We start from the raw sequence: 41989 nt of genomic DNA on the forward strand, positions 1-41989 counted from the left end.
CCCGCAGCCCGCCCCAGCAGAATCCGCGAACTGTGCACCGCCCACGGCCTCGCAGCGGCCTGACCTCAACCAGCCGACTTCGCCAACGGAATCAGACCTACGCATTACGAGTGCACAGTGCCCAGGCCTCCACCTTCCACCACAGACCACGTCCTGCCTCACGGCAGTTGCAGAGCCGAGGGCGTAGAGCAACAGCGCCACGTCCCATCGATCTGAACCAGCCCAGAGGCGTCGCTCACCCCTCTGCTCTGGGACTTTTCAGGGACTTTCAACGCTGTCTGAGGGACTCCCGAGGGACTTTTCACCGCCTGCCGCGGCAAGCCCCCGAAAGACCGGAAAGAGCCTCCGACGCAGTTCAGAGGCCCTTTCCGAGGCAAAGCCGCAGGTAGCGGCAGACGAGTCGGGCTATACGCCGGGATCAGTCCGACATCCGAGCGTCCTCATCCCTCCAGCCCGTCCGGAGCCCCCGGCCCTCCCTCCTTGCGGCGTCGCGGCGTATGCCGCCGGTAGGGGCTGACCGTCGGTTCCTCTGCCGTCCAGAAGCGCCAGGGGACATCGTGAGCGCGGGAGATCCCGGTTCGAGGGCCGCTCATGATGCGGTCCGCCTGGACCGGGGCACCGCAGGCGATACGGACCCACGAGTGCGGGTCGCAGATGTCCGCGCCGTCGAGGGCTCGGGTGATGGCCAGTGCGTCGGCGAGCCGTCCGGGGCCCCTCGCGAGCTCCTTCTGGGAACGGGCGGCCGGGCGGCGCTCCGCAGCCGCGTCCTGGCCGACGATCACCTCTCCGGCTCGAACCAGGACCGCGTGCGACTCACCGTCCGTGCCGCAGACGAGATTAGCGGCGTGGTGCATCCCGTAGATCCAGTAGACGTAGAGATGACCGGGCGGACCGAACATCGAGGCGTTGCGGGGGGTCCGGCCCCGCCAGCCGTGGGAGGCCGGATCTTCCCCGCCCTCGTAGGCCTCGACCTCGGTGATACGCAAGGCCACCGTGACGCCGCCCTCCTGGGAGACGAGGACGCGGCCGAGGAGCTCCGGCGCGACGACGTGCGCGGGCCGGGAGAAGAACGAGCGAGGCAGAAGAGCGTCAGGATCGGGCATCGTCACATCATTTACCGGAGCTGACCCGCAGGGGCCTTACCTGAGATGATCATTTGCCGAGGGAGCACAGCCTGTCGGCCTGGAGGAACAGCCTTGGAACCGTCACTGCCGCGAGAGCCTGCGCACGTCCGGTACGCCCGGCATGCCGCCAAGCTGCACCAAGAGCAGGGAAGCGAGCCTGAGGTTCCGGCCGGGGCCAAGCGGATCACGCTCACGCCGAAGGTACAGAAGTACCTGCTCGCGCTCCTCGACGGGCGCACCGAACCGGAGGCGGACGCCTTGCGGCTTCTGCTGAACGCGAACAACGAGTCACCAACGGATGGAGAAAGCATATTCATGTTTCCGCATGGTGCTAACCGTAGGTGAAGTAGACATACGCATGACCCGGGGGGCCGAACATCACGGCGTTGCGCTCCGTGCGGCCCCGGTAGGCGTGGGAGCCGGGGTCGGCCGGGCCCGCGTACGCCTCGACCTCGGTCAGGCGCAATTCGATCGGTCCGTCCGGGGTACGGCGCACCAGGATGCGGCCGAGGAGATCGGGCGCGACGTCGAGGACGGGGCGGTCGAAGAACGCGCGGTCCAGCTGCGTACGGTCAGGTCCTGCTGTCACGCGGCCCGAGCGTAGTGGAACGGATATGAACCGGTGGTTGGAGTGGTACCGGTCCGCTGCCAGGGTAAGAGGCGACGGAACCGCCCACGGCTGTTTCGCGTTTCTAGGTGTCAACAGCGATCAACAAGCGATCGAGTCAAGACGCAGTCGCGTCCTTGAGAGGGAGAACATGGGCTTCAAGAAGCTGCTCGCGAGTCTGGGTGCCGGTGGCGCTTCGGTGGAGACGGTGCTGACCGAGGAGAACGTCGTCCCGGGCGGCATTGTGCAGGGCGAGGTCCGGATCCAGGGCGGCTCGGTCGCGCAGCAGATCGAGGGGATCTCCGTCGGCCTGCAGGCGCGGGTCGAGGTGGAGGGCAACGACCATGAGTACAAGCAGGACGTCGAGTTCACCAAGCAGCGGCTGGGCGGCGCGTTCGAGGTGCAGCCGGGTGCGGTGCACGCGGTCCAGTTCGGCCTGGAGATCCCGTGGGAGACCCCGGTCACCATGTTCCTGGGCCGTCATCTGTCCGGGATGAATGTGGGCGTGACGACGGAGCTGCAGATCGCGCGCGCGGTGGACTCGGGCGACCTGGACCCGGTCAATGTGCATCCGCTCCCCGCCCAGCAGGCGATTCTGGACGCCTTCGGCGCCCTAGGCTTCCGGTTCAAGAGCGCCGATCTGGAGCGCGGGCACATCCGCGGGACCCGGCAGCGGCTGCCCTTTTACCAGGAGATCGAGTTCCACGCGCCGCAGCAGTACCGCGGTCTCAACCAGGTGGAGCTGTCCTTCGTCGCGGATGACCGCGAGATGGATGTCGTCCTGGAGATGGACAAGAAGCCGGGGCTGTTCACCGAGGGCAGCGACACCTACCGCTCCTTCACGGTGAACCTGGCGTCCTTCCAGGACACCGACTGGGCCGCCTACTTGAACCAGTGGCTCGCCGAGGTCGGCGGCAAGCGCAACTGGTTCTGACGGTTCTGCAGCAGTGCCGCATTCCGCGTGGGGCGGGTGCCGAATGGGATTCGGCACCCGCCCCACGCGTCGTTATGCGTCGTCCTCGTCGTAGTGGACCGTCAGGGGCGTTCCGCGCGCCGACCAGTACGCGACGGCGTCGGCCAGGACGTCCGCGGCGATCGCGGCGGCCTCGGGCGCCGCCGCACGGAACGCCTCCCAGCCCCGGATGTGCAGCAGATAGCCGCCGGACTCGCCCCACCAGGACAGATCGATCAGACAGTCGGCCAGCGCGTCCCAGTTGTGGCCGAACCAGTCGGGCAGCTCCAGATCCCGGGCGCAGCGGTCGAGGAAGCCGGCCCGGTCCGACACTCCGTCGAGGCGCAGCGAGACGACGTGCCAGTCGGGGCCGGACGGGGCGGCGGGGTTCGGGCCGGTCATGGGCGCCATGGTGTCAGCCCGTCGTGCGCCGGTCTCGTTAGGCTGGCCGGGCAGCTGATCCACCGCGACCATGCAGGAGGTTTTCGACGTGTCCGAGCAGAACCGGCGCCCGCTGCCCCATGACTTCCATCCGCCGGTGCCGTCGTTCACGGTGGTGAGCGACGATGTGGAGCCGGGTGGCACCCTCGCGTCAGCCCAGGTGCATGCGGAGGGCAACACCTCTCCGCATCTGCGCTGGGAGGGCTTCCCGGACGGGACGAAGAGCTTCGCCGTCACATGCTTCGACCCGGACGCGCCGACGGGCAGCGGGTTCTGGCACTGGGTGCTGTTCGACATCCCGGCGACGGTCACCGAGCTGCCGGCCGGTGCGGGCAGCGGCGACTTCGCGGGGCTTCCTGAAGGCGCCGTGCATGTGCGCAACGACTACGGCACCCGTGACTTCGGCGGGGCCGCGCCGCCGCCCGGGGACGGTCCGCACCGCTATGTGTTCACGGTGTACGCGGTGGACTCGGAGAAGCTGGGCCCGGACGCCGAGGTGTCGCCCGCGGTGGTCGGCTTCAATCTGCGGTTCCACACGCTGGGGCGCGCCCAGCTGATCGGCGAGTACGAGGTGCCCGCCGCGGGCTGACGCCGCGAAATTACGTTGTCCTCGGCCGTGCTCCCGGCCAGAGTTGATCCCGGCCCGCCCGCGCCTGAGGCGGGCCGGGATACCGGGATGCGGGGGTGGTCGGGATGCGCGAGACGCTGGTTCTGAACGCGAGCTTCGAGCCGCTGGCGACGGTGGCGCTGCGGCGTGCCGTGGTGCTGGTCCTCCAGGACAAGGCCGTCGTCGAACACGCCCATCCGGGACTGCGGGTGCGGGCCGCCGATGTCGATCTGCCGGTGCCCCGGGTGATCCGGCTGTGCCGTTACGTACGGGTGCCGTTCCGACAACGTGCTCCCTGGTCGCGGCGCGGGGTGCTGGTCCGGGACCAGCACCGGTGCGCGTACTGCGGCCGCCGGGCGACGACCGTGGACCATGTGGTGCCGCGGTCGCGCGGGGGCGGGGACACCTGGCTGAACACGGTCGCCTCCTGCGCCGAGGACAACCACCGCAAGGCGGACCGGACTCCGGAGCAGGCTGGGATGCGCGTGCTCAAGGCGCCGTTCGAGCCGACGCCTTCGGATGCGCTGCTGCTGGCGCTGGGGGCGGCGGAGTGGGACGGGCTGCCGGAGTGGCTGGCACTGCCCGCCTGAGCCGGCCGGTCCGAGCCGGCTTCCTGGAGTCCGCTCCGCAGCCGTCGTTCAGTCGATCCTGGGCTGTTCGCGGCGCGGGGCGGGCTCCTTGCCGGTGGCGGCCGGGGTGCCGCCGCCGTTTCCGCCCGTCATCGGGCCGAAGTTGCCGAGGGCCCCGCCGAGGCCCTTGAGGGCGTCGCCGATCTCGCTGGGCACGATCCAGAGCTTGTTGGCGTCGCCCTCGGCGATCTTCGGCAGCATCTGCAGGTACTGGTACGAGAGCAGCTTCTGGTCCGGGTCTCCGGCGTGGATGGACTCGAAGACCGTACGGATCGCCTGGGCCTCGCCCTCGGCGCGCAGCGCGGCGGCCTTGGCGTCACCCTCGGCCCGGAGGATCGAGGACTGCTTCTCACCTTCGGCGCGCAGGATCTCGGACTGCCGGACACCCTCGGCCTGGAGGATCGCGGCGCGCTTGTCACGGTCGGCGCGCATCTGCTTCTCCATCGAGTCCTGGATGGAGGTCGGCGGCTCGATGGCCTTGAGCTCGACGCGGTTGACGCGGATGCCCCACTTGCCGGTGGCCTCGTCGAGGACGCCGCGCAGCGCGGCGTTGATCTCCTCGCGGGAGGTCAGGGTGCGCTCGAGGTCCATGCCACCGATGATGTTCCGCAGCGTGGTGACGGTCAGCTGCTCGATCGCCTGGATGTAGCTGGCGACTTCGTAGGTGGCGGCGCGGGCGTCGGTCACCTGGTAGTAGATGACGGTGTCGATGTTCACGACCAGGTTGTCCTGGGTGATCACCGGCTGCGGCGGGAACGGCACGACCTGCTCCCGGAGGTCGACTCGGTTGCGGATCGAGTCGATGAACGGGACGACGATGTTCAGGCCCGCGTTGAGGGTGCGCGTATAGCGTCCGAAGCGCTCCACGATGGCGGCACTGGCCTGCGGGATGACCTGGATCGTCTTGATCAGTGCGATGAAGACGAGCACCACCAGGATGATCAGGACGATGATGATCGGTTCCACAGCGGCTCCCCGTGCCCTTCATGCGGCGATTCTGGATGGTCGGGATGATCAGATCTGGCGGTTCCCGGAGCTGGAGTCTGTCAGATCCGCGGTCGAGTCCGCAGCTCAACCGGGCTCGCTCAGCTCCTCGTACGGCGTCTACATGACGACGGCTGTCGCACCGTCGATCTCCACCACGTCGACCTGCCGGCCCGGCTCGTACGCCTGGTCGGGGTCGAGCGAGCGTGCCGACCAGACCTCGCCGGCGAGTTTGATCCGGCCTGCGCCGCTGTGGTCGACGCGCTCGAGCACTACCGCCTGGCGGCCCTTCAGGGCGTCCACGCCGCTGCGCAGTTCGGGCTGCTGACGGCGGCTGCGGACCGCCATCGGCCGGACGACGGCGACCAGTGCGACCGAGACCGCGCAGAAGACGACGACCTGGAGCACGACGCCGCCGCCGAGCGCATCGGTGATGGCACCGGCGACCGCGCCGACCGCGACCATGCCGAATTCGGGCATCGCGGTCAGCACCAGCGGAATGCCCAGTCCTACGGCGGCGATGAGCCACCACACCCATGGATCCACATGGTCATGGTAGTTGCCGGGGTCCGCCGGGGACAGGGCACAGATCAATTGCCGGTGGCACGACCGGCGCAGGGGGCGGACGTCAGCCGAGTGGCAGGCCCTGGGCGGTCCAGCGGCCGCCGTTGTGCTCGACGATCAGCGGGAGTCCGAAGCAACGGGAGAGGTTACGGGAGGTCAGCTCGGTCTCGACGGGGCCGGCGGTGAGCACCTTGCCCTGGCGGATCATCAGAACGTGGGTGAACCCCGGGGGGATTTCCTCGACATGATGTGTCACCATGATCATCGAGGGGGCGTACGGGTCGCGGGCGAGCCGTCCGAGGCGGCGTACGAGGTCCTCCCGGCCGCCGAGGTCGAGTCCGGCCGCGGGCTCGTCGAGGAGCAGCAGTTCGGGGTCGGTCATCATCGCGCGGGCGATCAGGGTGCGCTTGCGCTCGCCTTCGGAGAGGGTGCCGAACTTGCGGTCGACGTACTCGGTCATGCCGAGGCGGTCGAGGAAGGCGCGGGCGCGGTTCTCGTCGACCGCGTCGTAGTTCTCCTGCCAGTGCGCGGTCATGCCGTACGCGGCGGTGAGGACCGTCTGCAGGACGGTCTGGGCGCGCGGCAGCTTCTCGGCCATGGCGATGCCGGCCATGCCGATGCGCGGGCGCAGCTCGAAGACATCGACGGCGCCGAGCCGCTCGCCGAGGATGCTGGCGGTTCCGGTGCTCGGGTAGAGGTAGCTGGAGGCGAGGTTGAGGAGGGTGGTCTTGCCGGCACCGTTGGGGCCGAGGATCACCCAGCGCTCCCCCTCCTTGATCGACCAGGAGACCTCGTCCACCAGAGCCCGACCGTCGCGGACTACGGATACGTCCACCAGCTCCAGAACCTCGCTCATGAGCGCGTTGTCTCCCATTGCAGTCTCGAGTGTCGCGTGCGCCTGTGGGCGCAGCCCCCAGAGGAAAACCTACGCCACGCGTTGTCGGTGCCAGTCCTTAGGCTGGTGCCATGCTCGATGAACCACGTTCAGGGCGCCTCGCGTCCTGGGGAAATGCCCTTCTTGCCGGACTTGTCTCTCCGGATGAGGCCGCGCTCCGCATCGCGGGTGAGGACGCCTCGCACCGGGTGGCCGGGCTTCCGGGGGAGTCCGGGCCGGTCGGTCTCACGCTGGCGCTCGGGCGGCTGCGGGCGCTCGGGGCCAAGGGGCTGCGGGTGGCGCTGCCGATAGCGGGGCACCCGCTGGGGCTGAGCGGTCCCCCGGAGTTCAACGCGCGGGCGCTCGACGCGGGCGAGGCGGTGATCGGGACGGGGGTCGCGCTCGGTCTGGTGCCCGGGGTGTCCGCGGTGGGGCCGGACGGTGATCAGCACATCGAGGTGGTGTGGCACTGTCTGGCGGTGCGGGAGGCGCCGCCCGCCGATGTGCCGTCGCTGAGCGAGGCGGAGCGGGAGCTGGCCGAGGCGCTGCGGGAGGCCACCGAGGTGCTGTCACGGCTGAATGTGGCCGGGGCGGGCCCGGTCGCGCAGGCGGCGCTGGAGGCATACCGGGCGCGGGCCGAGAGAGGGCGGGAGGTGCTCGCGCCGGGCTATCCGCCGCGGGCCATCCGGGTGCTGGAGCTGGCGCAGCGGGTGGGTGCGCTGATCGGTATCGCGTATGCGGCGGGCGGGGACGGCCTGGAGCACGGCGCGGCGGTGAGCGCCTCGGAGATCGCGGCGCGGGCCGAGGCGCTGCGGCCGGTGGAGCGCACCTCGCGGCGGGCGCAGGTGGCGGCCTACAACGCGTATGTAGAGGAGCGGGAGCGGGGCGGGTCCTGACCCCCGGGGGCACGGCTGGCGGGGCCGGAACCGGGGCCGGCCCCGGAGGCGGTGCCTCCGGGGCCGGCTGGTGAGGGGTCGCGTAGGGAGGGGAATGCTCAGTTGCTGCCGCAGGGAGTGCCAAGGGCCGGGTTCATCAGTCCGATGACGGTCACGGTGTTGCCGCATACGTTCACCGGCACATGGACGGGCGCCTGAACGTTGTTGCCCGACACGATCCCCGGGGACATCATGGCGCCGCCGTCGGCCTGGGACTGGGCCGAGGCAACTCCGGCACCGGTGACGGCGAGGCCACCGGCCGCGATCGTGATGGCCGCGAGCTTCTTGATGTTCTTCACTTCTCAAAACCCTTCATAGCGCGTCGCTGCGACGGACCGCCGCAGTACGCCGTGAAGAACGGTCCGGGGCGGGGCGAGTTGCGCTGTTCGGGTGACCAACACACGTTGGTGTGATTTCCCGCAGAAACGCTGTTCAGGCCCCAATCCCATGCCGTACTGCCCAGAGCGCGGCCTGGGTGCGGTCGGCGAGATCCAGTTTCATCAGGATGTTGGAGACATGCGTCTTGACCGTCTTCTCGGACAGCACGAGCGCGCGGGCGATCTCCCGGTTGGACCGGCCGTCCGCGATCAGCGCGAGCACCTCGCGCTCCCGCTCGGTGAGGGAGCCGCCGCGCCCCTGGCCGCCGCCCGACTCCTCCTGGGAGAGCAGCGCGAGGGCCACCTCGGGCTGGAGCAGCACATGCCCGGCGTGGACGGACCGGATGGCGCCCGCGAGGGCCTCGGGGTCCACGTCCTTGTAGACATAGCCCGCGGCGCCCGCGCGCAGGGCCGGGACGACGGTGCGCTTCTCGGTGAAGCTGGTGACGACCAGCACCCGGGCGGGGTTGTCGAGGTCGCGCAGTTTCCGCAGCGCCTCGATGCCGTCGACGCCGGGCATCTTCACATCCATGAGAACGACGTCGGGGCGCAGCTCCTCGGCGCGAGCGATGCCCTCCTCGCCGTCCGACGCCTCGCCGACCACGTCGATGTCGTCCTGCACCTCCAGGAAGGTGCGCAGTCCGCGCCGTACCACCTGGTGGTCATCGACGAGCAGCACCCTGATCGCCCGCCCGTCTCCCACCACCGCCCTTCGGTCGAAGCGCTTCGCGCTGCTCGTGCCCTCTTGGTCAGCCACCGGGCACCTCCATCTCGATCACGGCGCCCTTTCCGGGCGCCGACTCCACGGTCAGGCTCCCGCCGACGCCGCTCGCCCGGTCGCGCATCGACACCAGTCCGAGGTGGCGTCCGGCGCGCCGTACGGCCGAGGGGTCGAATCCGCCGCCGTCATCGGCCACGCGCAGCCGCGCGCCGTGGCCGTACCGGCTGAGCGTGACGTCGACCTGTCCCGCGTCGGCGTGGCGCAGCGCGTTGTGCAGGGCCTCCTGGGCCACCCGCAGCAGCGCCTCCTCCTGGGCCGCGGGCAGCGCCCGGACGCCGTGGGAGGCGAAGGTGACGCGGGCGGAGTGGGCGCGGTCGAGGACCTGCACCTGGGTGCGCAGGGTCGCCACGAGGCCGTCCTCGTCGAGGGCGGCCGGGCGCAGCTCCACGACGGCGGAGCGCAGCTCGTCGGCCGCCTCGGCGGCGAGGACCGCTATCCGGTGCAGCTCGTCCTTGGCGCGGACCGGGTCGCGGTCCACGAGGGCCGCGGCGGCCTGGGTGGTCAGTCGCAGCGAGAAGAGCTTCTGGGAGACCGCGTCGTGCAGCTCATGGGCGAGTCTGGCCCGCTCCCCCGCGATGGTGAGCTCGCGGCTGCGCTCGTAGAGGCGTGCGTTGGTGAGGGCGATGGCGGCGTGCTGGGCCAGGATGGACAGCAGCTCCTCGTCCTCGGCGGTGAAGCCGCAGCCGCCGTCCGGCTTGGGGCATCGCTTATTGGCGAGGAAGAGGGCGCCGAGGACTTCATCGCCGTCGGCAATAGGAAGTCCAATAAAGTCGGACATATCCGGGTGAGCCGTCGGCCAGCCCTCGAAGCGCGGATCCTGGCGTACATCGGCCAGCCGCTGCGGGGTGGCGTCCTTGAGCATCGCGGCGAGGATCCCGTGCTGGCGGGGCAGCGGACCGATGGCCTTCCACTGCTCATCACTCACCCCGCCTACTACGAACTGGGCGAAGCCCCCGTGATCGTCCGGAACCCCCAGGGCCGCGTACTCCGCATTGAGCAACTCCCGGGCGGACACAACGATCGTCTTTAGGACATCTCGGACTTCCAGATGCCTACTCATGGCAAGGAGGGCACTGCTCACCCAGGCCAGCCCCGCCCCGGCCCCACCGCCCGGTCCTTTGGTCATGCGCTCACCGTACCGGCGGGGCCACCGGGGGCCATATCGGCCGGTCGGAGGCCATCCATGAGGACCTGGGACCTAGGACGAACGGTGCACACGAAGCGGCCGAAGGGGCTGCCACGGAGGGCGAAAAAGAGAACACCCTGTGTATTTGCGCAGGCACACATCGCAATACAAGAGGCTCCGCGATGTGAGCCCGAACACAGGACGCAAATCACTTACGAACGAAGTTAGTGGATGCTTTAAAGCGGCGTGAGCGGGGGTTACGTCCGCTCGCACAGGCAAGGCGGGTCTCCTTATCCACTAAGCAGCATCGTATGTCACGCCTTTGCCACAACATTTTGCGACAGCTAAGAATTTCCCCGTCGCACGGCGCCGTAGATCCAGAAGCGGCGCACCAGGCGCCGAGATTGGCCTGCGACTCAAAGCGATTGGAAGAGGTCTACTCCGCCATGCCCCTCCCCAGCATCCCCGGCTACAGCCGTCTGACCAAGGCGCACAAGTACTCCGCCGCAGGCATAGCCGCCGCCGGCGCCGCCGCCCTCGCCTTCGCCGTCGTCCCCGGCGGCAACACCGACGCCAAGACCACGGCCCAGGAGCTGCCGACCAAGTCGGTCTCGCAGCAGGTCGACAGCAAGGCCCAGCACGAGAGCCTGGTCAAGCAGTCCACCCTCGCCAGCAAGCAGGCGAAGGACGAGGCCACGAAGAAGAAGGCCGAAGAGGCCGCCAAGAAGAAGGCCGCCGAAGAGAGGGCCGCCAAGGAGCGCGACGTCAAGAAGGTCGCGAGCCGGTCCAGCGCCCGCGTCCAGGAGGTCGCCGCCGTAAAGCCTGCCGCCCCGGCCAAGCCTGCCGCCCCCGCGAAGCCCGCGGCCCCCGCCAAGCCTGCGGCCCCGGCCAAGCCCGCCGCCCCCGCCAAGCCTGCCGCCCCGGCCAAGAAGACCTACCCGGACAACCTTGACGGCTGGATCCGGGAGTCCCTGGACATCATGAAGCAGAAGGGCATTCCGGGCAGCTACGAGGGCATCCACCGGAACATCATCCGTGAGTCCGGCGGTAACCCGAGGGCCATCAACAACTGGGACATCAACGCCCAGAACGGTGTGCCCTCCAAGGGTCTGCTCCAGGTCATCGCCCCGACCTTCCAGGCGTACCACGTCGACGGCACCTCGTGGGACCCCTACGACCCGGTCGCGAACATCACCGCCGCGTGCAACTACGCGGCCGACCGCTACGGCTCGATGGACAACGTCAACGGCCCGTACTGAGCCGGACGCCTGAACGCCGAAGGGCGGCGGCACCCCCTGTGTGCGAGGGGTGCCGCCGCCCTTCGGGGCTTTCCGGGGGCGCCGCTACTTGCGCATGACCTCCGGCTCATGGCGGCGCAGCAGCCGCGCGACCGCGAAGCCGCAGGCGATGCCGAGGACGATCAGCACGACCATGTCGATGCCCCACTGGGACGTGGTGTGTTCCCACAGCGGGTCGGTGTCGAAGGGCTTCTTGCTGTCCCACGGCGCCATCATGTGGCCGGCCCCGGGACCGAGGTCGAGCGTGGTCCCGGCCGCGCCGACCGCCCAGCGGGACGGCATCAGCCAGGCGAACTGCTCGACGCCGGGCGAGTCGAAGATCTTGAACAGCACACCGGTGAAGACGACCTGGATGATCGCGAACATGACCAGCAGCGGCATGGTCTTCTCCGCGGTCTTCACCAGCGAGGAGATGACCAGGCCGAACATCATCGAGGTGAAGCCGATCGCCATGACGGCCAGGCAGATCTCGGCGGCCGGCGGCATCAGCAGGCCCTCTTCGGGCAGCTTGCGCGTCGAGAGGCCGATGGCACAGATGATGACGCCCTGCAGAGCGGTGATCATGCCGAGCACGATCACCTTGGACATCAGATACGCGGAGCGGGACAGGCCGACGGCCCGTTCCCGTTCGTAGATCACCCGTTCCTTGATCAGTTCTCGTACGGAGTTGGCCGCGCCCGTGAAGCACATGCCGACCATCAGGATCAGCAGAATCGTCCCCGCGGCCTGGTTGAACGAGCCCTTCGGCGCCAGCTGGAGCCCGAACTTCGCGGGGATGACGACGCTCACCGAACCGAGCACGGCCGGCAGGATCACCATCAGCCCCATGAAGCCCTTGTCGGAGGCGATCACCGACACATAGCGGCGCATCAGCGTCCACAGCTGGGAGCCCCAGCTCTGCTGCTTCTGCATCCGCGCCGGCGGCGGCTGGACATGGACGGACTGCGGGGCGACGGAGTCGAGGTCCGCGGCGTACATCTGGTAGTGCTGCGAACCGCGCCAGCGGCCCGCCCAGTCGTAGTCGCGGTAGTTCTCGAAGGCCGAGAAGACATCCGCCCAGGTGTCGTACCCGAAGAAGTTGAGCGCCTCGTCCGGCGGGCCGAAGTAGGCCACCGAGCCGCCCGGCGCCATGACCAGCAGCTTGTCGCACAGCGCCAGCTCGGCGACCGAGTGGGTGACCACCAGGACGGTACGGCCGTCGTCGGCGAGGCCGCGCAGCAGCTGCATGACATCGCGGTCCATGCCCGGGTCGAGACCGGAGGTCGGCTCGTCCAGGAAGATCAGCGACGGCTTGGTGAGCAGCTCCAGCGCGACGGAGACGCGCTTGCGCTGACCGCCGGACAGGGCGGTGACCTTCTTGTCCCGGTGGATGTCGAGCTTGAGCTCGCCCAGCACCTCGTCGATCCGCGCCTCGCGCTCGGCCTCCGCGGTGTCACCGGGGAAGCGGAGCTTGGCGGCGTACCGCAGTGCCTTCTGGACGGTCAGTTCCTTGTGCAAGATGTCGTCCTGGGGCACCAGACCGATGCGCTGGCGCAGCTCGGCGAACTGCTTGTAGAGGTTCCGGTTGTCGTAGAGGACATCGCCCTGGTTGGCGGGGCGGTAGCCGGTGAGCGCCTTCAGCAGCGTGGACTTACCGGAGCCGGACGGGCCGATGACCGCGACGAGGGACTTCTCGGGGACGCCGAAGGAGACGTCCTTGAGGATCTGCTTGCCGCCGTCGACCGTCACCGTCAGATGGCGGGCCGAGAAGGAGACCTCACCGGTGTCGACGAACTCCTCAAGGCGGTCCCCGACGAGCCGGAAGGTGGAGTGGCCGACGCCGACGGTGTCGGTCGGGCCGATGATCTGCTGCCGGACCGGCTGACCGTTGACGTAGGTGCCGTTGTGGCTGCCGAGGTCGCGTATCTCGAAGCGGCCGTCGGGCAGCGCCCGGAACTCCGCGTGGTGGCGGGAGACCTGGAGGTCGGAGACGACCAGCTCGTTCTCCAGCGCACGACCGATCCGCATCACCCGGCCGACGGCCACCTGGTGGAAGGTGGTCGGGCTGCGGTCGCCCTGGCCGGGCGCGGCACCGACGGGGCCGGTGGGGCCTGTGCCGGAGACCTTCTGCGCGGGGCTCTCCTGCGGGGCCTGGTGCGGGGACGCCTGCTGCTGCGGGATGAACGGCTGCTGCTGATGCGGGGCCTGCGGCTGCTGCTGCCGGCCCTGGGGCTGCGGCTGCCGGCCCTGCTGCGGCCAGCCCGCGCCGGGCTGCTGCTGGGCCGGGGGCTGCTGGGCCTGCTGGGGCACGCCCATCGCCGACTGCTGGCCGTAGGCGGTCCCCGCCCCCGCCCCGGCCCCGGCCCCGGCCCCGGCCCCGGAGAGGCTCAGCCGGGGGCCGTCCGTCGCGTTGCCCAGACGGACGGCCGCACCAGGGCCGATTTCCATCTGTTGGACGCGCTGGCCCTGCACATAGGTGCCGTTGGTGGAACCGTGATCCTCGATGATCCAACTGCGCCCGCCCCACCGCACCGTGGCATGCCGCCAGGAGACTCTGGCGTCATCCAGCACCATGTCACCCTGCGGGTCCCGGCCAAGGCTGTACGACCTGGAAGGATCAAGTGTCCAGGTCTGTCCGTTCAATTCCAGTACGAGTTCCGGCACTCCATGCCCCACTAGTTGTCCCCCGAGCTATCCCCTGCACAGGGAGTCTAGGGATGGCGAACATCGTGAGGAACTATTTCAGGCTCAGTCCCTTAACCGGAAGTCGGGTTTTGACAAGACCGCATCTCGGACACCGCCACTCATCCGAAAGGCCCTCGGAAAGTGGTAAGCGCTGACGGATAGTGCGGATCATGGTTTATCCGGGCAACTCGCTTCGATCGGGGGGTCGACGGCATGGGCACGAGCGGCGGCGGGCGAATGCCCTGGGGGCATGTGCTGCTCACCGCCGTCGCCACGGTGAGCTGGGCCTTTCTGGCCATGGCGGGCATCGCCGCGCTCGGGCTGCGTCTGATCGGCGCCGACGGGGCCGGTGCGCTCGGCCCGATGACCGCCGCCGCGACGGTGCTTGCGGTGGGCGGTTCCGTCACTCCGTCAGGAGATATCGAGACCTTCGGGCTGAAGGGCGCCGAGGCCCATACCGCCATCGATATCACGCCACTTGGGGTAAGCCTGGTCGGCGCACTGCTGCTCGGATGGCTGTTTCTGCGGTCCCTGCGGGCGGCGGGGACGGTGATCGGCTGGGCCGAACTCGCGGCGCGTGCGGGCGCGGTGATCGTCCTCTTTCTGCTGCTGCTCGCCGGGCTCACCTGGGCGGGCAACGATACGGTCACGATCAACGGTGCCACGCTCGGTCTCGGCAAGCCCCACGGCGAGGGCGGGCTGCTGGACCGGCTCCCCGATCAGCTCGGCGATATCGCGGACATCGGCGGCGGGCTGCTGCCGGACCGGCTGGCCGAGCTCGTCGACGCCAAGGCGTCCGTGGGCTTCACCGTCGCGGCGGGCCGCTCGCTGCCGGCCGGCGCGGTCTGGATCACCGCCGTACTGCTGCTCGCGCTGCTCGCCTCGCGCCGTACGCCGCTGCCGCCCGGCGGGGAGGCACTGCACCGCACCGTCCGGCCGGCCGTCTCGGCGCTGTGCGGGGCGCTGGTGCTCGCGGTCGGTGCCGGGCTGGCGGCGGCGGTGTACGCGGCGGTCGGCGACGACCATCCGAGGCTGGTGCTCGGCGCGGCGCTGCTCGGCGCGCCGAACGGGGTGTGGCTCGGGATACCGCTCGGCCTGTTCGTGCCGTGGCACGGGACCGCGAGCGGCGCGCTGGCCCATGTGCTGCCCGATCCCGTCGACGATCTGCTCTCCGGACCGGCCGGGACGACGCTCACGGTCGGGCGGCTTGCCGAACTCGACAGCCGGGTATGGCTGCTCGTGGTCGCGAGCGTGCTGATGATGCTCGCCGCCGGGGTGCTCACCGCGGCCCGTACGCCCGTGGGGGCCGACCGGCCGCTCGGCTACGCGGGGCGGTGCGCCCTGCGGCTCGGCGTCGTGACCGCGCTCGCGCTGCCGCTGCTGGTGTGGCTGACCCGGGTGTCGGCGGGCGCGAGCCTGTCGGTCCTCGGCTTCGACGCCTTCGGCGCCGGGCTCGAGCTGCACGGCAGCGTGCCGTGGGCGCTGGCGCTGGGCGCGGTGTGGGGAGCGGCGGCGGGCGCCGTGGGGGCGCTGACGGCATGGGCCACGGGGGCCGCGGGCCGGCGGGCCGCGCCCCTCGCCCGCCGGGACGACGGGCGTGACGGTGACGCGGCGGCGACCCGGAAATGAACGTTCCGCCTCGGGCGGCCGTCCACGGGGCGGGCTGCCGCGCGCGCCGCGGGGACGTCCGGATACGGTGGGAAGACCATGAGCACCTCGCAGATCCCTCCTGCCGCCGTCCCGGACGACGATGCACCCACTCTCCTTGTCAAGATCTTCGGCAAGGACCGCCCCGGTATCACCGCCGGGCTCTGCGACACCCTCGCCGCCTACGGCGTGGACATAGTCGACATAGAGCAGGTCGTCACCCGCGGCCGCATCGTGCTGTGCGTGCTGGTGACCGCCCCCACGGCCGGCGGCGGCGAGGGCGATCTACGGGCCACCGTGCACAGCTGGGCCGAGTCGATGCGGCTCCAGGCCGAGATCATCTCCGGCCGGGGCGACAACCGGCCGCGCGGTACGGGCCGGTCGCATGTCACCGTGCTGGGCAATCCGCTGACCGCCGAGGCGACGGCCGCCATCGCGTCCCGTATCACGGGCACCGGCGGCAATATCGACCGGATCTTCCGGCTCGCCAAGTACCCGGTGACGGCCGTGGACTTCGAGGTGTCCGGCGCCGCGACGGAGCGGCTGCGCACCGCGCTCGCCACCGAGGCCGCCGACATCGGCGTCGATGTGGCCGTGGTGGCGTCGGGGCTGCAGCGCCGGGCGCAGCGGCTGGTGGTCATGGATGTGGACTCCACCCTGATCCAGGACGAGGTGATCGAGCTCTTCGCCGCGCACGCGGGGTGTGAGGCCGAGGTCGCCGAGGTCACGGCGCGGGCGATGCGCGGTGAGCTGGACTTCGAGCAGTCGCTGCACGCGCGGGTCGCGCTGCTGGCGGGGATCGACGAGTCCGTGGTGGACAAGGTGCGCGCCGAAGTACGGCTCACGCCCGGCGCCCGTACGCTGATCCGCACCCTCAAGCGGCTGGGCTACCAGGTGGGCGTGGTCTCCGGCGGCTTCACCCAGGTCACCGACGATCTCAAGGAGCGGCTCGGGCTGGACTTCGCCTCCGCCAACACCCTGGAGGTCGTGGACGGCAAGCTGACCGGGCGCGTGGTCGGCGAGGTGGTGGACCGGGCGGGCAAGGCGCGGCTGCTGCGGCGCTTCGCGGCCGAGGCGGGGGTGCCGCTGATGCAGACGATCGCGATCGGCGACGGTGCGAACGACCTGGACATGCTGAACGCGGCCGGGCTCGGGGTCGCCTTCAACGCCAAGCCGGTGGTGCGGGAGGCGGCGCATACCGCGGTGAATGTGCCCTTCCTCGACACGGTGCTGTATCTGCTGGGCGTGACCCGCGAAGAGGTCGAAGCGGCGGACGCGCACGAGGACTGACCAGCCCGAGGACCAGCCGGCCCGAGGACCGACCGGGCGCGCACCGCCCCCCGGTCCGCGGCGGCGGGGCGGGGGCCGGTGCGCCGGGATCACTCGTGGGGCGCCCAGAAGGCGGTGAGGCGTCCGACCCCGTGCTCGACGGACTTCCAGGAGCCGCTGAAGGTCACGACGGCGAACCCGGAGGTGGGGAACCCGCTGCGGTTCATCCGCTCGCGGGTGCCCTCCTCGGCCTCGTTCGCGAGGGCGTCGGCGAGGGCGTGCATCCCGGGGTTGTGGCCGACGAGCAGCAGATCGGTGATGTCGTCCGAGGTCTCGTTCAGCACCGCGAGCAGCTCGCCGAGCGAGGCGTCGTACAGCCGCTCCTCGTAGACGGTCTTCGGGCGGTGCGGCAGCTCGTGCACCGCGAGCTTCCAGGTTTCGCGGGTACGCACGGCCGTGGAGCAGAGGGTCAGTTCGGGGGTGAGACCGGCTTCCGCGAGCCGGCGCCCGGCGATCAGGGCGTCCTTGCGGCCACGCTCCGCGAGCGGGCGCTCATGGTCTGGCACCTGGGGCCAGTCGGCCTTGGCGTGTCGAAGAAGGACAATCCTGCGGGGCACATCGACGCTCATGCGTCCCAGCTTCGCATGAATCAGTGGGCGAGGCGCAGGGTGTTGGAACGACCTCACCAAAGGTGAGCACACCTGACGTGCGGTGCACGAGACCGCCCCATGGTCGCAGGTCACCGCCGCGACGGGTCAGGGCGCCGCGTGGCCGAGCGCCTGGTGCACCAGCCCCAGGAAGTGCGGGAGCGCCCCGGAGCCGCTCGCCGCATGGGCCTCGGTGGGCCCGGCGAGCAGGAGCAGCAGCGCCGCGAAGGCGAGGGCCGGGAGCGCGATGGCCCACCACGGCAGCCTGATCTCCATGCTGCTGTCCGCCGGGTGGGCGGGCCTGGTGTGGGGAGCGGCGGGCATGGGGATCGCCTCCGGGGTCGCCGTCTGTCGGATGCTTCGACAGTACGGAGCGGGCGGGGCGGCTCCCATCCGGTGATCCACCCAGTTACCCCTGACCCTGGCCCCCTAAGGGATGGTGGTGCCAGCCCCACCCCCGCGGTCGTCAGGCATGGTCGTCAGGGCGAGGCGAGGGTGGCGATCACGGCGATGACCGCGGTGATGCCGATCATCACACCGAAGATGATGAGGAGCTTCTTCTGACCGTTCGGGGGGTTCTCATCGAGCACGGGCATGGCAACAGTGTCCCACCCTCCGACGGCTCCCCCGCCCCGGGGCGGCGGGTGTCCGCAGGGGTCAGATCTCGTCCTCGAGCGTGCGGTCGCGCCCGGCCAGGACGCCCGCCAGGATCTGCGGCACCATGAGCCCGGCCATCAGCGCGAGGGGCCGGCCCCAGCCGCCGCTGTGCTGGTAGAGGGTGCCGACCAGGAGCGGGCCCGGGATGGACAGCAGATAGCCGGTGCTCTGCGCGAAGGCGGACAGCCGCACCACGCCCGCGCCGGTCCTCGCCCGCAGGCCGATCATCGTGAGGGCGAGTGGGAAGGCGCAGTTGGAGACGCCGAGGAGTACGGCCCAGGCCCAGGAGCCGGCGGCCGGGGCCAGCCACAGCCCGGCGTAGCCGGTGAGCCCGAAGACGCCGAGGATCACCGCCAGCACGCCCTGGTTGCGCAGCCCGGCGGCGATCCGGGGCAGGACGAAGGCCAGCGGCACGCCCATCGCCATGGTGATCGCGAGCAGCACACCGGCGGTGGAGGCGGAGACCCCCGCGTCGCGGAAGATCTGCGGCATCCAGCCCATGGTGATGTACGCGGCGGTGGACTGGAGGCCGAAGAAGACGGCCATGGCCCAAGCGGTGGGGCTGCGGGTGATCCGGGCCGCGCGCCCGGCGGGCCCGTTCTCCGGGGCGTGGGCGGCCGTGGTCTCCGGTACGGGGGCGGCCGGCTCCGGGCGGTGCGTACGGTCGCGGGCGAGGAACAGCCACGGCAGCGCGGCGACGGCGGCGAGCAGCGCCCACATCCCGAGCCCGGCCCGCCAGCTGCCGCCCAGCGCGTCGGTCATCGGCACGGTGGCCGCGGCGGCGGACGCGGTGCCGAGCGACAGGCCCATCGAGTACAGGCCGGTCATCGAGCCCACCCGGTCGGGGAACGAGCGCTTGACGATCACCGGCATGAGGATGTTGCTCACGGCGATCCCGGCCAGCGCGAGCGCGCTGGCGCCCAGGAAGGCGGCGGTCCCGCCCGCGAAGGGGCGCAGCGCCAGGCCCGTCGCGATGGCGGCGAGACCGGCGCAGACGACGGCGCCGGGCCCCCAGCGGCGGGCGAGCCGGGGCGCGGTGACCCCGAAGAGCCCGAAGCACGCGGCGGGCATCGAGGTGAGCAGCCCGGCGACGGTGCCGCTCATGCGGAGGCCGCCGCGTACCTCCTCCAGCAGCGGGCCGAGGCTGGTGACGGCGGGGCGGAGGTTGAGGGCGGCGAGCAGAAGACCGACCACCATGACGCGGCCGCGCCATGGCGAGGCCGCGCGGCGCGGTTCGGGTTCCCGGGTCGAGGGGGCCTCGGTGTCGAGCGTCGCGAGGTCGTCGTGGGGTGGCATGGACATCATCATAGAATGATGGGATGAATGGGTGTCCAGGGGTTTGTCACCGCCCGGTGACAGGCGGACGGCATCATGGGAGCCCCCGTATCCCCGGCCCAGGCACAGGAGAGTCATGCCGCTGACCTCACCCCGGCGCTCCGCCCTCGCCGACCAGGTGATCGCCCAGCTGCGCGCCCAGATCACCTCGGGCGAGTGGCCGGTGGGCTCGCGCATTCCGACCGAGCCCGAGTTGGTCGAGCAGCTGGGGGTGGCGCGCAACACCGTGCGCGAGGCGGTGCGCGCGCTCGCGCACAACGGCCTGCTGGACATCCGGCAGGGCTCGGGCACCTATGTGCTGGCCACCAGCGAGCTGGCCGGGGTGATGCACCGCCGCTTCGCGGGCGCCGACCCCCGCCATGTGGCCGAGCTGCGCAGCGCCCTGGAGACGAAGGCGGCCCAGCTGGCCGCGGAGCGCCGTACCGAACAGGACCTCAAGCAGCTCGACGCCCAGCTCGACCGGCGCGAACGCGCCTGGGAGTCCGGCGACCGGGAGGCCTTCGTCGAGGCGGACGCGACGCTGCACATGGCGGTCGTGGCCGCCTCCCACAACGAGGTGCTGGCGGAGCTGTACGCGGATCTGGGGGCGGTCGTACGGGACTTCCTGCGTGCGGACGTCTCCGGTGACATGCGGCCCGAGACCCATATGGACCACGCCCGGCTGGTGGAGGCGATCCGGGAGCGGGACGGGGAGCGGGCGGCGGCCGAGGCGAGCACCCACCCCTTCGGCTGCCGCTTCGCCGACCGCTGAGACCCGCGCGCGGGCCGCACGCTCAGCGGTGGCTCAGGCTCAGCGGTGGCTCAGGCTCAGCGGTGGCTCACCCAGGCCTTCCGTATCTCCTTCCAGCAGCGCTCGGCGAGCTGAACGTGCTGGGCGGGGCCGACCTCGACCGGGCGGGCGTCCATGTCCGGGTCCCACCAGCGCGCGCATTCGACATGCAGCTGCACCCGGTCGGCGCGAGGGTAGGGGTTGAAGCAGCTGGCGGTGGCGTGCGAGCCGCGCACCCGGGTGCTGCAGGCCGCCTCGCGGTGCCGGGGCCGCTCCTGAGCGACGGAGCTGGAGGCGGCGATGACAAGGCCGGCCATGGCGACGATCAGTACTGCGGACGCGACGCGCCGGGTCGTACGCATGGCGGGACCTCCTCGGCCGTGCTGTCGCTCCGCGAGTCGGTTCGTCGTACGTACTCCACCCTGCGTGGCGCGCCACCCGTGCGCCCGTCCTGTTGGCCCGAATGGGCTCATCAGGACGGGCGCACGTCACGCGTCACGGGTGTGGGCTCAGGCGCCCATCATGTGCACGCCACCGTCGACATGCACGATCTCGCCGGTGGTGCGCGGGAACCAGTCGGACAGCAGGGCGACGACGCCACGGCCGGCCGGCTCCGGGTCGGTCAGGTCCCAGCCGATCGGGGCGCGGTGGTTCCACACGTCCGCCAGCTCCTCGAAGCCCGGGATGGACTTGGCGGCCATGGACTTGATGGGCCCGGCCGAGACCAGGTTGCAGCGCACGTTCCTCTCACCCAGGTCGCGGGCGAGGTAGCGGGAGGTCGACTCCAGCGCGGCCTTGGCGACACCCATCCAGTCGTACTTCGGCCAGGCGAACTGCGCGTCGAAGGTCAGCCCCACGATCGAGCCGCCCCGCGGCATGACCGGCAGACAGGCCATGGTGAGCGCCTTGAGGGAGTACGCCGAGACATGCACGGCCGTGCCGACGTCCTCCCAGCTGCCCTCCAGGAAGTTGAACGCGCCCTGCGGGCCGAAGGCGATCGAGTGCACGACACCGTCGAGGTCGACACCCTCCCCCAGGTGCTCGCGCACCTTGTCGGCCAGCCCGTCCAGCTGCTCCTGGTTCTGCACGTCCAGCTCGATGACCGGCGCGGGCTTGGGCAGCCGCTTGGCGATCCGCTGGACCAGGGAGACCCGGCCGAACCCGGTGAGGATGACCTCGGCGCCCTCTTCCTGGGCGAGCCTGGCGGCGTGGAAGGCGATGGACGACTCGGTGATGACGCCCGTGACCAGGATGCGCTTACCGGCGAGAATTCCACTCATGACGTTCAGTGACCCATGCCCAATCCGCCGTCGACAGGGATGACGGCTCCAGTGATGTACGCGGCCTCGTCGGAGGCCAGGAAGCGGACCGAGGCGGCGATCTCCTCGGGCTGCGCGTAACGCGCGAGCGGTACCTGCTTCACGATGTTCTCGCGCTGCTCGTCGCTGAGCGCGCGCGTCATGTCCGTGTCGACGAATCCGGGCGCGACCACATTGACGGTGATGTTGCGCGAGCCCAGCTCACGGGCGAGGGAGCGGGCGAAGCCCACCAGGCCCGCCTTGGACGCGGCGTAGTTCGCCTGGCCGGCGGAGCCCATGAGGCCGACGACGGACGAGATCAGGACCACCCGCCCCTTACGGGCTCGCAGCATGCCCCGGTTGGCCCGCTTGACCATGCGGAACGTACCGGTGAGGTTGGTGTCGAGGACGGTCGTGAAATCCTCCTCCGACATCCGCATCAGCAGCTGGTCACGGGTGACCCCGGCGTTGGCCACCAGGACCTCGACCGTGCCGTGCTTCTCCTCGATCTCCTTGTACGCCTGCTCGACCTGCTCGGGCTCGGTGATGTCGCACTTCACCGCGAGGAAGCCGGCGGGCGGCTCACCGGACCGGTAGGTGATGGCGACCTTGTCGCCTGCGTCGGCGAAGGCACGGGCGATAGCGAGGCCGATGCCGCGGTTGCCTCCGGTGACGAGAACCGAGCGGCTCAAGGGACCACCTTCTCTGTTGGAACTTATGGAACGCCTCTTGACATACGCAAACTATCGGGCCGGAGGTCCGTACGGGGACCCCGGGCCCCACAGGGGCGCCTCGGGCACGCTGTGGGATTCCTACAGAATCGCACGGGGCCCGGCGCCCCGGCCCGGGGTTCGGCCGTCACCCGTCGCGTCACTCGAATGACTGACCGCACCCGCGTTCGCGCTGGGTACGCTGACCGCACGGATCAGAATCCCGCCCATGGGAGACATCATGACCACCAGCGCGCCCGAGCAGCCGCGCATCCCGCAGCCACCGGCGACCGTCACCGCTCTTCGTCAGGCAGTCGCACAGGTCGCCCCCGCCGCCCTGCCCGCCTTCACCCGGGAGCTGGACCAGGCCGCCGACCAGGCCCGGCAGGGGGCCGACCTGGCTCCGCTGCAGCGGTTCACGGCCCAGTGGGCGCTCTATGTGCAGATCCAGCGTCAGCCGTCGGTCGCCGAGCGGTTCCGTGAGTTGGAGGATCTGGCCACGACCGGCGACGCCGATCAGGCCCGTAAGGCCGCCACCGAGCTCGGCCGCATCCTCGACGCCGCCAGGGCCGCGCTTGCCCAGGGGCAGCGTTGAGTCGCCCCTGGACGTGGGAGTACAACCCTGATCATGAACATGTCGCCGGAGGTGTACCGGCGCCCTGGACGCGGCGGACGAGGCGCTGGAGGCGTTCGGGGTTCTGTGAGCCGCCAAGGACGAGGTGGCGAACGTCCAGCTCCCGGCGTTCTTCCGGGGCGCGGCAATGCTGGAGGCGCAGGCGGTTGAGTTCCACGCGCATGAGAACCAAGTGATCAACGGGCTGCTCCAGACCGCGGATTACGCCCGTGCCGTCTTCACCGTGCAACGCCCCATGCTGGACGAGGCAACCATCCAGCAGCGGGTATCCGCCCCGACTGGCCCGGCAATCCTCTCCCGTCAACCGGCGCCGATCATGAGCTTCGTTACCGAAGAGGCGGTGTTACGCCGCCCGTGCGGCGGAAGAACCGTGATGCGTGGGCAGTTGGAACAGCTACTGCACATCGGCGAGATGCGGAATGTAGAACTCCAAGTGATGCCAACCGGTTTGGAGGATCACGCCGGCGCCGGCGGTCCTTTCGCCTTGTGGAGCCCAAGGGGCGCCAGATGATGGCCTACGTAGAGGTCCAGGACATCAGCAGATTGCTGACGGATCGCAAAGCGGTCCGCACGCTCGAACAGCGCTACGGGATCATCAGGGCGCAGGCTCTCTCTCCACGAGGGTCGCTGGAATTCATCGAGAAACTGCGGGGAGAAACGTGAGCAACAAGCGAGTCGAAGACGGCCCGTCCGAGCTGGCATGGTTCAAGAGCAGCTACAGCAGCGGCGAGGGCGGCATGTGCGTCGAGGTGGCCGCCAGTCCCGATACCGCCCACGTGCGGGACTCCAAACACCGGCACGGGCCCCAACTCAGCTTCCACATAGGCCAGTGGGACGAGTTCATCGGTGGCCTCCGGGCCGAGGAGTTCGGCGCGTAGCCGCCATCTCCACGGCCCGGCTCATCCCACCCCGGGACACCCAACAGGCCGCCCCGGATCACCGGGGCGGCCGTCTCCGCCTCGCGGGCCGCGAGACCCGCGCCGGACCACCCCCGCCTGCGCGGGGAGCACCAGCCCGCATGCGACCTGACTTTCACCATGTCCGGACCACCCCCGCCTGCGCGGGGAGCACCCTACGGGCCGGCGGCGGCCGCTGATGCCTGACGGACCACCCCCGCCTGCGCGGGGAGCACGTTGGCGATGCTCAGCAGCTGCGCCGCGTAGGCGGACCACCCCCGCCTGCGCGGGGAGCACGCGTAGTGGCGGTAGACCTTCTCCCAGTCGGCCGGACCACCCCCGCCTGCGCGGGGAGCACTTCGCGGAGGATTCCGGCGGCTTCGGCGGCGGCGGACCACCCCCGCCTGCGCGGGGAGCACCCCGCCCCCACCCACGATGCCGAGGCCCTGTTCGGACCACCCCCGCCTGCGCGGGGAGCACGTTCAGTCCGGCCTCACCCTCACGAATCCCGGCGGACCACCCCCGCCTGCGCGGGGAGCACCCACAGGGGACGGACACCGGGGGCGGTTTCGTCGGACCACCCCCGCCTGCGCGGGGAGCACATGCTGGTGAGGTGGTTCGCCAGTTGCGGGCGCGGACCACCCCCGCCTGCGCGGGGAGCACCACTGGTTCGCGGCCGTGGCCACCCCCGTGCGCGGACCACCCCCGCCTGCGCGGGGAGCACTGCCACTTGCCCTTGACCTTGACCCTGACCTTCGGACCACCCCCGCCTGCGCGGGGAGCACCGGGGCGCGTACGGCGTCCCAGTGCGGGCCGACGGACCACCCCCGCCTGCGCGGGGAGCACCTGTCGTGTACTGCCTCGGTTCCGCCATGTCCCGGACCACCCCCGCCTGCGCGGGGAGCACCGCTTGATCTGATACCAACGCCTCGGCACGGGCGGACCACCCCCGCCTGCGCGGGGAGCACTCCTCGTTCTGGAAGACCACGCCCGCCCTTGTCGGACCACCCCCGCCTGCGCGGGGAGCACCGCACCGACCGTGGAGGCCGGATACGCGAGTCCGGACCACCCCCGCCTGCGCGGGGAGCACCCCCAGTTCCACTTCCCCCGGCCCCAGTTCCACGGACCACCCCCGCCTGCGCGGGGAGCACGGCGCGGGCGGTGGTGACCACACCGAGATCGTCGGACCACCCCCGCCTGCGCGGGGAGCACCCCGCCGCGATGCCCGCCGACTGGGCGGTGGTCGGACCACCCCCGCCTGCGCGGGGAGCACCGCAGGTCCGCCGCATCGACAAGCAGGTGTGGCGGACCACCCCCGCCTGCGCGGGGAGCACCCACCTACGGGCCGGCGGCGGCTGATGCCTGACGGACCACCCCCGCCTGCGCGGGGAGCACGCGTCTCCGGTGCCGGTGGCGCCGGGGATGGCCGGACCACCCCCGCCTGCGCGGGGAGCACCCGACGACCAGAAGCTTCCCGACCCCCCGCGGCGGACCACCCCCGCCTGCGCGGGGAGCACGTGCCCGTGGCCACCGGGCTGGCCGCGATCGGCGGACCACCCCCGCCTGCGCGGGGAGCACCCCGAGGAGGAGCTGCCGCCCCCCATGAACGCCGGACCACCCCCGCCTGCGCGGGGAGCACCCGTTCGGCAGCTCGTTCTCCAGCGAGTACGTCGGACCACCCCCGCCTGCGCGGGGAGCACCCGGCCCGGTAGTCCCACACCTCATCCAGGAACGGACCACCCCCGCCTGCGCGGGGAGCACATGGACGACAGCGTCACCCCGGCACCCGAGGCGGGACCACCCCCGCCTGCGCGGGGAGCACCTGCCGACCCGCACCCGGCGCAGGTGGTCGTGCGGACCACCCCCGCCTGCGCGGGGAGCACGGCCCCGAGGGACCCGAGGACGACCAGGAAGGCGGACCACCCCCGCCTGCGCGGGGAGCACATTCTCGCGTGGGGGAAAGAGGCCGAAGAGGCAGGACCACCCCCGCCTGCGCGGGGAGCACTCGATCGGCATTCTCCACACTTCCGGTTGGTGCGGACCACCCCCGCCTGCGCGGGGAGCACTCGAGTCGCGTACGCACCGGCTACTCCCCGAGCGGACCACCCCCGCCTGCGCGGGGAGCACTCCGCCGAGGAGCTGCAGGCCGCCATGCAGCGCGGACCACCCCCGCCTGCGCGGGGAGCACGGCCCCGCCCGAATTGACGGGGCCCCATGATGAGGACCACCCCCGCCTGCGCGGGGAGCACCTGAGCAGCAGGACACGCCGTACCACTGGGTACGGACCACCCCCGCCTGCGCGGGGAGCACGAGTGCGAACGGCTCAGCCATGGTCGGCGTCCCGGACCACCCCCGCCTGCGCGGGGAGCACTGCTGCTGAGTCAGGAAGAGTTCGCCCGTGCGCGGACCACCCCCGCCTGCGCGGGGAGCACAGCATGGGCGTCCTGAAGAAGCTGAACCCCAACGGACCACCCCCGCCTGCGCGGGGAGCACCAGACCCATCACGGCTACACAACTCCCTCACACGGACCACCCCCGCCTGCGCGGGGAGCACCGGCAGGGAGTGTCCGCGAGCCTCGCGTAAACCGGACCACCCCCGCCTGCGCGGGGAGCACCCCCACGTCAGGGGAATGTGAGTGGTGGTCTTCGGACCACCCCCGCCTGCGCGGGGAGCACCCGTTGCGGCACAGAGTCTCGCTCTCCCCGGACGGACCACCCCCGCCTGCGCGGGGAGCACCGGTGTTTGTCATCGCCGTCCTGACCTGGGCTCGGACCACCCCCGCCTGCGCGGGGAGCACACCCTCGGCGACTCCGACAGTTGGGGTGAGGACGGACCACCCCCGCCTGCGCGGGGAGCACAAAGCCGGGCACGCCCCCGCCATCCCCACCGCCGGACCACCCCCGCCTGCGCGGGGAGCACATGAGGCAGGTAAGCCAGCACAGGGCCACGGTCGGACCACCCCCGCCTGCGCGGGGAGCACGATCCTGCTGCAGCACATGTGGCGTACGCAGTAGGACCACCCCCGCCTGCGCGGGGAGCACGCGCTCGACCGGGGGCACCTCTACAGCCCGACCGGACCACCCCCGCCTGCGCGGGGAGCACGCCACCATCGCCCTGCCGTCCCCATGGGACCCGGGACCACCCCCGCCTGCGCGGGGAGCACAGCCGGGCGAGCGGGGGCCGGGACGGTGTCGGCGGACCACCCCCGCCTGCGCGGGGAGCACCTCCCGCCGGGCAACCTTGGGCGCGTAGGAACCGGACCACCCCCGCCTGCGCGGGGAGCACTAGTCCCGGATCATCCGATGCCGCCAGTACGCCGGACCACCCCCGCCTGCGCGGGGAGCACCCCCAGCCCGCTGATACCGGCCGAGCCGCCCACGGACCACCCCCGCCTGCGCGGGGAGCACGCAATCGACCCCGCGTTCAAGGTGTAGGTCTGCGGACCACCCCCGCCTGCGCGGGGAGCACACCGCCGCGGCGTCCAGCTGCCGTTCGGGATACGGACCACCCCCGCCTGCGCGGGGAGCACGCGTCTCCGGTGCCGGTGGCGCCGGGGATGGCCGGACCACCCCCGCCTGCGCGGGGAGCACTTCTTGATCCCGACCGAGAAGCCCTTGAGTACCGGACCACCCCCGCCTGCGCGGGGAGCACTCCGGATCGTCCGTCACGGGATCAAAGGTGTGCGGACCACCCCCGCCTGCGCGGGGAGCACGTGCCCAGCATGCCGAACGCCCCGGTCAGCATCGGACCACCCCCGCCTGCGCGGGGAGCACAGCGGCGGTCTCCTTGGGCCGGTTGGCCCAGGCGGACCACCCCCGCCTGCGCGGGGAGCACGGCGAGTTCACAGAGGCACTGGAAGCGCGCGGCGGACCACCCCCGCCTGCGCGGGGAGCACAAGATGACCAAGGTTCTAAAACCGTCCTGGTTCGGACCACCCCCGCCTGCGCGGGGCGAGCACTGGAAAGACGGCACCACGTCCTACGTCGTCCACACCACCCCCGCCTGCGCGGGGCGAGCACACTTCCTGACCTGCGACTCTACAACGACTTTGCCGTTTCTTGACATTCATCGGGCCGAAACGCCACCAGCGTGAGCCCATCGAAGTCGACCGGTATACGGCGTCGTTCACCCGCCGTCTGGAGGGCGAAGCCCTGTTCGTTGGCCTCGGGATGGACGAGGACCGCGGCTCCGGCGCCGATGGAGGCGCGCACGACGGACCAGAGCTCCTCTCGGACGCGGGCGGAGAGGGTGCCGACGTAAAGGCCCGGAGTCGGCTCGATCATCCAACGGGTCAGAGCGCCTCGGACGTGGTCGGGGACAGCGGTCGTGGCCAGGACGGTCATGGACGGCATGGGTTCTCAAGGGCCTTCCGAGGCGGCGGGCAGCGGCGGTGCTTCATTCCGGCTCCGCTTCGGCGGCATAGTTGACACCGGCCGGAACGGCGCCCGCCACGGGGTCCCAGAGGCTGACCATGTCGACGGAGTGTCCGTCCGGCAGTGGTTCGGCCTCGTCTGGTGCGAGCAGCGTCTGGACGTCGGCCACGATCCTCGGTAGCAGCTTGAACAGCCGCAGCCCTTCGCGGAACCGACGTCGCGCCTCCCCTTCCGGTTGCGGCGAATCGTGGAGGGAGAACGCCAGCGGCACGGTCAGGTCGGCTTTGTACAGGTCCGCGATGTCGTACACGAAGGCGTGCTGCGCCCCTTGGTGGACGAAGCCGAGCGCAGGCGAGCAGCCCAAGGCGACGAGCGCCGCGTGGACGATTCCGTAGAGGCAGGTGTTGGCCGAGGACAGAGCGGTGTTGACCGGGTCCTGGTCGTCCCAGGCGGCGGGGTCGTAGACGCGACGGAAGCGGCCGATGCGGTGCTGCTGCGCGAGCAGCTTGTACAGGGCCTTCATGCGTTGCCCCTCCATGCCGCGCAACTGCTGCAAGGTGCTGGTGGCCGGTACCTGCACCTTGAATCGCATGAGGTACATCTGCCTGGCCACGGCCAGGCGACGCTCCGAATCACTCCACTGGTGGACCTGGTGTTCCAGCCAGCGGGTCGTGAGCGAGTCCGGCGTGGTCGCGGAGTAGCAGCGAACGCCACCGGACCCCGTGCACACAACACTGGTGCCGTGCCGGGCGAAGGTGGCGAGGGCGGGCTGGGTGATGGAGGTGCCGGGGCCGAGCAGGAGGCACGAGAGCGCCGAGGTCGGCAGGTAGACGCGGGTCACCTCACCTTCGGCGGAGGTGGTCTCGGCGCAGACGCCGGTGTCGTCCTGGACGATGCGTACAACGTCCGCGTAGAGGAAGGACAGGGAGTCGCCGATGCGGGGCAGCATCGCGAGGGTCGGGGCGGCGATCCGGCGCCGCGCGGAGGTCTTCGTATGCTGAGTGGCCGTCATGGGGCGCGCTACGCCTCCGGGCCGCCGGGCGCAAGGCTGAGCAGCCCGCATCCGTACGCCTTACCGCGGCCGATGCCGTGGAGCAGGGCGCCGCGCAGTGCGTTGGGATCACGTACCGTGGCGGCTCCTTCGAAGAGGGTCGCCGCGTGGGCGACCCGTAGGGTCTCGGTCGCCTGACCGCTGCCCTTGATCTGCGTCTTGGGGCCACGGCCGTCACGGTGGTCGCAGTGGTCCTTGAGGCGATGCCAGGCGGTGAGGGCGTCGGCGGTCCCGGACAGGACGGTGTGCAGATCCAGTCCGGCGGCAGCCGCGCGGTCGGCCCACCATCGCTCGGCGTCCTCCCCGTACAGCGGAATGGCCTGCTTCCACTTACCGACGGTGCTGTTGCGTCCGCAGCGCCGTATGGCGTTGCCGAGGAAGCGGTACCGGACCGGCAGACCCGGGCGCAGCGCCGCGAGCAGGGCGCGCATCGTGCGGGTCTGTGCCTGTGCGTATCCGGCAGGCAGCTGCGCGGTGTCCGGTGCCACGCGGGTCTGGACGAGGAGGACGGGAGCGCCGATGCCGTCGGTGTCGAGCCGGAAGAGGGCACCGGCCTGGGCCCGCGGGCTGCCGCCGAGCCTGTTGGGGACGAGCGTCATGACGCGGCGGTGGAGGGCGGCGGCGTTGCGGAGGTCGTGCTGGACCTGTCGGTTGCCCGAGTTGAGCAGGAGCCGGGTCAGCCAGGCCTCCTCCGCGACTGTGTCAGGGGAGGCGGACGCTGCGGTGGTCATGAGGCATTTCCTCCAGGACGCAGAGGGTCCAAGTAGGTGCCGAGGGCATCGAGGTAGTCGATGCCGTAGCCGCCGCACAAGGCGGCCGGCAGCCGTCGGCTGGTGGTGTACGCGGGGCGCGCGTGGTGTACGCGGTCGCGTGCGGTGAGGCGGATGGGCTCGTCGTTCAGCATGGTCACGGAGGCCCTGCCGGAGGGTGCGGTGCCGGTGTCCGGTGCGAAGGGCGAATCCGCGCTGAAACGCACCGTGACGGTGGCGGCGGGCTCTCCGCCGTCGGCCTCGGCCTCGGCCACGGTCCGCGGCTTGGGCCGGGCAAGGGGGACGCGGTCGAGTTCCGAGACCGGGTCGGGTACGTCGGCGCGGAGCAGGAGCAGCGCGCCGGGCGGGCAGGAGCGGCGGCCCAGATGCAGCGGCCAGTGGGGGGCGGCCAGTGCCTCGGCGCAGGCGGCGAGGAGGGCGTCGTCCTGTCCGGGGGCGGTGACCGCGACGGTGAAGACGGCATCGCTCAGGTAGTGGCGGCGGGAAACGATGGTCGCTGTGTCACCGCTGCGTCGGCCGCCCTTGGCGGTGGGAACGGTCCGGTGCTGGGGGTATCCGCCGCCCACGGTATGGAAGTCGCGCAGACGGGTGCCGGGGCGGTCGGTCCGTACAGTGAAGCGGAGCCGGGTGAGCCGGGCGAAGCTCGGTGCGGATGTGTCGTCGCCGGCGTCCGTGATGGCGGTCGCGTCCACGGTCGCCTCGGCGCGCGGGATGCCCAGGGCGGACGCGAGCATCCCGATCAGACCGGACCGGGTGGGGTGTGCCACCGTGTCGCGATCGGTGAAGGCGCTGTGCTCGCCCCAGGACTGGAGTGGAGCGCCGAGTTGGATCAGGAACCCGGTCACGTCCGGTCGGCCCCTTCCGCGGGCCAGACGGCCGCGACGGCTCCGGCGATCAGCTCCGGGTAGGAGGCGACCTGCTCGCCGAGTCCGTCCCACGCCTTCTCGTCGACGGAGGCGTGCGCGCTGTGGACAACCCCCGCGTCGCCCAGCAGGCGCTGGATGCGGGTGGCGTAGTCGTTGAGGGCCTCCCGCGAGGACCGTCCCCAGCCCTCCGACCGGGCCTGTACCGGCTTTTCGAAGGCGGCGGCGAGGGAGAGCGGCCGGTCCGCACGGACGCAGATGTGCACAAGGTCGGGGGCGGTGTGCGGGGCGGTGGAGGTCTTCTTGGCCGACGGCAGCGTGCTGATGAACGCTGTGGCGAAGGCAGTGGCGAGAGTGCGCGCGGTGCCGGGCTCGGGGACGCTCCCGGTGAGGTCGCGGAGGTCGAGGGTGGCGTAGCGGTAGAAGACGCCACTGCTGAACTCGCCGGTGTTCATGTGGGCGCTGCCCGCGTCCGTGGCCCACTGGTCGGCGTCGTCGACCGCCGTGAAGAAGTCCGCCTGAACGGACGTGCTGTGGGTGGTGAACGCGTGGGCGACCTGGACCGCGCCGTCCACTCCGGCACCGGGGATCTCGGCGAGCATCCGGCCGAAGAGCGCGATAGAGCCGTTGCGTGAGCGCAGAACCTCATGGATGGCGTCCTTGGGAAGCAGAGCCTTGGCTGCGGCGGTCTTGCTGCCGAGGGCCTTCTCCAACGCCTCGCGGTGCTCCTCCGCGATGTCGGCGAGCGCGGCTGCCGCGGTGCCGGGGAGGAAGAGCAGGGAGGCGGTGGTCCGGTCGCCCTTCTCCAGCGCGAGCTTGGAGTCGGTGGAGCGGATGATCTGCGCGCCGGCGAGTTCGGCGAGTTCGGCGGGCCAGCCACGCTTCTCCGTCAGCTCCCCCGCGACCTGCTGCGGCAGGCGGCGGGTCCGTACGGCCTGTTCGCCGATCTGCTCCTCGACGGCGAGCCGAGTCGGCCGCTTCCACGCCTGACTGGACACGCGGGTGCGGGTGCTGCCGCCGAAGGTGACGGTCTTGGGGGACCCGAGGTCGTCCCGGTTGACGTTGCTGTACGGGAGCGTCTGGGTGATGTGGAGGTCCAGAAAGCGGGGCTTGTCCGACGTGGTGGCGGCGGGTGCGGTCATCGCACGGGTCCTTTCGTGAAGCTGACGTAGATAGGTGGGTGTGAAGCGTGGCCCTGTGTTACGTGGCCGGGTCGGCGGAAGGGGCGGCGGTGCCGTCGTCAGCGTCTCGTCTTCCGGAACCGGCCCGGTCCTCGGTCGCGGCGGCTTTCTCGCGGCGCAGGGTGCGGTAGAAGTCCTCCAGCCAGCGGGTCGCCACCGAGTCGCGGTAGTGGTGCCACGCGATCAGGTCGCGCAGCAGACAGGCGTAGTCCGCCGCGACACCGGCCGAACCCAGCTGGCGCAGCACGGCGGGGAGCATGCGGTGGATGCCGTCGGCCTCCTGCCGGACCATCAGATGGAGCCGGGCCTCCGCCCCGTTTTCCTTGATCCCCTCCGGCCCTTGGCGCGTGACGGCCACGGCCAGGCTCTCCCCGAGGCTGGTGCCGGAGGGCCGGAATCCCGCGGTGGCGGACGGAGCGCCGGCGTCGCCGCCGGGGACCGCCGCGACGTGGCCCGCCTCTGCTGTGTCGGCCGCCCCGGCTGTCTGGGCTGCCCCGCCCGCCTTGCCTCTGGCTGCCGCCGCCGAAGCCTGGGCGTCCGCGCTGTCGGCGTCCGCCAGGCGCTGGGTGCGGGGCCGTGCCGCGATCAGGGCGGCCACGGCGTAGTAGGCCCGCCGCCGGGGGCCTCTGGCGTCGTCCGGAACCAGTCCGCCTCGCAGCAGGGCCGCGTGCGTACGAGCGGGGACTTCGTCCACCGGTTTGGCCAGCCCGCGACGGAGTGCCTGCTGGGTGCCCGAGTCGGCGCATTGCGCGCGGACGTCCGCCACGAAGCTGTCGTAGGGCTCCAGGGAGGGGATACGGGGCTCAGGAGGGGCGTCACTCCTGGTGTCCCGCGTGGCGGTTGTGGTCATGCTGATGTCCTCTCCTTGTCCGTCGCCCGCGTCGTCCCGGCGGGGCGGCGCGGCTGCCGGACGCCTTGGTCGAGGAGGCCGCGCACCAGCCCCCGAGCACCTTCGCGGGCCTTCGCGCCGCGTGGGGTGCCCGCGACCGGCCTGGTCACCTCGTCGTAGATCCGCAGGGCGAGACGGCCGAACGACCGCATCGCGTGCGTGAAGTCGCGGGAGTCCAGGGAGTCCCAGAAGAGCTCCTCGGCCGCCGGCCAGTACGCCGCCAGCGCCGCGTCAGGCCAGGGTCCGCCGCCTTTATCCCTCTTGCCCGGCTTGTCGTCAGTGAAGGGGGTCGTATACGAACGCCAGGCGACACGGAGCGCGAACACCAGGCGCTGGGCGGCCTTTTCCGCCGCCTCCCTGCCCTCCTTCACCCCGAGTGCCAGCTTGTTGTCTGCCGACTCGTCCGAGGCTTCGAGCAGAGCGAAGAGCGGCGGTGTGAAAGCGCTGAAGTAGGTGCGGTCCCGGGTCTGGCCGTCCTGGTCGAAGCCGTAGGCGCAGACGCGCAGCGTGTGGAAGGCGGGTTCCGGGATCTGCCCGACCAGGCCGTCCAGGACGAGCGGCCGCTTCCCCCCATCGCCCCGGTTCAGTAGGACAAGCGCGTCCAGGTCTCGCCACAGCGACCGCTCGGCCTCGGCGTCGCGGGGACGCAGCGTGCCGTCCTTGCCCTCGTCCCAGATCAGGTACGGGTCGGTGTGCGGCGGACGGTTCTCGCGGAACGCCCAGGTGATCGTGGCGTCCACGACGCTCTCGCCGTCGGGCCCCGGGTGAAGCAGGATCGCGTGCCGGTACTGCTCGGTGAGCGCCGACAGCGGACCGACGGCTCCGGAGGGTGAAGCCAGCGGATTCGGGAGTTCTTCACGCTCCCACGGGCAGGCGTCCATCACTGCGGATCTCCCGGCCGTCCCGGCCGTCCCGGCCGTGCTGGGCTGGGGCCAGGTACTGGGGGCCGGGATACCGAGCAGCAACGTCTCGAACAGCGACCGACCCTGCGGGTGATAGGACATGGCCCGTCGTAGCGGCCCGGCGAAGGTGTTCCCGAACCGCTTGCCGGAGACGGTGCGCGGTGTGCACTGGCCGGACGGGCCGTAGTAGAGCTGCGCGATGAGGTGCAGGGCCGCCTCCGCGGACGGGATGGCCACCTGGTCGGCGTCGGTGAAGTGTCCGAAGAAGACCTGATTGCTGCCGGCGGGGCGGGCCATCACCAGCTTGTTGACGCCCGAGTGGTTGGGGGACTCGTCGGCCAGCCGGGGGTCTTGAAGGAACGGGCGGACGGGATCGTGCAGGCGCATCCGACTGCCGTGCTCGCTCAGGTAGTCGTCCACCGATGCGGGGTGGAAGCCCTGCTCCGCCTCCAGCATGTCGTAGCGCAGATCCTGCCAGTCGGCGGTGTTCGACGCCGTGTGGAGGCCGGTGATGCGTGCGGCCATCGCGCACAGCACGCGCATCAGGCCCGAGGCGGCCGGCGGGAGCCCCACGGTGAGCCCGTCGATCCGGTGGGCGTTGAGCAGGAGCTCGCGCAGACTGACGCTGGATGCGGCGCCTCCTTCCCTGGTCCGGACGGGAAGCCAGGGGCGTGTGCGGAGGTCGAAGTGGTCGTCTTGGGGATCAGCGGGCATGGCGAGAAGGCACCTCGATCGGTGAAGGGAAAGCGTGCGACGGGGGCGCGCTGGGGCGGTGTGGTGCCGTAGGTTTGAGGTCTCCGCGCAGGCGGAGGTGGGCCGACGCTCAGGTGCGTGAGCCCGGGAGGCAGCGCTCCCTCTCCCCGCGAAGGCGGGGGTTGATGACGCAGGCCCTGACTGGTTGCCAGAAAACCCCGATCCGGATGCATGTGACGATAGGACTAACTCTGCGTGCTTAGCGAGCAGTTGGTCCAAGACGCTGAGGTGCGTGGGCAGATCTACGCAATTTTGCCTATGACCAGCCCCAGCGAATGATCGAGCGTCAGGACTCGCTCGCCCAGGACCGCCCCCGCCGGAGCACCCCCGTCCGCGACCCGCTGCGGCAGCAGGACGAGGCGGGCCAGTCGCGGCTCGTTGCGCCAGGCATCCGGCGGCTCATGCGCCTCGGTGCATGCCCGCCGCCACGGGCCGTGCGCGAGGGGCACCACGTGGCCCAGCAGCGTACGTACCTCGGCGCGGGTGAAGCGGTCGTCGCGCGAGCCCCCTGACTCCGGAAACGGGATCGTGCACGCTTCGTCCAACCAGCGGTTTCCGGCCTCGTCGTCGAAGACGGGCAGCAGCTGGACGGTCTCCGCTCCGAGCCGGGTGGCGACGAGATCCTCGTCCGCGTCGCTGGTGGTCAGCTGGTGCAGGGAGTCGACCCTCGCGGGGGACGGCAGCATGACCATCCCGGCGAGCCCGGTGCGCGCCATGTCGTCGGTGAGGCGCTGGACATCCCGCTGCATGAGCGCGTCGGGGTCGGCGGAGGCGAACTCCGGGTCGTAGACCTCGTCGACCAGGCGCTGTACGTCCTCCGGAACCCGGACCGGAGCGTCTCCCTGCCGCTGGAGAAGTTCCAGCGTGCGCTGAAGCAGAGACGGCGCGTAAACGTCGCCCCAGGCGGCCGGTACCAACAGCCGCCCGTCGCCCCCGACGGGGGCGAGGACCGCAAGCCGGGGACCATCGCACCACCCCGGGCGCGACGGTCCGGGCGCCGAGTGCCGCCAGACCCGGCCGGCCCGCTGCAACAGCAACGCCATCGGCGCGAGGTCGGAGACGATCACGTCGAAGTCCAGGTCGAGGGACTGCTCGATGACCTGGGTGGAGACGAGCACGGCGCCGCGCGGAGGCTTGGGGCGGCATACGCCCTTCTTGCCGGTCCGGCCGAACCAACGCTCGGCTTCCTCCGTGAGCGCGGCCCTGCGGCGAGCCGGGAAGCGGGCGTGCAGCAGCCGCAGCCGGGGACCGGCTGCGGCGTCCCCGTCTCCCGCCGCGTCGTCGGGCGAACGGTCGTCCCAGCCCCCGTAGTCGGGTCCGTACAGGGCTCGGTAATGCTCACGAAGCGCCTCGTACGTCTTCTGGGCCTCGGCGACGGTTGTGCAGATCACGGCCGCGCAGCCGCCCTCGGCCGTCACCCCCTGAAGCTCGTCGATCAGCGCGGCGAGGCGTCCGTCCGCCACCGTGACGTCGTAGGTGTGAGTAACCGGCAGAACGCTCATCGACAGTGCCCGCCCCCGCTCGCTGCCCACCGGCTTCTCCGGCACGGTCACGGAGCCAGTCTTCGCGTCGACGTACATCCAGCCCGGATACGTGGGCGAGGGAAGCCCGTGCGGCCCTGAGGCACGGCCGGTCCCCGCCAGATAGGACTCAACCAAGCCTGCGGCCGTCTCGCCGGTGACCGTGGCCGAGAGCAGCACCACCGGTACGCCCATGGCGCCAAGCCACACCAGCAGCCGCAGGAGCAGCGCGTGCGTGTACGCGTCGTAGGCGTGGGCCTCGTCGATCACGACCGTCTTACCGGACATCCCCAGATGGCGGAGGGCGTTCCGCTTCAAGGGCAGAACGCCCATCAGGATCTGGTCGACGGTCCCGACGGCGATCGGGGCGAGAATTCCGCGTCCGCGCGATCGCAGCCATCGGCTGGCCACGACGGATATCCCGGCCACTCCTCGTGGGCCATCGTCGTGATCGGACAGCACGCGGGGCTCGGCCTCCCCATCGTCCGGTAAGGGGTGCTCGGCATAACGCTCATAGAGGTCCGCGGCACCGTGCAGCAGAGTCACTTGTGCCGGGTCCAGCAGATTTCGCTCGGCAAAGCCGACGACGCGGTGGTACATCTGGTTGGCCGTGGCCTGGGTCGGCAAGGCGAAGAACAACCCGCCTCTGCCGGACGCCGCACCCATCACCGTCGCGGCGTACAGCGCCGCCTCCGTCTTCCCTTCCCCGGGAGGCGCGGTCACCAGCAGTACGCCCGGACCGCGTACCGCCCCGGGGAGCGCCTCTTCGATGCTCGTCTGCAACGGGTAGGGCCGATCGATCTCCGGGAACAGCCCCGTGAACCCCTGGAGCCGGAAGTCGGCGCGTCCCAGCCCCGCGTCCGCGACAAGCGCCGGAGCCGCGTCCGAGGCGCGGCGCGCGTGAGCGAGCAATGACGGCGGAGACGTGAGAGCCCTTTCCGCATCCGGGTCCGCGCCCGCCTCCGCCTCCGCTGCGGCCTGCTGGGCGGAGACGGCGTGTTCCTGGCTTGCCAGCCAGTCCGAGACAATGACCACCCCCGCGATGGTCACCGCCAGCTCCACGGGCATCGCCCGTCCGACGGGCGCCTCAGGCCGCCCCAGTACATCGTGCAGAGCGGCCACATGCTCGCGCCGCTGCTCGGCCCAGCCACCGGTCCCCAGTTCGGGAAGGCCGCACAGCGGATCGCGCACATCCCGCGCCTCCGCCCCCTCGGGATACCGGCCGTGGTGCCCGCCGAGTAACTGAGCCACCTGCGTCAGCAGAAGCCGGGCAGGTCGGCCCGACGCCGGGTATCCGAGCGCGGCCAACAACTGCGGGAGCGACCGATTCGTGGCGACCTCATGGCGGATCTTCCTCGCCTGGCTGTCGTGCTCGCGCTCATGCGCATAGACACTCTCGCTGAGGAACGCGCAAGCTCCGGGCTTGTCCTGGGCGGCCATGCCCTGGAACTGCGGGAGGATTTTCCCGATGTCGTGCAGACCGGCCCAGAACATCACCAGCCGCCTGGCCTCAGCCACCGGAACCCTCAGCGCATCGGCTATCGCTTCACGCTGCGCCACGGCCAGAACCGAGTCCCACACGGCCCCGGCGACCATCGCCGTGTCGAGAAGATGCCCTATGAGCGGGTAGGGCTTCTCCAGCCCGTTGGACTTCCCCCACAGCCGCGTATCGATCACGGGCTCGCCCCCTCCTGCTGCTTGCGCGTACTCCGGCCTCCGCGTGCTTTGTCGCGTGCCGGTGCGCTCATGATTGGGGAATAGAAGGACAGTACGAACAGAAAGAGGCAAAGAGCCTATGCGGCCGTAAGGCGCACACTATGATCCGCGTGAAGCCGGGACCCGACCCATGTGCCGCCGTCAGGCGGCGCTTCCGGGCGCTCCCATCGGGTTGCGGTCTACCGCCGCCAACGCGCCTCTTCGACAGCGCATATCCTGTAGCAACACCCACGCCACGGCGGCGCCGACGCACCCCTCGCTACTCTCCCCATGCCGACGGGTCCCAAGTCCGTGCACTCCGCCATGTGCGTCTAACATCGTGGCTGGGAGACGAGGGCGCTTGGTCAAGAAACGGCAAAGGGCCTCTGAAGTCGCAGGTGGCAAAGTGTGCTCCCCGCGCAGGCGGGGGTGGTCCGCGGTGCGCCGGTCGGCGCAGGGCCCTGGTCCTGTGCTCCCCGCGCAGGCGGGGGTGGTCCGCCGGTCACCGAGTCGGAGGAGGCCGAGGGGGAGTGCTCCCCGCGCAGGCGGGGGTGGTCCGGTCCGGCCCTCTTCGTCGGCTTTGATCAGGCCGTGCTCCCCGCGCAGGCGGGGGTGGTCCGCCCGCCGACCGGCCGCTGATGACCATGCGAGTGTGCTCCCCGCGCAGGCGGGGGTGGTCCGGTAAACCACTCTCGGTCGCGGTGGACCCGGCAGTGCTCCCCGCGCAGGCGGGGGTGGTCCGAGATCGGATGCCGAGGTGGCGACGGACGCTGAGTGCTCCCCGCGCAGGCGGGGGTGGTCCGGCGTACGAGGTGTTCGGCTTCAGCCCGCCCACGTGCTCCCCGCGCAGGCGGGGGTGGTCCGCAGGGTCAGGACGCGGAGCTCAGGGCGTACATGTGCTCCCCGCGCAGGCGGGGGTGGTCCGCGCCGGCCGCACCGCCCGCGGTGGTGGTGGCGGTGCTCCCCGCGCAGGCGGGGGTGGTCCGAACGCAGCGCCGGGAAACGGCTCGTACTGGGCGTGCTCCCCGCGCAGGCGGGGGTGGTCCGTCACCTCGGAGCGGGTTGCCGAGGAGCAGGCGGTGCTCCCCGCGCAGGCGGGGGTGGTCCGTACGCCGCCCTCGACGCCATCGGCGACGACTGGTGCTCCCCGCGCAGGCGGGGGTGGTCCGCCCTCGGCATCGTCGTCGCCCTCGGCGGCGCCGTGCTCCCCGCGCAGGCGGGGGTGGTCCGCAGCATGCGGTGCGCTGGGACATGCGGAATAGGTGCTCCCCGCGCAGGCGGGGGTGGTCCGGCGCGGGCGCCAACATAAAGCGCCTCGATCTGGTGCTCCCCGCGCAGGCGGGGGTGGTCCGTCAGCGGATCCTCGACCTCTTTGACCGAATCGGTGCTCCCCGCGCAGGCGGGGGTGGTCCGGACGGCACCACCCACAGCAGCGGCCCGCAGCGGTGCTCCCCGCGCAGGCGGGGGTGGTCCGGTTCGGCTGTGTGCGGTAGTCCACGACGATCCGTGCTCCCCGCGCAGGCGGGGGTGGTCCGATCGTGTTCACGATCAGCGGGCTGAGGCTCGCGTGCTCCCCGCGCAGGCGGGGGTGGTCCGGTGCGGGCGGGCGGCGGGCCGGGCTTCGGCGGGTGCTCCCCGCGCAGGCGGGGGTGGTCCGGCCGCATCTTCGCCGCGCCGGCCGGATCGTACGTGCTCCCCGCGCAGGCGGGGGTGGTCCGCGACCTGACGCCGCCTGGCCTCGACGGCGCGCGTGCTCCCCGCGCAGGCGGGGGTGGTCCGACCATCACCGGCGGCACCATCACCGGCTCCCTGTGCTCCCCGCGCAGGCGGGGGTGGTCCGGACGTCGCTGACCCCCTCGGCCTTGAGGTCAAGTGCTCCCCGCGCAGGCGGGGGTGGTCCGATGCGGGCCTTGTCGTCGGCCATGCGCTTGGCGTGCTCCCCGCGCAGGCGGGGGTGGTCCGTCCCACGGCTGGGGGGTCAGCTCGGCGACGACGTGCTCCCCGCGCAGGCGGGGGTGGTCCGACGAATACGGAGCTCGGGCGATGCGCGGCGGGGTGCTCCCCGCGCAGGCGGGGGTGGTCCGTAGCGGATCAACTGTTCAGGGCTGTAGCAGCAGTGCTCCCCGCGCAGGCGGGGATGGTCCTCCCACATGTTGATGACGACCAGGAAGGACACCGTGCTCCCCGCGCAGGCGGGGGTGGTCCGTCGGGGATGTCGCCGAGACGGCCCTTGGTGACGTGCTCCCCGCGCAGGCGGGGGTGGTCCGAACACGCCTGCTCAGCTTCCTCGGCACATACGGTGCTCCCCGCGCAGGCGGGGGTGGTCCGTTCATGGGCGACATACTCCTGTCCGCCCGGGAGTGCTCCCCGCGCAGGCGGGGGTGGTCCGTCGAACCACTCGCCCCGAATGCGACGCCGCTTGTGCTCCCCGCGCAGGCGGGGGTGGTCCGCGCCGCGAAGAGCGGCGCTGGCGGAAGGAAGCGTGCTCCCCGCGCAGGCGGGGGTGGTCCGTAGCGGATCAACTGTTCAGGGCTGTAGCAGCAGTGCTCCCCGCGCAGGCGGGGGTGGTCCGCTGGCGGCGTCCCTCGGCGGTGGGGACGTGCAGTGCTCCCCGCGCAGGCGGGGGTGGTCCGCCGGGGTCGGTGACTCGGAGGGTGGGCCGGTTGTGCTCCCCGCGCAGGCGGGGGTGGTCCGTCGCGGCGCGCGGCGTTGGAGGAGGTGTAGCCGTGCTCCCCGCGCAGGCGGGGGTGGTCCGACCTGGAGCACCTTCGCCAGCGAGCTCTGGCCGTGCTCCCCGCGCAGGCGGGGGTGGTCCGCACATGGCGTACCTGAACCCTGGAGCGGGCGCGTGCTCCCCGCGCAGGCGGGGGTGGTCCGCTGCACGGGCGGGCGGTCCTGCGGGCCGGAGGGTGCTCCCCGCGCAGGCGGGGGTGGTCCGAAACGCCGTGCGGATGCGCACCAGATCCATCCGTGCTCCCCGCGCAGGCGGGGGTGGTCCGCCCCGTGGCAAGACCTCACGCCGCCGCGTCATGTGCTCCCCGCGCAGGCGGGGGTGGTCCGGCGGTGGGGATGGCGGGGGCGTTCCCAACTTTGTGCTCCCCGCGCAGGCGGGGGTGGTCCGACCTCATCCGCCGCCCGCAGAACCTCGTCCACGTGCTCCCCGCGCAGGCGGGGGTGGTCCGGCTCTTTCCTGCGCGGAGTCCGTCGAGGATCCGTGCTCCCCGCGCAGGCGGGGGTGGTCCGCCGGATTGCGGGACACGGGCGGCGTACCGGCGGTGCTCCCCGCGCAGGCGGGGGTGGTCCGCACTTCTGCCCTTGGTGGCAGGAACAGGGGCAGTGCTCCCCGCGCAGGCGGGGGTGGTCCGCAGAAGATCCGCACCGTGCGGCGGCTGCAGGCGTGCTCCCCGCGCAGGCGGGGGTGGTCCGACGAGCCACATCACGGCCGCTCACCCCCGTCCGTGCTCCCCGCGCAGGCGGGGGTGGTCCGGTGCTCCTGGTCTCCCAGTTCCGTCCGCGCGGGTGCTCCCCGCGCAGGCGGGGGTGGTCCGGAAGGGGCGGCCCCGGTCTGTGGGTGGATCAGGTGCTCCCCGCGCAGGCGGGGGTGGTCCGAAGTACCGCCGGACCGACCCGTACGTCTACGGGTGCTCCCCGCGCAGGCGGGGGTGGTCCGCAGCCTCCAGCGGCGCGTCAGATCCGCTTCCAGTGCTCCCCGCGCAGGCGGGGGTGGTCCGGACCGCCGTGCCGACTAGCAAGGCCACGTCCAGTGCTCCCCGCGCAGGCGGGGGTGGTCCGTTCCGGTAGTCCCCTGTGATGACGTTGGGCCCGTGCTCCCCGCGCAGGCGGGGGTGGTCCACAGCACCGCCATAGACGACGATGATCCTGTGGGTGCTCCCCGCGCAGGCGGGGGTGGTCCGTACTTCAGCTACACCTACACCGCGCAGTACACGTGCTCCCCGCGCAGGCGGGGGTGGTCCGGACACTCTGTGGGTCGCCACCGGGGAGTCCTGGTGCTCCCCGCGCAGGCGGGGGTGGTCCGAGTTTGATCGGCCTGCTGAACAAGGAGGGCTAGTGCCAACGCCGTGTAGTTAGTGCTGGGTGTTGAGCGTCAAGGGGTGCGGGCGGTCAGGATGTCGATGCTGATGGTGGCTTTGTAGCTGGTTCTGTCG

35 protein-coding genes, 2 pseudogenes and 2 CRISPR repeat arrays are annotated in these 41989 nt (G+C 71.3%); of the genes and pseudogenes, 12 read left to right on the top strand and 25 right to left on the bottom strand.

The annotated features are described in order from the left end of the window. Positions 1-440 precede the first annotated feature (440 nt). Complete coding sequence (locus ABZS71_RS30515) at positions 441-1103, bottom strand: DNA-3-methyladenine glycosylase (RefSeq protein ID WP_355856556.1); 663 nt, start codon at positions 1101-1103, stop codon at positions 441-443. Positions 1104-1196: 93 nt separating this feature from the next. On the opposite strand from ABZS71_RS30515, the gene ABZS71_RS30520 reads away from it, so the two are divergent. Beyond that, positions 1197-1469: a hypothetical protein gene (locus ABZS71_RS30520; protein ID WP_355856553.1), complete on the top strand. Its 273-nt coding sequence runs from the start codon at positions 1197-1199 to the stop codon at positions 1467-1469. On the opposite strand, the pseudogene ABZS71_RS30525 reads toward ABZS71_RS30520, so the two are convergent. Beyond that, a pseudogene (locus ABZS71_RS30525) lies at positions 1459-1713 on the bottom strand (DNA-3-methyladenine glycosylase); the annotation flags it as partial. The gene ABZS71_RS30520 and the pseudogene ABZS71_RS30525 sit on opposite strands and share 11 nt — an antisense overlap. A 169-nt stretch (positions 1714-1882) precedes the next feature. Between ABZS71_RS30525 and ABZS71_RS30530 the strand changes: the two are divergent. After that, a complete protein-coding gene (locus ABZS71_RS30530) occupies positions 1883-2665 on the top strand; it encodes a sporulation protein (RefSeq protein WP_356215219.1) in 783 nt (260 codons plus the stop codon). 72 nt (positions 2666-2737) lie between these two features. Here the strand turns inward: ABZS71_RS30530 and ABZS71_RS30535 are convergent, their stop codons facing one another. After that, on the bottom strand, positions 2738-3085 hold the full coding sequence (locus tag ABZS71_RS30535) for a barstar family protein (RefSeq protein WP_355856547.1): 348 nt from the start codon (positions 3083-3085) through the stop codon (positions 2738-2740). 88 nt (positions 3086-3173) lie between these two features. On the opposite strand from ABZS71_RS30535, the gene ABZS71_RS30540 reads away from it, so the two are divergent. Continuing rightward, positions 3174-3713: a YbhB/YbcL family Raf kinase inhibitor-like protein gene (locus ABZS71_RS30540; protein WP_355856544.1), complete on the top strand. Its 540-nt coding sequence runs from the start codon at positions 3174-3176 to the stop codon at positions 3711-3713. A gap of 104 nt (positions 3714-3817) precedes the next feature. Then, positions 3818-4321, top strand: a complete 504-nt coding sequence (locus ABZS71_RS30545; RefSeq protein WP_356215221.1) for an HNH endonuclease — start codon at positions 3818-3820, stop codon at positions 4319-4321. 48 nt (positions 4322-4369) lie between these two features. On the opposite strand, the gene ABZS71_RS30550 is transcribed toward ABZS71_RS30545, so the two are convergent. The 3 genes from ABZS71_RS30550 to ABZS71_RS30560 all read right to left on the bottom strand — a co-directional run bounded on the left by ABZS71_RS30550 (position 4370) and on the right by ABZS71_RS30560 (position 6764). Beyond that, positions 4370-5326 carry an SPFH domain-containing protein gene (locus ABZS71_RS30550; protein ID WP_356215223.1) on the bottom strand — a complete coding sequence of 319 codons (957 nt, stop codon included), beginning with the start codon at positions 5324-5326 and terminating at the stop codon, positions 4370-4372. A gap of 138 nt (positions 5327-5464) precedes the next feature. Further along, positions 5465-5890 carry an NfeD family protein gene (locus ABZS71_RS30555; protein WP_355856535.1) on the bottom strand — a complete coding sequence of 142 codons (426 nt, stop codon included), beginning with the start codon at positions 5888-5890 and terminating at the stop codon, positions 5465-5467. A gap of 82 nt (positions 5891-5972) precedes the next feature. Next, on the bottom strand, positions 5973-6764 hold the full coding sequence (locus tag ABZS71_RS30560) for an ABC transporter ATP-binding protein (RefSeq protein ID WP_355856532.1): 792 nt from the start codon (positions 6762-6764) through the stop codon (positions 5973-5975). A 110-nt stretch (positions 6765-6874) separates the two neighbouring features. On the opposite strand from ABZS71_RS30560, the gene ABZS71_RS30565 reads away from it, so the two are divergent. Further along, complete coding sequence (locus tag ABZS71_RS30565) at positions 6875-7678, top strand: hypothetical protein (protein ID WP_355856529.1); 804 nt, start codon at positions 6875-6877, stop codon at positions 7676-7678. Between the two features lie 98 nt (positions 7679-7776). On the opposite strand, the gene ABZS71_RS30570 is transcribed toward ABZS71_RS30565, so the two are convergent. The 3 genes from ABZS71_RS30570 to ABZS71_RS30580 all read right to left on the bottom strand — a co-directional run bounded on the left by ABZS71_RS30570 (position 7777) and on the right by ABZS71_RS30580 (position 10001). Continuing rightward, complete coding sequence (locus ABZS71_RS30570) at positions 7777-8016, bottom strand: chaplin (protein WP_355856526.1); 240 nt, start codon at positions 8014-8016, stop codon at positions 7777-7779. A gap of 133 nt (positions 8017-8149) precedes the next feature. Next, on the bottom strand, positions 8150-8800 hold the full coding sequence (locus ABZS71_RS30575) for a response regulator transcription factor (protein WP_355856587.1): 651 nt from the start codon (positions 8798-8800) through the stop codon (positions 8150-8152). A gap of 43 nt (positions 8801-8843) precedes the next feature. Next, complete coding sequence (locus ABZS71_RS30580; protein WP_356215225.1) at positions 8844-10001, bottom strand: GAF domain-containing sensor histidine kinase; 1158 nt, start codon at positions 9999-10001, stop codon at positions 8844-8846. 446 nt (positions 10002-10447) lie between these two features. Between ABZS71_RS30580 and ABZS71_RS30585 the strand changes: the two genes are divergently transcribed. After that, positions 10448-11260 (top strand): transglycosylase SLT domain-containing protein, encoded by an 813-nt coding sequence (locus ABZS71_RS30585; protein ID WP_356215227.1) that lies wholly within the window; start codon positions 10448-10450, stop codon positions 11258-11260. Positions 11261-11344: 84 nt separating this feature from the next. On the opposite strand, the gene ABZS71_RS30590 is transcribed toward ABZS71_RS30585, so the two are convergent. Further along, a complete protein-coding gene (locus ABZS71_RS30590; protein WP_356215229.1) occupies positions 11345-13954 on the bottom strand; it encodes an FHA domain-containing protein in 2610 nt (869 codons plus the stop codon). Between the two features lie 222 nt (positions 13955-14176). Here ABZS71_RS30590 and ABZS71_RS30595 point away from each other — a divergent pair, with 222 nt between their 5' ends. Both ABZS71_RS30595 and serB read left to right on the top strand, forming a co-directional pair. Continuing rightward, entirely contained in the window at positions 14177-15592 is a 1416-nt protein-coding gene (locus ABZS71_RS30595) for a streptophobe family protein (RefSeq protein WP_356215231.1), read from the top strand. Between the two features lie 78 nt (positions 15593-15670). Further along, positions 15671-16900 (top strand): phosphoserine phosphatase SerB, encoded by a 1230-nt coding sequence (gene serB / locus ABZS71_RS30600; protein ID WP_355856511.1) that lies wholly within the window; start codon positions 15671-15673, stop codon positions 16898-16900. A gap of 89 nt (positions 16901-16989) precedes the next feature. Here serB and ABZS71_RS30605 read toward each other — a convergent pair whose 3' ends face one another. The 4 genes from ABZS71_RS30605 to ABZS71_RS30620 all read right to left on the bottom strand — a co-directional run bounded on the left by ABZS71_RS30605 (position 16990) and on the right by ABZS71_RS30620 (position 19485). Next, positions 16990-17508: a histidine phosphatase family protein gene (locus ABZS71_RS30605; RefSeq protein WP_355856508.1), complete on the bottom strand. Its 519-nt coding sequence runs from the start codon at positions 17506-17508 to the stop codon at positions 16990-16992. A 126-nt stretch (positions 17509-17634) separates the two neighbouring features. Next, positions 17635-17850 carry a hypothetical protein gene (locus ABZS71_RS30610; RefSeq protein ID WP_356215233.1) on the bottom strand — a complete coding sequence of 72 codons (216 nt, stop codon included), beginning with the start codon at positions 17848-17850 and terminating at the stop codon, positions 17635-17637. A 155-nt stretch (positions 17851-18005) separates the two neighbouring features. Continuing rightward, complete coding sequence (locus tag ABZS71_RS30615) at positions 18006-18122, bottom strand: SGM_5486 family transporter-associated protein (RefSeq protein WP_355856502.1); 117 nt, start codon at positions 18120-18122, stop codon at positions 18006-18008. Between the two features lie 61 nt (positions 18123-18183). Further along, the gene (locus tag ABZS71_RS30620; protein WP_356215235.1) at positions 18184-19485 is read right to left on the bottom strand and encodes an MFS transporter; all 1302 of its coding nucleotides are present in this window, start codon (positions 19483-19485) and stop codon (positions 18184-18186) included. A 109-nt stretch (positions 19486-19594) separates the two neighbouring features. On the opposite strand from ABZS71_RS30620, the gene ABZS71_RS30625 reads away from it, so the two are divergent. Continuing rightward, a complete protein-coding gene (locus tag ABZS71_RS30625) occupies positions 19595-20269 on the top strand; it encodes a FadR/GntR family transcriptional regulator (protein WP_355856496.1) in 675 nt (224 codons plus the stop codon). 56 nt (positions 20270-20325) lie between these two features. Here the strand turns inward: ABZS71_RS30625 and ABZS71_RS30630 are convergent, their stop codons facing one another. From ABZS71_RS30630 to fabG, 3 genes are all read right to left on the bottom strand, one after another. Next, positions 20326-20649 carry a hypothetical protein gene (locus ABZS71_RS30630; protein WP_356215237.1) on the bottom strand — a complete coding sequence of 108 codons (324 nt, stop codon included), beginning with the start codon at positions 20647-20649 and terminating at the stop codon, positions 20326-20328. A gap of 147 nt (positions 20650-20796) precedes the next feature. Next, on the bottom strand, positions 20797-21567 hold the full coding sequence (fabI, locus tag ABZS71_RS30635; protein WP_356215239.1) for an enoyl-ACP reductase FabI: 771 nt from the start codon (positions 21565-21567) through the stop codon (positions 20797-20799). Positions 21568-21572: 5 nt separating this feature from the next. Next, positions 21573-22277: a 3-oxoacyl-[acyl-carrier-protein] reductase gene (gene fabG / locus ABZS71_RS30640; RefSeq protein WP_355856487.1), complete on the bottom strand. Its 705-nt coding sequence runs from the start codon at positions 22275-22277 to the stop codon at positions 21573-21575. A gap of 259 nt (positions 22278-22536) precedes the next feature. Between fabG and ABZS71_RS30645 the strand changes: the two genes are divergently transcribed. The 3 genes and pseudogenes from ABZS71_RS30645 to ABZS71_RS30655 all read left to right on the top strand — a co-directional run bounded on the left by ABZS71_RS30645 (position 22537) and on the right by ABZS71_RS30655 (position 23807). Continuing rightward, positions 22537-22890: a DUF6247 family protein gene (locus ABZS71_RS30645; RefSeq protein WP_356215256.1), complete on the top strand. Its 354-nt coding sequence runs from the start codon at positions 22537-22539 to the stop codon at positions 22888-22890. Positions 22891-23056: 166 nt separating this feature from the next. After that, a pseudogene (locus ABZS71_RS30650) lies at positions 23057-23592 on the top strand (DUF5753 domain-containing protein). Further along, on the top strand, positions 23589-23807 hold the full coding sequence (locus ABZS71_RS30655) for a DUF397 domain-containing protein (protein WP_355856472.1): 219 nt from the start codon (positions 23589-23591) through the stop codon (positions 23805-23807). The pseudogene ABZS71_RS30650 and the gene ABZS71_RS30655 overlap by 4 nt, the downstream one beginning before the upstream one ends. 103 nt (positions 23808-23910) lie before the next feature. Next, positions 23911-27843: a CRISPR direct-repeat array (repeat unit 29 nt; unit sequence CGGACCACCCCCGCCTGCGCGGGGAGCAC). A gap of 20 nt (positions 27844-27863) precedes the next feature. Here the strand turns inward: ABZS71_RS30655 and cas2e are convergent. The 8 genes from cas2e to cas3 all read right to left on the bottom strand — a co-directional run bounded on the left by cas2e (position 27864) and on the right by cas3 (position 37805). After that, positions 27864-28178, bottom strand: a complete 315-nt coding sequence (gene cas2e / locus ABZS71_RS30660; RefSeq protein WP_356215242.1) for a type I-E CRISPR-associated endoribonuclease Cas2e — start codon at positions 28176-28178, stop codon at positions 27864-27866. Between the two features lie 43 nt (positions 28179-28221). Next, complete coding sequence (gene cas1e, locus ABZS71_RS30665; protein ID WP_356215244.1) at positions 28222-29211, bottom strand: type I-E CRISPR-associated endonuclease Cas1e; 990 nt, start codon at positions 29209-29211, stop codon at positions 28222-28224. Positions 29212-29219: 8 nt separating this feature from the next. Next, on the bottom strand, positions 29220-29981 hold the full coding sequence (locus ABZS71_RS30670) for a type I-E CRISPR-associated protein Cas6/Cse3/CasE (RefSeq protein ID WP_356215246.1): 762 nt from the start codon (positions 29979-29981) through the stop codon (positions 29220-29222). Beyond that, on the bottom strand, positions 29978-30865 hold the full coding sequence (gene cas5e / locus ABZS71_RS30675; RefSeq protein WP_355859394.1) for a type I-E CRISPR-associated protein Cas5/CasD: 888 nt from the start codon (positions 30863-30865) through the stop codon (positions 29978-29980). Before cas5e ends, ABZS71_RS30670 begins: the two co-directional genes overlap by 4 nt. After that, positions 30862-32025: a type I-E CRISPR-associated protein Cas7/Cse4/CasC gene (gene cas7e, locus ABZS71_RS30680; protein ID WP_356215248.1), complete on the bottom strand. Its 1164-nt coding sequence runs from the start codon at positions 32023-32025 to the stop codon at positions 30862-30864. Before cas7e ends, cas5e begins: the two co-directional genes overlap by 4 nt. A 58-nt stretch (positions 32026-32083) precedes the next feature. Beyond that, positions 32084-32914 carry a type I-E CRISPR-associated protein Cse2/CasB gene (gene casB / locus ABZS71_RS30685; protein WP_356215250.1) on the bottom strand — a complete coding sequence of 277 codons (831 nt, stop codon included), beginning with the start codon at positions 32912-32914 and terminating at the stop codon, positions 32084-32086. Further along, positions 32911-34569, bottom strand: a complete 1659-nt coding sequence (gene casA, locus ABZS71_RS30690) for a type I-E CRISPR-associated protein Cse1/CasA (RefSeq protein WP_356215252.1) — start codon at positions 34567-34569, stop codon at positions 32911-32913. The genes casB and casA overlap by 4 nt, the downstream gene beginning before the upstream one ends. A 281-nt stretch (positions 34570-34850) precedes the next feature. Continuing rightward, on the bottom strand, positions 34851-37805 hold the full coding sequence (gene cas3 / locus ABZS71_RS30695; RefSeq protein WP_356215254.1) for a CRISPR-associated helicase Cas3': 2955 nt from the start codon (positions 37803-37805) through the stop codon (positions 34851-34853). A 426-nt stretch (positions 37806-38231) separates the two neighbouring features. Next, a CRISPR array of direct repeats spans positions 38232-41859; the repeat unit is 29 nt; unit sequence GTGCTCCCCGCGCAGGCGGGGGTGGTCCG. The last annotated feature ends 130 nt before the right edge of the window (positions 41860-41989 follow it).

This window comes from Streptomyces sp. NPDC005393, assembly GCF_040606675.1.
GTDB lineage: Bacteria > Actinomycetota > Actinomycetes > Streptomycetales > Streptomycetaceae > Streptomyces.

What these genes read in the sequence shown, in the direction of transcription:
- ABZS71_RS30515 (WP_355856556.1), bottom strand. Translation starts at nt 1,103, where the DNA reads ATGCCCGATCCTGACGCTCTTCTGCCTCGCTCGTTCTTCTCCCGGCCC.
- ABZS71_RS30530 (WP_356215219.1), top strand. Translation starts at nt 1,883, where the DNA reads ATGGGCTTCAAGAAGCTGCTCGCGAGTCTGGGTGCCGGTGGCGCTTCG.
- ABZS71_RS30535 (WP_355856547.1), bottom strand. Translation starts at nt 3,085, where the DNA reads ATGACCGGCCCGAACCCCGCCGCCCCGTCCGGCCCCGACTGGCACGTC.
- ABZS71_RS30545 (WP_356215221.1), top strand. Translation starts at nt 3,818, where the DNA reads ATGCGCGAGACGCTGGTTCTGAACGCGAGCTTCGAGCCGCTGGCGACG.
- ABZS71_RS30560 (WP_355856532.1), bottom strand. Translation starts at nt 6,764, where the DNA reads ATGAGCGAGGTTCTGGAGCTGGTGGACGTATCCGTAGTCCGCGACGGT.
- ABZS71_RS30565 (WP_355856529.1), top strand. Translation starts at nt 6,875, where the DNA reads ATGCTCGATGAACCACGTTCAGGGCGCCTCGCGTCCTGGGGAAATGCC.
- ABZS71_RS30580 (WP_356215225.1), bottom strand. Translation starts at nt 10,001, where the DNA reads ATGACCAAAGGACCGGGCGGTGGGGCCGGGGCGGGGCTGGCCTGGGTG.
- ABZS71_RS30585 (WP_356215227.1), top strand. Translation starts at nt 10,448, where the DNA reads ATGCCCCTCCCCAGCATCCCCGGCTACAGCCGTCTGACCAAGGCGCAC.
- ABZS71_RS30595 (WP_356215231.1), top strand. Translation starts at nt 14,177, where the DNA reads ATGGGCACGAGCGGCGGCGGGCGAATGCCCTGGGGGCATGTGCTGCTC.
- serB (WP_355856511.1), top strand. Translation starts at nt 15,671, where the DNA reads ATGAGCACCTCGCAGATCCCTCCTGCCGCCGTCCCGGACGACGATGCA.
- ABZS71_RS30605 (WP_355856508.1), bottom strand. Translation starts at nt 17,508, where the DNA reads ATGAGCGTCGATGTGCCCCGCAGGATTGTCCTTCTTCGACACGCCAAG.
- ABZS71_RS30610 (WP_356215233.1), bottom strand. Translation starts at nt 17,850, where the DNA reads ATGCCCGCCGCTCCCCACACCAGGCCCGCCCACCCGGCGGACAGCAGC.
- ABZS71_RS30615 (WP_355856502.1), bottom strand. Translation starts at nt 18,122, where the DNA reads ATGCCCGTGCTCGATGAGAACCCCCCGAACGGTCAGAAGAAGCTCCTC.
- ABZS71_RS30620 (WP_356215235.1), bottom strand. Translation starts at nt 19,485, where the DNA reads ATGTCCATGCCACCCCACGACGACCTCGCGACGCTCGACACCGAGGCC.
- ABZS71_RS30625 (WP_355856496.1), top strand. Translation starts at nt 19,595, where the DNA reads ATGCCGCTGACCTCACCCCGGCGCTCCGCCCTCGCCGACCAGGTGATC.
- ABZS71_RS30630 (WP_356215237.1), bottom strand. Translation starts at nt 20,649, where the DNA reads ATGCGTACGACCCGGCGCGTCGCGTCCGCAGTACTGATCGTCGCCATG.
- fabI (WP_356215239.1), bottom strand. Translation starts at nt 21,567, where the DNA reads ATGAGTGGAATTCTCGCCGGTAAGCGCATCCTGGTCACGGGCGTCATC.
- ABZS71_RS30645 (WP_356215256.1), top strand. Translation starts at nt 22,537, where the DNA reads ATGACCACCAGCGCGCCCGAGCAGCCGCGCATCCCGCAGCCACCGGCG.
- cas2e (WP_356215242.1), bottom strand. Translation starts at nt 28,178, where the DNA reads ATGCCGTCCATGACCGTCCTGGCCACGACCGCTGTCCCCGACCACGTC.
- cas1e (WP_356215244.1), bottom strand. Translation starts at nt 29,211, where the DNA reads ATGACGGCCACTCAGCATACGAAGACCTCCGCGCGGCGCCGGATCGCC.
- ABZS71_RS30670 (WP_356215246.1), bottom strand. Translation starts at nt 29,981, where the DNA reads ATGACCACCGCAGCGTCCGCCTCCCCTGACACAGTCGCGGAGGAGGCC.
- cas7e (WP_356215248.1), bottom strand. Translation starts at nt 32,025, where the DNA reads ATGACCGCACCCGCCGCCACCACGTCGGACAAGCCCCGCTTTCTGGAC.
- casB (WP_356215250.1), bottom strand. Translation starts at nt 32,914, where the DNA reads ATGACCACAACCGCCACGCGGGACACCAGGAGTGACGCCCCTCCTGAG.
- casA (WP_356215252.1), bottom strand. Translation starts at nt 34,569, where the DNA reads ATGCCCGCTGATCCCCAAGACGACCACTTCGACCTCCGCACACGCCCC.